Below are 56737 nucleotides of genomic sequence, written 5' to 3'. Positions count from 1 at the left end.
TCGCCGGCTTCCAGTATGATTCGGACCCGGTGATCGGCCCACAGCTGGCGGGTGGTCACCCGCCAGCTGCCGTCCATCTTCAGATGCGAATGGATGCTGACCTGTCCGACCCGGATGAACAGGTGCTTGCCGCGGCTGAGCGCCTCGTCGACAACCTGTCCGGTGAGGTCGACCGTGGCGAACTGCGGCACCCGGATATCGCAGCGCGTCAACCTGCGACCCGCCAGCGCCTGCCGCAGCGTGGCGGCGGTCCGAAAGACGGTGTCGCCCTCGGGCATTACCGCAGCCGCAGCCCACGCGGGGTGCGCGCAAACCCGGCGGCGGACAGTGCCGCGTGAATCGGCGACTCCCGCAACTCCAGCACCGGCACGCTGTTGACCCGCTCGACCAGGATCGAGTCGAGGCGCCGTGCGCCGACCAGATCCGCCAGCGCCGCCGCGGCCGCATGCTGGGTGTCGGGATCGTCGGTGAACGTTAGCAGCGATCGCCCGCCGCGCTCCAGGAACCAGGCCAGCTCGCCGTCCACCAGCACGACCAACGCCCCCGCCTTGCGGCCCGGTCGGCCGACCCCTTCGTCGTCCGAGGGCCGCGCCGCCGGCCAGGGCAGTGCCGCGCCGTAGGGATTGGCGGGGTCGGCGGCGGCTAGCACCACCGCCTGGTATTCGGGCCGCTCAGGGTCGACGTTGTCGAGGTAGCTGCGCAACCGGTCGACGGTCGAGGTGACCGCAAACTGGGCGCCGCCCAACGATTCCACGAAGTAGCCGCGTTGACAGCGGCCGGCGTCTTCGAACGCGGTCAGCACCTTGTACAGCGTGGCGAACCCGCCGGGCACTCCTTCGGCCGCGACCGCGCCCTTGGTCAGTACGCCGTGGCGGTTCAGCAGCAGTTCGGCCTGATGGTGTGCGCGCAACGTCGAATCCGGCTCCGGCGCGGGCAACGCCGACCACCGGCCGGTGACGGTAGGGTCGATGGCCCGGGTCTGGGCGTGGGCGACACTGTAGCGGCTCAGCCGCGGCGGTCGCCGGTGCCGGTGCGCCGGGGCGGCACGTTTACGAGTGCCCGGGCCACGGCTGAGCATCGCGCGCACCGGCGCGAACGTGTCGCCGGTGATCCAGCCCGCCCAAATCAATTCCCACAACGCTGTTTTCAGTTCTTCGTCACCGATGCCGTTGCCAAGCTGGCGGAAGAAGAACGCGCCGCCGCCGGCCAGGGTATCCAGGATTGCGCGGTGGGCGTCGTTGAACTCGACTGCGGCGCCCGGGCTCAACGTCAACGGCGCGGTATCGGCGGAATGGAAGGCGATCCAGCCATCGCTGCCCGAAATCGAGCCGGCGCCAGACCACATCACCTCGCCGGAGGCCAGCAGCTCGTCGAGCATCGCCGGTGAGTAGTCACGTACCCGCGGTGCCAGCACCAGCGGCTCGATCGCCGATGCGGGCATCCGTACGCCGGCGAGCTGATCGATGACGGCCAGCAACCCGTCGGGACCGGAATTGGTTTCGCTGCCCACCTGCTGCCAGGCCGGCAGGAACCGCGCATACGCCGCGGTGCTGACCGGCTCGACCTGGGCCCGCAACGCAGCCAGCGATCGGCGTCGCAGAATCCGCAACACCTCGGCGTCACACCACTGCTCGCCCGCGACGTCGGCGACGAAATCGCCGCGCACCAGGCGCCCGTCGGCGGCCAGCCGCCCCAGCACGTCGGCCGTCACGCGCAGACCCAAGCCGAACCGGGCGGCGGCTTCGGCGGTGGTAAACGGGGTACGGGTGCGCGCGTAGCGGCCGAGCAGCTCACCGAGCGGGTCGGCAACCGCCTCGGTGAAACTATCGGGCACGCCGACCGGCACCGCGACCCCGACTCCGTCGCGCAGCCGGCCGATGTCCTCGACAGCCACCCACCAGGTCCGCCCGGCGAACGACACCGTCAGCGCGCGTCTGGCGGCCCGCAGACCCTCCAGCCAGCCGCCCACATCTTTGCCGCCGGCCCGGGCGGCGACCTCTTCTTCGGTCAGCGGGCCCAGCAGCCGCAGCAGATCGGCAACCGCTTCGGCATCGCGGGCCATCCGGTCGGCCGACAGGTGCTGCAACTGGCGCCCGGTCGCGGCGATGACGTCGGGGTCCAGCAGCTCACGCAGTTCGACGCGGCCGAGCAGCTCGGCCAGCAGCGTGGTATCCAGCGACAGGGCCGCAGCCCGGCGCTCGGCCAGCGGGGCATCGCCCTCGTACATGAACGCGCCGACGTAGCCGAACAGCAGCGATGCCGCGAACGGTGACGGTGTGGCGGTCTCGGCCTCGACCACCCGGACCCGGCGGCCGGCGATGTCGGCCATCAGGGTGGTCAGGCCCGGCACGTCATAGACGTCCTGCAGGCATTCACGGATCGCTTCCAGCACGATCGGAAAGTCGGGGTATTTGCGGGCCACGTCGAGCAGTTGGGCGGCGCGCTGGCGTTGGTGCCACAGGGGCGAGCGGCGACCGGGGTGTCGCCGTGGCAGCAGCAATGCGCGGGCCGCGCATTCCCGAAAGCGCGAGGCGAACAGCGCCGAACCACCCACTTCGTCGGTGACGACCGGATCAATGTCGTCGGGGTCGAACACGAACAGCTCCGCACCCGGCGGTGTCGCGGCGGCATCGGCATCCGGCAGGCGCACCACGATGCCGTCGTCGGAAGCGGTCGGTTTCTCGTCGATCCCGTAGCGTTCCGCCAGGCGACGGCCCACGGCCAGCGCCAGCGGGCCATGTACCCGCAACCCGTACGGCGAGTGCAGGATCACCCGCCAGTCGCCGAGCTCGTCGCGGAACCGTTCCACCAGCAGGGTGGTGTCGGTGGGCACTGCGGCGGTGGCGCTGCGCTGGTCATCGAGCAGCCGCCACAGGTTTTCAGTTGCGTATTCGTTCAAACCCAGTGCAGCACAACGCTTTTTGAAAGCATTGCGGTCCAGTGCGGCCAGTTCGCCGGTGAACGCGCCGATCGCGCGGCCCAGCTCGGCCGGGCGACCGGTGTCGTCGCCGCGCCAGAACGGCAGCCGCGCCGGCTGCCCCGGGGCAGGGATCACCAGCACCCGGTCGTGGGTGATCTCGGTGATCCGCCAGCTGGTCGCACCCAGGGAGATGACGTCGCCCGGGCGGGACTCGTAGACCATCTCCTCATCGAGTTCGCCGACCCGCGATGGTTTTTCGGTTGCCAGCCACACGGTAAACAGCCCGCGGTCAGGGATCGCGCCGCCGGAGGTGACCGCCAGCCGCTGCGCGCCGGGCCGCGCGGTCAAAGTGCCGCTGTCGCGGTCGTAGACCAATCGTGGCCGCAGTTCGGCGAATTCGGTCGAGGGATACTTGCCGCAGAGCAGATCCAAGGTGGCCTCGAACGCGCTGCGCGGCAAGGTGGCGAACGACGCGCTGCGCCGCACAGTGTCGAACCAGCGGTCTGCGTCCAGCGGCTCGAGTGCAGCGGCTGCCACGGTGTGCTGCGCCAGGATGTCCAGCGGATTGGTGGGTATGCGCATCGCCTCGATTTCTCCGGCCAGCATGCGCTGGGCGGCCACCGCGCAGCCGATCAAGTCGGTGCGGTGCTTCGGGAACAGCGCGCCCTTCGAGATTTCGCCGACCTGGTGACCGGCCCGGCCGATGCGTTGTAGGCCGCTGGCCACCGACGGCGGCGCCGCGATCTGGATCACCAGATCGACCGCGCCCATGTCGATGCCCAGCTCCAGGCTCGAGGTCGCGACGACGGCTTTGAGTCGGCCGCGTTTGAGGTCCTCCTCGACCGCTGCGCGTTGCTCTTTGCTGACCGAACCATGATGGGCGCGGGCCAACAGCGTTGGGGCGCCGCAGGTTTGGCCGCTACCCAGCAATTGGGCCGGCGCGCCGCCGGCGACCTGCCGGTTGCGCCCGGTGTCGAGCTCGACTCCGGCGCGGTCAGCGTGAATCTCGTTGAGCCGGGCGGTAAGTCGTTCGGCGAGCCGCCGCGAGTTGGCGAACACGATTGTCGAGTTGTGCGACTCGATCAGGTCGACCAGGCGGGCCTCGACGTCGGGCCAGATGGTGTTGTCGGCGAGGTTGGCCATGTCGGGGACGGGCACCTGCACCGTGAGGTCGATGGTTTTCGCTGACGGCGGCGCGACGATCGTGGTCGGTCGCTGCCCCGAGAGGAACCGGGCAACCTCCTCGGCGGGCCGCACGGTTGCCGACAACCCGATGCGCTGCGCGGGGCGCGCCAGCAGCTCTTCGAGTCGCTCCAGCGACAGCGCCAGATGCGCCCCGCGTTTGGTGCCCGCGAGGGCGTGCACCTCGTCGACGATGACCGTTTGCACGTCAGTGAGCGTCTGGCGTGCCGCCGAGGTCAGCATCAAAAACAGCGACTCCGGTGTGGTGATCAGCACATCGGGCGGTTCGGCGATGAGCCGGCGACGACGCTCGGGCGGGGTGTCACCGGATCGAACGCCCACGCTGATCGGCGCCATCGGCCGACCTCGCCGCTGGGCGACCCGGGTGATACCGGCCAGCGGGGCGCGCAGGTTGCGCTCGACGTCGACGGCCAGCGCCTTCAGCGGCGACACGTAAAGCACCCGGGTGCCGGCGGGCCGTTGCGGCGCGCCGGCCAACCTGTCGATCGCCCACAGGAATGCGGCCAGCGTCTTACCGGATCCGGTCGGCGCGATGACCAGCGTGTTGTGGCCGTCGGCAATTGCCGACCAGGCGCCGGCCTGGGCTGGGGTCGGCGCGGTAAAGGTGTTGGCGAACCACTCCCGTGTCGGGGCGGAAAAGCGAGCCAGCGATGCGGCGCTCACCTTGTCATCGTGCCAACCCGCAGCGACAAGTGCCGTCGCATTCCGGTGCGGGGCCGTGTGCTCGACATTCGTCGCCCTCCCGGGCGTTCACACCGTGGGGAAGTTCGTCATTCTTCACGCTGCCAATACCGCAGCGCGCCGAGCGGCTCTTTACCGCCGCGTTGCTGGGGTGAGCGCGGTTAGCGCTTGTCTGCGGCCACGGCATCGGCCAGTTCGGGCGGAATGCCCGGCACCCGCCCGATCGCGTCGAGCAAGGCATGTGCGCAAGTGTCGCCGAGGTAGCCGGCGTCCAGCGAGGGATCCATGATGCGCTGGCGGCACATCTCGAAGGTGAACGACAGCCACCCGTACACCGTCGCCCGAAGGTTGCGCTCGACTTCTGCATCCAGACCGTCTTCCAGGCCGCCCGGCACCAACGCTTTGGCGGCGGCTATGACGCGCTCCATCTGACGCTTCTTCGCGTCGTCGTCAATTTGCACCAGCACCGGGTCATAACGACCTGCCCGCACGTATACAGCCCAGGCTGCGTGCGGATGGCGCTGGTGGTAGTCGACATACGCCAGCACACCGGCGCGCACCCGCTCGAACAGGGTGATCCCCGGGTTCGGCGGATCGGCCGTCGCCTCTAACAGCCGCTCGGCCTCGTATTTGACGACCGCGGCAAAGAATGCCCGTTTGTCGGGGAAGTAGTGGTACATCAGCGCCCGCGACACCCCGGCCCGCTCGGCGACCTCGTCGATGCGGACCTCGTCGTAGGGGCGTTGGCCGAACACCTCGGCGCCCAGTGCCAGCAACTCGGCGCGCCGGTCCTCGGGGGACAGTCGCCGCCGTGTCGCTTGCATGCCCCGATGCTACGGGCAAACGATTCAACAGGCGTCTAACTGGACCTATGAGGAAGTTATGAGGCGATCAATTCCCGCGAGTAGCCGGTCCACACGGGTCAGCGTTGGTCGGGCGCGAGCGCGGCGGCCAGCGTGGAGGGAATGCCAGGGACTCGTGACACCGCGTCGAGCAGCGCGTGCGCGCAGGCGTCGGCGAGTTGGCCGGCGTCGGTCGACGGGTCGATGATCCGCTGCCGGCACACCTCGAAGGTGAACGCCAGCCAACCGTGCACCACCATCCGCAGGTTGCGTTCGACGTCGGGATCCAGTTGTTCGTCGGGACCCTCGATCTCCACGATCCGGCTCATGACGTGTTCGAGTTGACGGTTCTTGGCTTCATCGTCGATGCCGAGCAGTACCGGGTCGGATCGGCCGATACCGACGTAGGCGGCCCACGCGGAGTGCGGGTGCTGTTGCTGGTACTCCATGTAGGCGAGCACACCCGTGCGCACCTCTTCGAACAGGGTCTGGCCCGGTAGCGGCAGGTGGCTGGTGGCCTCGATTAGCCGCTCGGCCTCGTATTTGACGACCGCGGCAAAGAATGCCCGTTTGTCGGGGAAGTAGTGGTACATCAGCGCCCGCGACACCCCGGCCCGCTCGGCGACCTCGTCGATGCGGACCTCGTCGTAGGGGCGTTGGCCGAACACCTCGGCGCCCAGTGCCAGCAACTCGGCGCGGCGGTCCTCGGGTGATAACCGCCGGCGCGTCGCTCGCATGTGACCGATGTTACTTGGACAACGCGGTTTGACCGGTGTTTGCCAGAACTTGGCACAATTTCGCGCTGGCAAATTGGTAGCCGCGCAAACTATCGGTGGAACACGACAGCGCCGGTTACCTTGGCGGGCCCGTCGAGAGCCCGCCAAACCATGTCGCGTCGCCACCCCGCGACGCTGGCACCGTCGCCAGCGCGTACACCTGCCAGCAGTCGGGCTGGCCGGTCAGCGAGCGCGCGACGATTGGCCCAGTGCGGTGGGCGTGTGCGGCTGTGGGCGCTAAGGGTTCGGCTCGTAATGTCCCGTCGCTTGGAATACAACCCGCCGGGCGATTTCCACCGCGTGATCGGCGAAGCGTTCGTAGAACCGGCCCAACAGCGTGACATCGACGGCGGTGCCGACGCCGTGGGCCCATGCCCGGTCCATCAGCACCGCCAGGAGTTGGCGGTGCAGTTCGTCCATCGCATCGTCGTCGTGCCGAATCCGGGCTGCTTGTCTGGGGTCGCGCGACAACAACACGTCGCGTGCGCCATCGCTGAGCGCCACCGCAAATGCACCCATGTCTGCGATGTGTCCGCTAACTTCCGCGGGCACGGCGTGACGCGGATGGCGCCGGCGGGCGATCTTGGCCACGTGCACCGCCAGGCCGCCCATCCGCTCGACGTTGGCCCCGATCTGGATGGCGGTCACCACGGCCCGCAGGTCGGCAGCGACCGGCGACTGCCGCGCGAGCAAGACGAATGCTGTCTGGTCTACCCGGGCACACTCGGCGGCGATACCTTCGTGATCGGCGATGACGCTTTCGGCGAGGCCGACGTCTGCCTGGAGGAGCGCCGCCGTGGCGCGTCTCATCGCCTGGCCGCTCGAAGCGCACAACTGCGCCAGACGCCCTTGCAGCGCTGACAGCTGCTCGTGAAACGAGCGTCTCATCTTTGAGGATTGGCTGGCCCAGCCCGGGATAAACGTCACCGCCGCCATTTAGGCTACGCGCACAAGCACGCTCGGGGGCGAGCGTGCGGTCGGCGGCAGGCGCGATCGGCGATGCGGTTGCGACGACGTTCGGCGCCGACCCTGCGCGCAGGCTGGCGAAGGGCCTGCAACCGCGCAAGTCCCGCATCGAAACCGGCACCCAGCCCGCCGACGCCTACCGCAGCGAAGGACTCCGTTTGTCGAGCCGGCTCATGGGCTACCCCATCGTGGATTCCCAGCGAGAGGTAGGTCATGGCAGCCAACAACGACAACGCAAAACAACAGCAGTTAGGCCACTACCGGGTCAACCGGGCGAGCGGGTATCTGACAACCCAGCAAGGTGTTCGCGTTGATCACACCGACGACGCGCTGACCGCCGGTGAGCGTGGTCCCACGCTGCTGGAGGACTTTCATGCCCGAGAAAAGCTCACGCACTTCGACCACGAGCGCATCCCCGAGCGCGTGGTGCATGCGCGTGGCGCGGGCGCCTACGGCTACTTCGAGCCATACGACGACTCGCTGTCGGAATACACGGTTGCGAAGTTCTTAACCACCCCGGGCAAGCAGACGCCGGTGTTCGTGCGATTCTCCACGGTGGCCGGCTCCCGAGGCTCCGCGGACACCGTTCGCGATGTGCGCGGCTTCGCCACGAAGTTCTACACCGATCAGGGCAACTACGACCTCGTCGGCAACAACATGCCGGTATTTTTTATCCAGGACGGCATCAAGTTCCCCGACTTCGTGCACGCGGTAAAACCCGAGCCGCACAATGAGATTCCGCAAGCGTCCTCAGCGCACGACACGCTGTGGGACTTCGTGTCGCTGCAGGACGAGACCCTGCACATGATCATGTGGCTGATGTCGGACCGGGCGCTGCCGCGCAGCTACCGGATGATGCAGGGCTTTGGGGTGCACACCTTCCGCCTCGTCAACGCCCGCGGCGAAGGCACGTTCGTCAAGTTCCACTGGAAACCGCGCCTGGGCGTGCATTCGCTGATCTGGGACGAATGCCAGAAGATCGCTGGCAAGGACCCCGACTACAACCGCCGCGACCTGTGGGAGGCCATCGAGGCCGGCCAGTATCCGGAATACGAGCTCGGTGTGCAGCTGATACCCGAGCGTGACGAGTTCTCTTTCCAGTTCGACCTGCTCGATGCGACGAAAATCATTCCCGAAGAACAGGTTCCGGTGCGTCCGGTGGGCAAGATGGTGCTCGACCGTAACCCGGACAACTTTTTCGCCGAAACCGAACAAGTGGCGTTTCACACCGCCAACGTGGTGCCTGGCATCGACTTCACCAACGACCCGTTGCTGCAGTTCCGCAACTTCTCCTATCTCGACACGCAGCTGATCCGGCTGGGCGGCCCCAACTTTGCCCAGCTGCCCGTCAACCGGCCGGTCGTCGACGTTCGCAACAACCAGCACGACGGCTATGGCCAGATCGCCATTCCGCAAGGCAAAGCCAGCTACTTCAAGAACTCGTTGGGCGGCGGCTGCCCCGCTCTGGCCGACGAAGATGTGTTTCGGCACTACACCGAAAAGATTGACGGCCACAAAATTCGCCAGCGCGCCAAGAGCTTTCAGGACCACTACAGCCAGGCCCGCATGTTCTGGAAGAGCATGTCGGCCGTGGAGGCCGAACACATCGTGGCCGCGTTCGCTTTTGAGCTGGGCAAGGTGCAGGTTCGCGAAATCCGCGCCCGCGTGGTCGACCAACTGAACCTGGTCGACCACGACCTGGCCGCGCGGGTGGCCGTAAAGCTTGGTTTGCCGGTGCCCGACGAGCAGCCTGTGGACGACAAGATGCCGGCCTCGCCGGCGCTTTCGCAGCTGAACACCGCAGCCGAGGGCATCCAAACCCGCAAAATCGCGGTCCTGGCCGCCAACGGTGTCGACGTGCGTGGCACGGACCGGCTGCTGCGGGCGATGCGGCAACGCGGCGCCGTTCCCGAGGTGCTGGCTCCGGTCGGCGGCGGCAGTTTGGCCGGCGGCGCGGGCGGTGACCTGGCCGTCGACCGCGCGATCACCACCGTGGCGTCGGTGCTGTATGACGCGGTGATCGTGCCGTGCGGACCCGAGTCGGTGGCGGCGCTCTCCGACGACGGGTACGCGGTGAATTTCGTCACCGAGGCCTATAAGCATCTCAAGCCGGTCGGGGCGTTCGGCACGGGAATCGAGCTGTTGCGCAAAGCCGGGGTTGCCGAGCAGCTAGCTGATGGACCCGACGTGGTGTCGTCGCTGGGGGTGGTGTCGACGACGGCGGCCGAAGACAGCATGCCGGATGAGTTCTTCGACGCCTTCGCCTCCGCACTGGCCAAGCACCGCGCTTGGGATCGCGATACCGCGATGGTCCCCGCGTGATCGCGGTCAAGTTCTGCGGCGTCGTCGCGGTGCCGTTGCAGTGGCGATCGGCGCTGGCCGGTATCGAATTCGTCGTCGAACAAGATTGTGGCACAGTGTCATCGAAGCCGACGCCGTTGCCAACTTAAACCGCGGGCTCGCCGACGACCAGGGACGCGAGGTCGCGGGTACGCCCCTGACAGCCGGTCGTCACCCGAATTCCACACCTTGGGCCAGCGGTAACTGGGACGAGTAGTTGACGGTGTTGGTGGCGCGGCGCATGTAGGCCTTCCACGCGTCGGACCCGGATTCTCGTCCGCCGCCGGTCTGCTTCTCGCCGCCGAACGCGCCGCCGATCTCCGCGCCCGAGGTGCCGATGTTGACGTTGGCGATACCGCAGTCGGATCCGTCGATGAAACGCTCGGCCTCCCGGATGTCGGTCGTGAAGATCGCTGAAGAAAGTCCCTGTGGTACAGCGTTGTTCAGCGCAATGGCGTCGTCGAGGTCGTCGTAGGTCAGCACGTAGAGGATTGGCGCGAACGTCTCGGCTGCCACGATCGCGGTCTGCGACGGCATCCGCACCAGCGCCGGTGCGACGTAATAGGCACTCTCCGGCCCGATATGGCGGCGTTCACCGCCGACGACCTCGCCGCCGTCGGCGCGCGCGTGTTCGAGCGCCTTGACCATCTCGCGATAGGCCTTCTCACCGATCAGCGGACCGACCAGCGTGCCGTCAACCGAGGGGTCGCCGATCTGCAGCTGCCGGTAGGCGGCGGTGATGCGTTCCACCACCTCGTCGGCTATCGAGCGGTGCACGATCAACCGGCGCAACGTCGTACAACGTTGCCCGGTGGTGCCGGCGGCGGCGAACACGATGGCACGCACAGCCAGCTCCAGATCGGCCGACGGCGTGACGATCGCAGCGTTGTTGCCGCCCAACTCCAGCAGCGTGCGGCCGAACCGTCGCGCCACCCGCGGACCAACCTGCTGGCCCATCCGCACCGAGCCGGTCGCCGACACCAACGCGACCCGGTCGTCGTCGACCAGCTGTTCGCCGACGTCGGGGCCGCCCAGCAGCAGCCCGCTCACCGCGGGCGGCGCACCGACATCCGCGCCGGCCCGTGCGACCAGCGCCTGGCAGGCCAGCGCGGTCAGCGGGGTCAGCTCAGACGGCTTCCACACCACGGTGTCGCCGCACACCAGTGCCACCGCAACATTCCACGCCCACACCGCGACCGGGAAGTTGAACGCGGTGAGCACCCCGACCACGCCGAGCGGATGCCAGGTCTCCATGAGCCGATGCCCCGGCCGCTCGGAGGCGATGGTGCGGCCGTAGAGCTGACGGGACAAGCCGACGGCGAACTGGCAGATGTCGATCATCTCCTGCACCTCGCCCAGCGCCTCGGAGGTGATCTTGCCGACCTCGAGTGTGACCAGCCTGGCAAGGTCGGATTTGTGCGCGCTAAGTAGTTGGCCCAGCCGGGCCACCAATGCGCCGCGTACCGGTGCGGGCGTGGTGCGCCACGTCGAAAAGGCTTGTGCTGCAGCAGCGATCGCCTGATCGACCTGGGTGGGCGTGGTCGGCGCCACAGTGAATAGCACCTCGCCGGTCACCGGTGTGCGCGCTGGCAGCCCGTGCCTGCCCGGCTCCCCGAGCGTGATATCGGCGCCGATAGCATCGAGTGCCCGGCGCACCCGGGCGCGTAACTGCTCGGTGCTCGGCGGTTTCATGCGGCCCCCTCCCGGGCATGTGCTTCATATAGTGCGTATGGGTCATGGATTGGCCGGTCGATCGCCCCGGCCAGCCATTCCAGGCTGTATTCCGAATCGTCGGCGACTTGGGCGGCCTCGGCGTCGCCGTCCAGATTCGACCGAAAGATCCCAGCGGCTGAGGCCGGCAAGAAGTCTTCGTAGACAACGGGTTTCGACGGATCACCGCAGCGGTAGTAGGCCAGTCCCTGGGCCGCCATTTCGGCGTCTGTCGACGGGAAATAGTCCTGCCACACCCGTGCCGGATCCACCGCTGCCATCGCCGCGTCATAGCGTTGCCGCCCTTTGGGCGTCAGCGCCACACCGCGCGCCTCCACCTCACCGAACCGCACCCGCAGGGTTTCTTTTCTGACCGTCCCGTCGGCCATGCGGAACAGGCGTGGCTCGGCAAGCGCGCGAAACGAAGTCTGCCGCAACAGCACAGCGGGACCGTCGGTGCGGGGCGGTCCCTGGATGGCATCGATCATGGAGATGCCGCGAGCAGTCATCCGCCGATACAGCTCGTCGATGTCGAGCACCCGCGGGGTCAGATGGTTGACGTGGGTGGAGCTGACGCCCGCGATGTCAGCGGCCACCCCGGACACCTGCGAGAGCTCGTCATACCACGCACGGTCGATCGGCTCGCGCGACAGCGCGAACGCGGCAACCGCCCGACCGACGAACTCGTCGGCCTCGTCGGCGTCACACCAGCCGTCCGCAGCGATCGCCCGGGCCCGGGCGATCAATGCCGGGTCGAACAATTGGCGCTGCGCCAGGAAGGCCTCGACGCGGCGGCGCAGGCCGGCGCCGAAGAACCGCCGATCGCGCGTCGCCAGCATGGACGTGAACACCCGAAACGGGTTGCGTGCCAACTCGTCGGCATCGATGGGACGAAAAGCGGTGGAGATCACGGGAATCGGCGATGCCGCGGTGCGCAGATCGTAGTAACCGACGGGGACCATGCCGAACGCCGCGAACAGGTCGGCGACCGCGGCCAATTCGGCGGGACTGCCCACCCGGATCGCGCCGTGCCGCTCCGCGGTGACCCGCGCCAAAGAACCGAGCCGTTCGGCGTGCGGGTGGTGTGCCAGGCAGTCACGGTTGACCTGCGCGCTCACCTCGACCAGCGTCGTGTACGCGGGAACCTCGGCGGCATACATCGCAGACAGTGCAGCGGCGAATTTGGCCCGCAGCTGCCAGGTTTCCAACTTTTTCGCACGACTCATCGGGCCTCGCCGCTGCGATACTCTCCGGCCATGAGTGAGACGCTCGACGACATCGACCGGACTCTGGTGCGCCGGCTTGTCGCCAACGGACGCGCGACCCTCGCCGAGCTGGCCGCCAGTGCCGGGCTGTCGGTATCGGCGGTGCAATCCCGGGTGCGCCGGCTGGAGTCCCGCGGCGTGGTGATCGGGTATTCGGCGCGGATCAATCCCGAGGCGGTGGGCAACATGCTGTCGGCGTTCGTGGCCATCACCCCTCTCGATCCCTCTCAACCCGATGATGCGCCGGCCAGGCTCGAGCACATCGCCGAAATCGAGTCCTGTCATTCGGTGGCCGGGGAGGAAAGCTACATCCTGTTGGTGCGCGTGGGGTCCGCGCGGGCGCTTGAGGATCTGCTCCAGCGGATCCGGACGACGGCGAACGTCCGGACCCGGAGCACGATCATTTTACGGACGTTTTACAGTGGACGCGAGTTCGTGCCGTAATATTTACGCTATCTAGCCAGCTATCATCGAGTTGTGACTGTTCTGGCGCGTACCGGTCAGCCTCTTGCACCCGACCGCGTTCACGAGGTGCTGGCTCGCAGCATCCTGGTCGACGGCTTCGATTTCGTGCTGGACTTGCGCCGCTCCGCCGGCTCGTATCTGGTCGACGCCCGCGACGGACGGCGCTATCTCGACATGTTCAGCTTCGTTGCGTCGTCGGCGCTGGGCATGAACCATCCGGCGCTGGCCGACGACGAGGTGTTCCGTGCCGAACTGGTCGAGGCCGCGCTGAACAAGCCCAGCAATTCCGAGGTGTACTCGGTGCCAATGGCCCGCTTCGTCGAGACGTTCAACCGGGTCCTGGGCGATCCGGCGCTGCCGCACTTGTTCTTCATCGAGGGCGGTGCACTCGCGGTCGAGAACGCGCTCAAGGTCGCGTTCGACTGGAAGAGCCGACACAACCAGGCCCGCGGCGTCGACCCGGCGCTGGGCACTCGGGTGCTGCACCTGCGGGGGGCGTTCCACGGCCGCAGCGGCTACACGCTGTCGTTGACCAATACGGAACCGGTCAACGTCGCCCGCTTCCCGAAGTTCGCATGGCCGCGGATTGACGCGCCGTTCATTCGCCCCGGCGCCGATATGGACGCGCTGGAAGCCGAATCCCTGCGCCAGGCCCGGGCAGCGTTCGAGGCGCACCCGCACGACATCGCGTGCTTTATCGCCGAACCGATCCAGGGCGAAGGCGGCGACCGGCATTTTCGGCCGCAGTTTTTCGCGGCGATGCGCAAGCTGTGCGACGAATACGACGCGTTGCTGATTTTCGATGAAGTCCAGACAGGTTGCGGGCTGACCGGAACTGCCTGGGCCTACCAGCAATTCGGCGTTGTCCCTGATGTGGTGGCGTTCGGCAAGAAGACGCAGGTGTGCGGGGTAATGGCCGGGCGGCGTGTCGACGAGATCGCCGATAACGTGTTCAGCGTGCCCGGGCGGCTCAACTCGACATGGGGCGGCAACCTCGTCGACATGGTTCGGGCGCGGCGCATCCTGGAAGTCATCGAGGCTGACGGCCTGATCGAGCGCGCCGCCGAGCAAGGCCGCTACCTGCGGACCCGGCTCGACGAGCTGGCCGCCGAGTTTCCCGGGCTGGTCCTCGACGTCCGCGGTCGCGGGCTGATGTGCGCGTTCAGCCTGCCGACCACCGCCGACCGCGACGAGCTGATCCGACGGCTGTGGCAACGCAGGGTGATCGTCTTGCCCAGCGGTTGCGACAGTGTGCGGTTCCGCCCGGCGCTGACGGTGTCGCGTGCGGAGATCGACGAGGCGGCCATGGCCGTGCGCCATGCGGTGAAGGATCTCGCATGAGCCGGCCGGGGTCGGTTTAGCTGCGCTAACCGACGGGTATCCGATGCCTGCTCTGAGCGGTCAGGGTCGGCAGGCGTCGGTGCCGGTGTAACTGATGCGCCGGATCAGACGATGGACTAAGAGCAACCCGCGCAGGATAGTGATCGACCATGCAAAACCCGCGTCAGCATTCACGGGGCGACCACCTCGGCCATGAGGACAGGGAGGTCCAGGCCGCGGTGCGATTCGCGGTCCTGGCCGCGGCGGCCGGCATCGGGTTTCTTGTCGTGGCGGCGCTGTGGGTCAGCACCTGTAAGGGTGCGATGGCCGTCGACTCGGTGGCCTGCGGGGCGCCGCAGCGGGCGCTGCTGGCGTTCGGCGCGCCCGCCATTTTGTTGGCGGCAGGCGTCTGGGCTTTTGTTCGCACCTACCGTGTGTGGCGCGATCGCGGCACCTGGTGGGGATGGCAGGGCGCCGGCTGGTTTTTGCTGATGCTGATGTTGCTGACGCTGACGATGGGTGCACCGCCGATCGCCGGGCCGGCACTTGGCGGCTGAATCAGCCGACGTGCTGGCCCGCCCGGCTACCGGGGTGTGCGGCACGCCATTGCTCGTCGATCCGGATCACCCGGCGACGCTCCAAGATGAGCCACAGCGCTCCGTTGATGGTTCCCAGCGCGGCGACGAGACCAGTGGTGGCCAGCCACTCGTAATGCCCATACGCGGCGGCGGCCACAGTGCTGACCACCCCGAATATCGCGACGACCAGCAAGATGTGCCCGGGCCAAAACAGGTTGTCCTTCATCGTGATCCCGGCATGCGGCTGGGTGGTCCGGAAGTAATCCGTCGGATCGTGATGCCTATCTCCCACTACCTCTCCCTCCTTCGTCGGGCGAGATAACAGTGCGATGCGCTACGGCAAATGCTACTCACCGGTCAGGCCACGTCGGCGGACAAGAACTTCGGGCAGCAAAATCGCTCCCAGCGTCGTCACCAGCCACACCACCAGCGTCGCCGCAATCCAGGATGCCCCGCCGCAGATGCTGAACCCGTGGGTAAACACTGAGGCGAGACTCAACGCGATGAGAGTCAATGCCAGACCGACGCCGCCCAGGAGCAACGACCCATACGCGCGCGGCAACTTGAAGATCCACCACGACAGAATCGCCTGCGCGATCGAAAACACCGCTACGGCAACGACGAATCCTGACGCCGACAACGACACGTTCGGAACCACCCACGCCGCTACCAGCAGTCCTGTTCCCCACGCTCCCGTAAGCACCACCGCCCGCAGCAGGACTCGGCCCATCGCGATGTTCATGACAGTCAAGCGTAGGTCGCAACACAGCTGCACGGCGGGAGTCAGCAGTATGAACGCAGAAGGTCCAACCGCCTGCGGCGGTCGGACCTTCGGCAGCTGTGGTAGCTAGCCGCTACTGCTCGCGCTGTTGACTGCTCTTCTGACGCTGCTCTTCGATTTTGGCTTCGGCGCGCGCCTTTTCGGCTTCGGCTTCCTTGCGGGCTGCCTCGCGTTGGGCCCTGGCCTTGTCTTGCTGAGCCCGGCCCTCGCGAGCCATATCGCTGCGGCCGGCCACGGTGCCGAGGACTTCCTTGCCCAGGCCTTTGACGGCCTCAACGACGCCGCGGACCGCCTCGCCGAGACCACTCTTGTCGGTCATCTCTCTCCTTTGCTTGCCCAAATGTGTTCAGCCGTCCGCCCTTTGCTTGAGCGGGAGTTTCTCAATCGAGCATCAGGAGCGGCGTGCGCACCTGGATCCCCGGCTCCGCACGGGTTTCCCTCGCAGGAAACCGGCAAACCCGCGGGCTCCCGCTTACTCCCGGTACTCTTCGTCGTCTTCGGGGACTTCCTGCAGCTGTTCTTGCCAATCGGGTGGGTTCGCCTCCATCGGCGCGTCCGCCGGGTCGACGGCGGCGGGCTGTGGCGCGGTGTCTTGGTTCTGTTCGACGGCGTCAGCGACCGGGATCTCGTCGCAACGATCGCGGTCGGGCATCCCTGTCACCTACCCGTGCGCGGGTCCGCTGAAACCAGCACCCGGACATCCCTGATTACAGATGACGGTGAGCGGGTATGGACTGTGCACGATGATCAGTTCGCAGGCGGTCAGCTCTGTCGCGATACCGTGGTTACCCCATCATCGGCGACAAGATCACGAACGCGATGACATAGACGCTCCCGGCAACCAGGATCAACACCACCAGCGTGGTGACCGCGATCAATGCGACGCGCCCGAATCGGCGGGTGCGGGCCCGGTCGGTGGTATCAGCCTCGCCCATGAGGGCGGATTACCCGGAGGTGGTCATGACTAACCGGCTCGACAGCGGGGATAATCTCGGTCACACACTGCTGGGAGACCACATGACCGATGCCGAAGCCCGTGGTGAAAAGCAGCAACGAGGCGACCGCGCCGTCGAGCTCCGGGTCGCCGCGCGGCTGGAGAACCTGGCGGTTCTGCGCACCCTCGTCGGCGCGGTCGGCACATTTGAAGACCTTGATTTCGACGCGGTGGCCGATCTGCGGCTGGCGGTCGACGAGGTGTGTACCAGGCTGATCCGCTCAGCCACACCGGACGCGACATTGGTGCTGGTGGTCGACCCGCGAGACGACGAGCTGGTGGTGGAGGCGTCGGCGACCTGCCAGACCTACGACGTGCTGACACCCGGCAGCTTCAGCTGGCACGTGCTGACGTCGCTTACCGACGGCGTTCAGACTTTCCGCGACGGCAGCCAGCCCGAGGGCCCCGGCGTGTTCGGGATCAAGCTGACCGCGCGACGGGCAGGCTCCGCCAGGTGACAGCGCGAGCTGTCGGCAATTCTGGCTCACGACCGAACGAGTATGCCGACGTTCCGGACATGTTCCGCGAGCTGGCTGGCCTCCTGCCCGACTCGCCGGAATTCCAGCGGCAGCGCGACAAGATTGTGGAGCGTTGCCTGCCGCTGGCCGACCACATTGCCCGCCGGTTCGAGGGCCGCGGCGAACCGCGCGACGACCTCGTGCAGGTGGCCCGGGTCGGGCTCGTCAACGCGGTCGTCCGCTTCGACGTCGACGCCGGCTCGGACTTCGTCTCGTTCGCGGTGCCCACGATTATGGGGGAGGTCCGGCGGCACTTTCGTGACAACAGCTGGTCGGTCAAGGTGCCGCGGCGTCTGAAAGAACTGCACCTGCGGCTCGGCACGGCTACCGCCGACTTGTCGCAACGGCTCGGCCGCGCGCCCACCGCTACCGAGCTCGCCGACGAACTCGACATGGACCGCACCGAGATCGTCGAGGGACTGGTTGCCGGTAGTTCCTACAATACGTTGTCGATCGATAGCGGCGGCAACAACGCCGACGAAGACGCCCGCGCTATCGCCGACACTCTCGGCGACGTGGACGCCGGTCTGGAGCGGATTGAAAACCGTGAGGCGCTACGTCCGCTGCTGGATGCGCTGCCGGAGCGCGAACGAACGGTATTGGTGCTCAGGTTTTTCGAGTCAATGACACAGACGCAAATCGCCGAGCGCGTCGGCATCTCGCAGATGCATGTGTCGCGCCTGCTGGCGAAGTCCTTAGCGCGATTGCGAGATCAGCTGGAGTAGGCGGTGCGGCTCGTCCGCAGGGTTCAGCAGCGCTTCCGCCGAGTCCACGATCGGCAGCGCGTGTTCGGGGTCGCAGATCCGCAACAACCGAGACACCGCGTGGCTGGGCACGACCGCCCACCGCACATCAGCGCCGGCACACCACACGTTGGTCGTGTGCAGCGCCGAAAAGCCCGCTGTTCCAAAGAAATGCACGCCTCTGAGATCCAATATCAACCATTTGGCGACGGCGGCGCACTGCTGCGCGTACTCCGCGAGGCGGCCGGCATTGGCGGCATCGAGCTCGCCGTGCACGGCGACCACGGCGGCCGACGGGCCGCAATGGGCGGTGAAACGTGCGGTGCGACTTTCCCGGGGCCGGCACGCGGGGTCCACGCCCAAGGCTGCGCCCGCCAATCCGGCGGTTCTCACGACAGACATCGTGGCTCCATCAGTCGACGAGAATTCGTCCTGTGGATCACGTCAAACAGAAGATGCCCTTACGGCAGGGAGTTGGCCCCTGCACGCCGTTGACGTTGTCCGGGCGGCTGTGACCTCAACCTGTTGAAAACCCTACCCGGGTGCCGCGCGACCGACAACGGCGCTGGCCCGGCGGTCTGGTGTGTCGCGGTTACTTGATCTCGGCCAGTACCGTGCCCTGGGTGATCGCGGCCCCGGCCTCGACGGCCAGACCGGTGATGGTGCCGTCTTTGTGCGCGGTGACCGGGTTTTCCATCTTCATCGCCTCCAGCACCACGACCAGGTCGCCGGCGGTGACCTCCTGGCCCTCTTCGACGGCGACCTTGACCACGGTGCCCTGCATGGGGGCGGTCACCGCGTCACCAGAGGCCGCCGCGCCCGCCAGCGCGCCGCGTTTTCGGGGCTTGGGTTTGCGCCGAATAACACCGGCTTGGTCGGGACCGGCGCCGTTGGACAGCGCCAGATCCGCGGGCAGCGACACCTCGAGCCGGCGGCCGCCGACCTCGACGACCACCTTCTGGCGTGGGCGCGCGTCTTCCTCGTCGAGCGGTTCGCCGCCGCTGAACGGCTCGATGGTGTTGTTCCACTCGGTTTCGATCCAGCGGGTGTGCACCGAAAAGCCGTTCTCGTCCCCGATGAACGCCGGGTCGCGCACGATCGCCCGGTGGAACGGGATCACCGTGGCCAGGCCCTCGACCTCGAACTCGTCGAGCGCGCGGCGGGCCCGGGCCAGCGCTTCGGCGCGGTTGGCCCCGTACACGATCAGCTTGGCCAGCATGGAGTCGAACTGCCCGCCGATAACCGAGCCGGTCTCCACCCCCGAATCCAGCCTCACACCCGGCCCCGACGGCGGGTGGAACTTGGTTACCGGCCCCGGCGCGGGCAGGAAGTTGCGCCCGGCGTCTTCGCCGTTGATGCGGAACTCGAAGGCATGCCCGCGCGGCACCGGATCCTCGGTGATGTCGAGCTTGTCGCCGTTGGCGATCTTGAACTGCTGCAATACCAGGTCGATGCCGGCGGTCTCCTCGGTGACCGGGTGCTCGACCTGCAGCCGGGTGTTGACCTCCAGGAACGAGATCAGCCCGTCTTGACCGACGAGGAACTCGACGGTGCCGGCGCCGTGATAGTGGGCTTCTCGGCAGATGCGTTTGGCCGCCTGGTGAATCTCCTTGCGTTGCGCGTCGGTCAGGAAGGGCGCTGGGGCCTCCTCGACCAGCTTTTGGTAGCGGCGCTGCAGCGAGCAGTCCCGCAGTCCGGCCACCACCACGTTGCCGTGCATGTCGGCGAGCACCTGGGCCTCGACGTGGCGCGGCTTGTCCAGGTAGCGCTCCACGAAGCACTCGCCGCGGCCGAACGCCGCGACGGCTTCGCGGACCGCGGAGTCGTACAGCTCGGGAATTTCCTCGATGGTGCGGGCTACCTTCAGGCCCTTGCCGCCGCCGCCAAACGCGGCCTTGATCGCGATCGGCACCCCGTGCTCCCGGGCGAAGGCCACCACCTCGTCGGCGTCTTTGACCGGGTCGGGGGTACCGGGCACCAGCGGAGCCTGCGCGCGGGCGGCGATGTGGCGGGCGGTGACCTTGTCGCCGAGGTCGCGGATCGACTGCGGGCTGGGCCCGATCCAGATCAGCCCCGCGTCGATGACGGCCTGCGCGAAATCGGCGTTCTCGCTCAAGAACCCGTAGCCGGGGTGGATCGCGTTGGCGCCGGACTTCTCGGCGGCGTCGAGCAATTTACCGAAGTCCAGGTAGGATTCCGCCGACGTCTGTCCACCCAGCGCAAAGGCCTCGTCGGCCAGCCGTACGTGCGGTGCGTCGGCGTCGGGCTCGGCGTACACCGCCACGCTCGGCAGGCCCGCGTCGCGGGCCGCGCGGATCACCCGGACCGCGATCTCCCCACGATTTGCGACCAGGACCTTGGCGATCCGCGAGCTGGCGTGACTGGGCACTGCGCCTCCTGCGTCTCTAAGAGAATTTCTTACAAGTTTGTCAGGGGGAGTTTAACCGCGGTTCCGCGCCGGGCTGGCCAGTCCCCCATCCGACTCGCGGAGCCGACGTTTGATACGGGCCAACATGGCCGCCATCCCGCGCAGCCGCAGCGGGCTGACCAGTGCCGCCAGACCCAGGTCGTCATAGAAATCTTCCGGCACGGCCAGAATGTCGGCCGCGGGTTGTTCGTCGAGGCCGGCGGCCAAGATCGAGGCGAACCCGCGGGTGGTGGGCGCTTCGGCCGGGGCGGAGAAATGCAGCCGCACCCGCTGCGGATCGCTGGCGTCGACGTGCATGAACAGTGGGGACTGGCACTCGGGCACCGGTTCCATCGCCGCCTCTTCCAACTCGGCTGGCAGCGGCGGCAATTCGTCGGCGAATTCCAGCAAAAGCCTCAGCTTGTCCTGGCCCTGGACTTCGGCGAAGTCGGACACCACCTCGGCCAGCGGCGCGGGCAGGCTCATCGGGCAGGTACTTCTCCCGGCTCGTCGCCGGCAACGATGGGCACCCGCACGGTGTTGCCCCACTCCGTCCACGACCCGTCGTAGTTGCGCACGCCGGGGATGCCCAACAAATGGGTCAGCACGAACCAGGTGTGGCTGGAGCGCTCACCGATGCGGCAGTAGACGATCGTCTTGTCGTCGGGCTTGATGAAGCCGTAGAGCTTGTCGAGTTCGTCGCGGCTGCGGAACCGCCCGGTTTCGTCGGCCGCCTTGCCCCACGGGATGTGCACCGCGGTGGGGATGTGACCCGCCCGCAGCGCACCTTCTTCGGGGTAGTCGGGCATGTGGGTGCGCTTGCCGGTGTACTCCTCCGGTGAGCGCACGTCGATCAGCGGCTGCGCGCCCAGGGAGGCCAGGACGTCTTCTTTGAACGCGCGGATCGGACCGTCGTTGCGCTGCACCACCGGATAGCCGGTCGAGGTCTTGTTCGGCACGTCCAGCGTGGTCTCGCGGCCCTCGGCCAGCCATAGATCGCGTCCGCCGTTGAGCAGCCGGACATCCGGGTGGCCGAACAACGTGAACACCCACAGCGCATAGGCCGCCCACCAGTTGCTCTTGTCGCCGTAGATCACCACGGTGTCGTCGCGGGCGATGCCCTTGCGGTTCATCAGGTCGGCGAACTGCTCACCGTTGATGTAGTCGCGCACCCGCGGGTCATTAAGGTCGGTGTGCCAGTCGACTTTGACCGCGCCGGGAATATGGCCGACGTCGTAGAGCAGGACGTCTTCGTCGGATTCGACGATGGCAAGCCCGGGTCTGCCCAGGTTGGCGGCCAGCCAGTCGGTGGTGACCAGGCGTTCAGGGTGGGCGTAGCCGGCGAGGGTTGGGCTGGGATCTTCTGGCAGCGGCACACCTCGAGCCTACAGCGGATTGGCCTCCCACAACGCGGCCACCGAGACGCCGACACGCTGCAACAGAACACGCGTCAGCGGCAAACTCAAGCCGATCACATTGGACGGGTCGCCGTCGACCCCGTCGACGAACCAGCCACCCAGACCGTCGATGGTGAATCCGCCGGCCACCTGCAGCGGTTCGCCGCTGTCGACGTAGGCGGCCACGTCTTCCGGTGTGGGCATGCCGAAATGTACTGTGGTCGTGGCTGCTTCGTCGGCCCGCCCATCCGTCTCGCCGTCGACCAGCCGCAGCACCGCGTGCCCGGTGTAGAGCCGCCCGGACCGGCCACCGATGGCCTGCCACTGCCGGCGCGCCTCGTCGGCCGAGCCGGGTTTGCCGCACAACCGGCCGTCGATGTGCAGCATCGAATCACAGCCGATCACAACGCAATCCGCGGCGAGCGCGCTATGCAGACCGTTCGCGACCCGCTCGGCTTTGGCGCGGGCCAGCGCGCAGACGACCTGTGCGGGTGAGGCGTTCGGGCCGAGTTCGGCGGTGAGCGCATCCTCGTCGACGCCGGATACGCGGATCAGTGGCTCGACGCCGGCCTGGCGTAATACTTTGAGCCGGCCCGGTGAGGCTGACCCGAGCACCAGGCGGGTCATCGCCGCATATGGATCCGTTCCAGCAGGGTGACGCGTTGCCAGCTGAAAACCGGGTAGCGCAACTTGTCGACCGGGTGTCCCCACATGTTGCGTTCGGGCTGTGTCGGCTCGGCCGGGCCGCCACCTATGCTGCCCAGCACGGCGATCAGCGCGGCCAACTCTTCGTCGGTGGGATTGCCCTTGGAAATCTCGATGTGGGGCTGGTGCCCGTCGTGCGCCTGGGTGTTCACAGCGGAATGTTCCCGTGCTTCTTGGGCGGCAGCTGGGCGATCTTGCGTTCCAGCAGCCGCAGGGCGGTCGCGATGTAGCCGCGGGTGTGCGACGGCGGGATCACCGCGTCGACGTAGCCGCGCTCGGCGGCGATGTAGGGGTTGACCAAGGTGTCCTCGTAGTCCTGCTGCAGCTGCAGCCGCAGCGCGTCAACATCCTCGCCCTTTTTCGCCGCCTCGGCGAGCTGCTGACGGTAGACGAAACCGACCGCCCCGGAGGCACCCATCACCGCGATCTGCGCCGTCGGCCAGGCGACGGCGACGTCGGCGCCCATGTCCTTGGACCCCATCACGCAGTAGGCACCGCCGTAGGCCTTGCGGGTGATCACCGTGACCTTGGGGACCGTGGCCTCACCGTAGGCGTAGAGCAGCTTGGCGCCGCGACGGATGATGCCGTTGTATTCCTGGTTAGTGCCCGGCAAGTAACCCGGCACGTCGACCAGCATGACGATCGGGATGTTGAAGCAGTCGCAGGTCCTGATGAAACGGGCCGCCTTCTCCGAGGCGTTGATGTCCAGGCAGCCGGCGAATTGCGTGGGCTGGTTGGCGACGATGCCGACGGGGCGGCCATCGATGCGGCCGAACCCGACGACGATGTTCTGCGCGTATCCCGCTTGTATTTCGAGGAACTCGTCCTCGTCGAGGATCCGGGTGATCACCTCGTGCATGTCGTAGGGCTGGTTCGGCGAATCGGGAATCAGCGTGTCGAGTTCGAGGTCCTCGGCGGTGAGGTTGTCATCGATGGCGCCCTCGGGAACCGGCGCCGAAAACCGCGGGGGATCCGCGTAATTGTTGGGCGGCAGGTAGCTCAACAGTTCCCGAACCCAGTCGAACGCGTCCTGCTCGCCGGATGCGACGTAGTGCGCCGTCCCGGACTTGGCCATGTGGGTGTGGGCGCCGCCGAGCTCCTCCATCGTGACGTCCTCGCCGGTGACGGTCTTGATGACGTCCGGGCCCGTGATGAACATCTGGCTGGTCTGGTCGACCATGACCACGAAATCGGTCAGGGCGGGGGAGTAGACGTGCCCGCCCGCGGCGGCGCCCATGATCAGCGAGATCTGCGGGATCGCACCCGAGGCCATGATGTTGTTGTAGAAAATCCGGCTGTAGAGGCCCAGCGAGACCACACCCTCCTGGATGCGTGCCCCAGCCCCGTCGTTGATGCCGATCAGCGGGCGCCCGGTCTTGATCGCCAGGTTTTGCACCTTGACGATCTTTTCGCCGTAGACCTCGCCGAGGCTGCCGCCGAACACGGTGGCGTCCTGGCTGAAGATGCACACGTCACGGCCGTCGATCGTGCCGTAGCCGGTGACCACACCGTCACCGAGTGGGCGCTTGGCGTCCAGCCCGAAGTTGGTGCTGCGGTGCCGGGCCAAGGCGTCCAACTCGACGAACGACCCCTCGTCCAGCAGCGCGTAGATGCGCTCGCGGGCGGTCAGCTTGCCCTTGGCGTGCACCTTGTCCACGGCCTCGACACCGACCGGGTGCAGGGTCTCCTCGAGGCGCGTGCGCAGCTGCGCCAGCTTGCCCGCGGTGGTGTGGATGTCGACCGTGTGCTCGGCGGCGGGTTCGGCGTGGTGATCGGTAACGCTCGTCATGGCTGTCGAGCTTAGCGGCTGGCATAGGCTGGGCTGCGATGGAGCATGACCTGCTCAGGCCGCCGTTGGATGCGGCGGTGCTGCGCGACGGGCTGGTCGGGCCCGGACTGGGGTGGCGCCGACTCGACGTCGTCGAACAAACCGGGTCGACCAACGCCGATCTGCTGGCCCGCGCGGCGACCGGCGAGGACATCGACGGGTGTGTGTTGCTGGCCGAGTACCAGAACGCCGGGCGCGGACGTCATGGCCGGCGCTGGTCGGCGCCACCCCGCGCGCAGATCGCGATGTCGGTCGGGGTGAACGGCGCGTCGGTGGCCCGATCGGCGTGGGGCTGGCTGCCGCTGGCGACGGGGGTGGCGGTCGTCGACGCGCTGGCCGCGGCGGCCGGCGTGTCAGCCGGCCTGAAATGGCCGAACGACGTGCTGGTGAACGACGGCAAGCTGGCCGGGATCCTGACCGAAGTCGCCGCCCCGGCGCCGGTGATCGTGATCGGGCTGGGGTTGAACGTGACGTTGACCGCCGAGGAAGCACCGGATCCGGCTGCCACGTCGCTGCTCATGCTGGGGTCGTCGATGACCGACCGAAACGCGTTGGTGCACAGGATACTTCGGGAATTGATTGCGCGCATCGAAGCCTGGCGCACCGCGGCCGGGGCCGACCCGGGGCTGGTGGCCGACTACCAACGCCACAGCGTGACGCTGGGGCGCTGCGTGCAGGCCACCCTGCCCGGTGACCGTGAAGTGGTCGGCGTCGCCCAGGGCGTCGACGAGATGGGCCGGCTGCAGGTGGACACCGGCGCTCAGACGGTGTCGATCTCGGCCGGCGACATCACCCACCTGCGGGCTGCGCGCTGATGCGCTACCCCGACAACGTGCTGGCCGACGGCGAGCAGGTGGTGCTGCACCGCCATCCCCACTGGAAGCGCCTGGTCGGTGCGGTCACCGTGCTCCTCCTGGCGACCGGTCTGGCGTCGTTCGTCGCCGGATTCGTCAACACCAGGCCCTGGGACCCGAGCGCCAAGAACGTCATCTTCGGGGTCATCTGGGCGATCTGGCTGGTGATGGTCGGCTGGCTCGCTGTATGGCCGTTCTTGGCTTGGCTGACAACACATTTCGTCATCACTGACCGACGGGTGATGTTTCGGCACGGGGTGTTGGCGGGCAGCGGAATCGACATCCCGCTGGCCCGGATCTTTCACGTGGAGTTCCGGCACGGCATCGTCGACCGGATGCTGCGCGCGGGCACGCTGATCATCGAGTCGGTGTCACAAGATCCGTTGGAGTTCTACGACATTCCGCGCGTGCGACAGGTCCACGCGCTGCTGTGTCACGAAGTTTTCGACACGCTCGGATCCGACGAGTCGCCCAGCTGAGCGAACCGGCTGCGGCGGGACCGCCACCCCCGCAGCAGCGTGACCGTGCCGCCCTCTTCGATGTTGTCCTCGAAGACCTCGGCGATGCCGCCTGCGGTCAGCGCCGATTCCAGCGCCCCCTCCGGGATGCGGCCGAACTCGTCGGGGAACACCCACCGGCGAAATGCCCAGAACCGGAACGCCATCTGCAGCAGGTTGCCGATGATGTAGGCCGAGATGAAGTCGGCGATGTTCTCCACCGTCAGCGACACGTGCGGCACCCGCAGCTGCAGGATGTAGCTGGAGAACCACAGCGGCGCCATGGACAGCAGCACCCCCACCCCGCTGAAGGCGAAAAACAGCAACGCCTCGTGGTGGCGTTCACGGCCGCCGCGGTGCCGGAAGCTCCACTCGCGGTTGAGGATGTACGACGCGATGACCGCGACGATGCCCGCGATGACCTTGGCGGTCACCGGCTTGGGTTCGAGGATGGTCAGCTTCAGCGTGTAAAAGATCGCCGAGTCGATGACGAACGTGGTGGCCCCGACGATGACGAACTTGATCAGTTCGTGATGGCGTTCGACGTAGGACCGGACCACCCGCGGCAACCGCACGATCGTGGCATCGGCAAAGGACACAGTGTCGCAGTCTACGTATTACGGGTCGCCGGCGCGCCGCGGCGGTGCCAGCGCCGCTAAACACCGCGCTCAGCCGGTCGTGACACCATGATTGGCGTGCCCGGTACGCCCATCGCCGCACCGCTGGTCGCCATGGTTGGTGGCGGTCAGCTGGCCCGAATGACCCATCAGGCCGCGATCGCCCTGGGCCAGACCCTGCGGGTGCTGGCCGCCGCGCCCGACGATCCCGCTGCTCAGGTCAGCCCGGACGTGGTCGTCGGTTCCCACACCAACCTTGACGATCTGCGCCGGGTGGCACTCGGCGCGGACGTTGTGACCTTCGACCACGAGCACGTCCCCAACGAGCTGCTGGAGAAACTGGTCGCTGAGGGCGTCAACGTCGCGCCGCCGCCGCAGGCCCTGGTCCACGCGCAGGACAAGCTCGTCATGCGGGAGCGGCTTGCCGCGCTGGATGCGCCGGTGCCGCGGTTCGCAGGTGTCAGCCGGCTCGACGAGCTGGACAGGGTCGACGCGTTCGCCGGTCGCGTCGGCGGCCCGATTGTGGTCAAGGCGGTCCGCGGCGGGTATGACGGCCGTGGGGTGCGGATGGCCCGCGATGTGGCTCAGGCCCGGGAGGCCGCGGACAAATTTTTGGCCAGCGGCGTGCCGGTGCTGGTCGAGGAGCGGGTCGAGATGCGCCGCGAACTGGCCGCGTTGGTGGCGCGCTCGCCGTTCGGCCAGGGCGCGGCGTGGCCGGTGGTGCAGACCGTGCAGCGCGATGGCATCTGCGTCGAGGTGATCGCGCCGGCGCCGGGACTTGACGACGACGTCGGCGCCGAGGCCCAGCAGCTGGCGCTGCGGCTGGCGGCCGAGCTCGGTGTCGTCGGAGTGCTGGCGGTCGAGCTGTTCGAAACGACTGACGGCCGGTTGCTGGTCAACGAACTGGCGATGCGCCCGCACAACTCCGGGCACTGGACCATGGACGGGGCTCGCACCAGCCAGTTCGAGCAGCATCTGCGCGCGGTGCTGGACTATCCGCTCGGCGACACCGGTGCCACCGTGCCGGTGACGGTGATGGCCAACGTGTTGGGCGCCCCGCGCACGCCGACGATGACGGTCGACGAGCGGCTGCATCACCTGTTCGCCCGGATGCCGGAAGCCCGGGTTCACCTTTACGGCAAGGGCGAGCGGCCGGGCCGCAAGATCGGGCACGTCAACTTCCTTGGCTCCGACGACGCCGAGGTGGCGAATCTGCGTGAGCGCGCGGCTCTGGCCGCACACTGGTTGTCACACGGTCAGTGGACCGACGGATGGGAGCCACATGGCTAGCAAGGCCCGCGTCGGGGTGATCATGGGCAGCGACAGCGACTGGTCGGTGATGTCCGACGCCGCCGCTGCGCTCGACGAGTTCGATGTCGCGTTCGAGGTCGGCGTGGTATCTGCGCACCGCACGCCCGGGCTGATGCTCGACTACGCGCGGGGGGCCGCCGACCGCGGGATCGAGGTGATCATTGCCGGCGCGGGTGGTGCGGCCCACCTGCCGGGAATGGTGGCCTCGGCGACACCCTTGCCGGTGATCGGGGTTCCGGTGCCACTGGCCCGGCTGGGCGGCCTCGATTCGCTGCTGTCGATCGTGCAGATGCCCGCCGGGGTTCCGGTGGCAACGGTATCCATCGGTGGTGCCCGCAACGCGGGCCTACTGGCGGTGCGGATTCTCGGGTCGTCCGATCCCGCGTTGCGGGCGCGGATCGTGGCCTTTCAGGAGCAGTTGGCGGAGAGCGTGCGCGCTAAGGATGCCGACCTGAAAAGCCGGCGCGGTAAAGTTACCGGTCAGTAGCCCAGCGACGATCGGCCTGGGCGTCGGCCCGAGGTGAAGCCGGGCACTCAAGCACAGCGCAAGGAGGCACAATGGCTCGCTGGGCCGGAAATCCGTCGTTCGACCTGTTCCAACTGCCCGAGGAGCACCAAGAACTGCGGGCCGCGATCCGCGCGCTGGCGGAAAAGGAGATCGCCCCCCATGCCGCCGACGTGGACGAGCGGTCCCGGTTTCCCGAGGAGGCGCTGGCTGCACTGAATGCGGCAGGCTTCAACGCCGTGCATGTGCCGGAGGAGTACGGCGGGCAGGGCGCGGACTCGGTGGCCACCTGCATCGTGATCGAAGAAGTGGCTCGCGTCGACGCGTCGGCTTCGCTGATCCCGGCCGTCAACAAGCTGGGCACCATGGGGCTGATCCTGCGGGGTTCGGAAGAGCTGAAGAAGCAGGTTCTGCCGTCGCTGGCCAAGGACGGGGCGATGGCGTCCTACGCATTAAGCGAGCGGGAAGCCGGCAGCGACGCGGCATCGATGCGGACCCGCGCCAAAGCCGACGGGGACACCTGGATCCTTAACGGAACCAAGTGCTGGATCACCAACGGCGGCAGATCAACCTGGTACACGGTGATGGCCGTGACCGATCCGGACAAGGGCGCCAACGGTATTTCGGCCTTCATGGTGCATAAGGACGACGAAGGCTTCTCCGTTGGGCCCAAGGAGAAGAAAATGGGCATCAAGGGCTCACCGACTACCGAGCTGTACTTCGAGAACTGCCGCATCCCGGGCGATCGGATCATCGGTGAACCCGGTACCGGGTTCAAGACCGCACTGCAGACCCTTGATCACACCCGCCCCACGGTCGGCGCGCAGGCCGTCGGCATCGCTCAGGGCGCGTTGGATGCCACGATCGCGTACACCAAGGACCGCAAGCAGTTCGGCAAGTCGATCTCCGAGTTCCAGGGTGTGCAATTCGAGATCGCCGACATGGCGATGAAAATCGAAGCGGCCCGGCTGATGGTCTATAGCGCGGCCGCCCGCGCCGAACGCGGCGAGCCAAATCTTGGATTCATCTCCGCCGCCGCGAAGTGCTTCGCCTCCGACACCGCCATGGACGTGACGGAGTCAGCCGTGCAGCTCTTCGGTGGTGCCGGCTACACCACTGACTTCCCAGTCGAACGCTTTATGCGCGACGCCAAGATCACCCAGATCTACGAGGGCACCAACCAGATTCAGCGGGTGGTGATGTCACGGCACGTGCTGCGGTGAGCGTCACGGCACGCGGGAAGCATGTTGGGGCGCACCGACAACCGGGCATTGGGATCCACGCCTTGCCGATTACGTCGCGCGATGGATTGGACCTGTCGCGAACGCTGCGGAGATTTCCGCCACCCAGGCGTCCTGCCCAGCCTGTCCGCTGTTTGGGGGACGTAAGAATCATCCGAGACAAGTGGCTGGTCGGGGGATGCGCCGGCAGCGCCGCACACGGGATAGTCCAGCTGTGCCGACATCACGCCGCATGCTCACCCCACTGAGCGGTCCAGCAGAAACGAGATTATCGCCGTTTGCCACCCTCAAACAGCGAACGCCGCTGCCAAGGAATTCCCAGGCGAGAGCCATCGAAAGATTGCGCATCCAGCCGCTGGGTATGTGGACGATTGGGGCGGTGGTGTTTACTGTCGCTGCCGGTTACCGAAGTGCTCTGGCCGTGGCGGGCGACGATGCCGCGAGCCGATTTGGTGTCAGCGCAACACAACTGGCAAGCTTTGTCACACTGCAAGTTATCGTTTATCTGGTTCTGCTTGTGCCCGCAGGCGCGTTGATCGATCGATTCGGCCCGAAATGCATCCTTTGTTGCGGTCTCGCAACGATGTCGGTGGCACAGTTGTTTTTCGCAGTTACTCATTCGTTTCCGTGTGCCTTGGCCACCCGCGGACTCTTTAGCGCTGGTGACGTGGTGATCTCCAGCAGCGTGCTGCGCCTGATCGCGTCGTGGTTTCCGGGGAAACGGAATGCGTTGATGAGCCAGATGGCAACCGCCGTGGGCATCGGGTTCGGAAGTGTACTGGGTGCGGCCCCACTTTCCACCGCCTTGAGGACATTCGGTTGGAGCGCAACGTTTTTCGGAACCGCGATGATTGGCGCTTCGTTGATCGTTGTGGTGCTGACGGCGTTACGCGACCATCCTTTCGATGATGCGCGCGCCGGCCGGTCATGGCAGCAGCGAAGCGCTGACGTCACTGTCGGTAATTGCAATGCGATGCGGCGGCTTTCAGCGCTGCGGGAGGCCTGGCGGGAACCGGGCACGCGGCTGGGCTTCTGGGTGCATTTCACTTGCCGTTTTCCGGCCAATGCCTTCTTGCTGCTTTGGGGCTTCCCATTCCTCACCCGCGGTGAAAGGTTTACCGCGGCCACGGCGCTGCATCTGCTGACGATCGTCGCCGTTTCCAGAGTCGTCCTGGGTCCGGTGATTGGACATTCGATCAGCCGTTCTGGGCGAGCACGGCTACTGATTGCGTTGGGGATTCCCATGGCAAACCTGCTCACGTGGTCGGCGACTCTCGCCTGGCCCGGGCAGGCACCTCTTTGGCTCGTCGCGGTTCTCGCCGTCGTGCTCGGCGCTGGCGACCCTGGAGCATTGATAGGGATGGAGCATGCCAGACTCCACAACCCGGACCACAGACTCGGTGCGGCGCTAAGCACGGTCAACACGGGCGGCGCTTGCGCTACCGCGATTGCAGTGCTCGGTGTCGGTTACCTCGTCGATGCCCTCGAGCCAGCCACAGCCGACACGACTACCGCCTTCCGTGTCGCGTTTGTGCTCTACCTGCCCATGCTGAGCGTCGGCCTGTGGAAGGTGATTCGCTGGCATCGCGCACTGCATCGAGCGCGTTCGACCTGTCGGCATCCTGCCCGGCGGCGGCGACCAATTACAGTTCCTTGCTCTCTGCGCCGCAACCACCACAACGTGACCGCCTCAGCGAAACCATCGCCTCACGGGAGCCACCGCGAGCTCAGTTTGGGTGCTTTGAGGTCGGCCCACAGGCCTTTCAGCGGGGTCGACGAGATGAGCCGCTCAGCATCAGCGGAGGCGCCGGCTGCCAGTGAGGTCTGCGCAACTGGGTCGGCGTCAAGAACGCCGTGATCAACATGCACTGCTTTGCACACGATCGTCGAGCTGGGCTATGAAAACGCCCCAGTTGGTCCGCTGATGTTTCCCGGCGTCTTGCCGATTGTCGACAAAATCGCCGCTGCGTTTCCTCGATGACACCGCGGCCAGGCTGTCGCGTGCCGGCCCGGATCGGTTGTCTCGGTCGATTTTCGAACTAACTTCACCGCACCCAACGCCGCAACGAAGGCCAGGTATTGATCCAACAAGTGGATAGCCCTGCGTGATCGCGGCCAACTCGGTCCCGCGGTGGTGCCGGACATGAACTGATGGACGGGATCGCTTCGCCCGGTGGTCGACCAGCCAAAGCTAGGTCGAAGGGCCACAGATCACTGGCAGATAGACACAAAACGCTTGCCATGACGATGATCTATGCCCGCATCGCCGGCAGGACCGTCGCCGACGAGTACATCGCTGTCACCGAAAAGTCGTAGCGCCTTTTAACACGCCCCCGCATTCGGCAGCGATGAGGAAGGCGCCGAAGATACATAAACTGCGCAACGAGATGCCCTCGCATCTCGGCAACGGCTACTGGGCGCAACCCGTCGAGATAGACCGCCACTTCGAATCAATCTGCGAATCCTGCATCGAATTACACCACCATCCTGCAGCGCCAACGCGATGAGGCAGCAACCCCGGCCCTGATTTCTTCTGGCTTTGGGTAGTGGGTTCAGCGCTGGGCCCGGCACGTATACGGTCAGCCATCAAGCGGCCAAAAAGCGCAGGGCCATCGGGCTCGACCCAGCTGGAGCCGACGGCGCTAATCGGTGCCGACCGCGTTGAACTGGCGGTTTGCATTGTGGCGCCGTGGGCGCTGGCCTGCTGGTAGATCACCTGGAAGGTGTGGGCTGCCCTGTCAGGCGCCGGGTAGCGAATTCGTTGTTTATCCGGCGCAGGTAGGACGGGGCATCACGAAACGGCGCTGCCCCACCCGGAGAACCCCACCGCTGGTACCGCGGAAAGGCATGGCCGTCGGGAGCCCGCCCAGTACGCCTTCCGGTGTGCCCGCCTGCGGCGCCGCGGCAGCAGCCAGGGATGATGGCCCAGGCGTGCTGGTCGCCGGAATCGCAGCTGCCCAGCTTTGCGGCACCGAGAGTCGCCCGATCGACGCGGCGCGGCCCAGATTCGCGGCGATCGTCGCGCCCCCGGAGCTCGCCGACCGCAGTCCGGTAGCCCTTGCACCGAGTCCCGCCGCGAACGTCGAGCCACCCGTTGTTGCTGCGTGCTCGACCGCTTGCGCAGCAGGCGTCAGCATTCGAATGATCCCGGTCAACGAACTCGTGATCGAGGCGAACCCGCTGCTCAGCGTCATCGAGCCGAGCATGTAATCGAGCCAGCTGGGCGGGTTGGCGGACAGTCCCGGCACGGCAAACCCTTGCAATGCGGTGGGTACCGACGAAACCAGGCGCGCGAATGTCGTCTGGGTTTCCGTTCCAGCAGCGGCGCCGATGGCCTGTGCAACCGCCGCGGCTTGGGCGGCCAAACCAGCGGGGTTTGTGTTTTGGTGTGGCGGGCTGAACGGGGTCAATGCGGTGGCCGCCGCCGACGAGCCTGCATAGGCGTACATGGCGGCGGCATCCTGCGCCCACATTTCGGCGTAGTGGGCCTCGGTGGCCATGATCGCAGGGGTGTTCTGGCCAAGAAAGTTCGTCGCGATCAACGCCATGAGCAAACTCCGGTTGGCCGCGATAACCGATGGCGGCACCGTCATCGCGAACGCCATTTCGTAGGCCGCCGCCGCCGCGCGCGCCTGGCTGGCCGACTGCTCTGTTTGCGCCGCGGTGGCGGTCAACCACGCCACATGGGTGGTGGCGGCGGTAGCCATCGCGGTTGACGCCGGGCCCCGCCACGCCCCGCTTGTCAACTCCGACACCACCGACTGATACGAGGTGGCGGTGGATCGCAAGTCAGCGGCTAGACCCTCCCAGGCCGCGGCGGCGGCCAACAGCGGACCCGATCCGGGACCGGCGTACATCCGGCCAGAATTGATCTCTGGCGGTAATGCCCCGAAATCCATTGCTGCACTGCTCCTTTTCGCGGTCCTCTTAAGAAGCGACCGTGTTGGTGTTGGCAGCCTCGGTGGCTGCGTAGGACGCGGCGCTGGTGGTCAAGGTGGCCACGAACAGGTCGTGGATCGCCGCAGCCTGGGCGCTGACGGTCTGGTACATCGCGGCGTGCGCAGCGAACTGCGCTGCGGTCAAGGCCGATACCTCGTCGGCGGCCGCTGGAATCACACTCGTTGTCGGTGCCGCTGCGGCTGCGCTACCGGCGCTCATCGCGGCACCAATGACCCGTAAGTTGTTTGCGGCAGCCTCCAACATCGCTGGTTCGGTGGTCGTAAATGACATGCAGATCTCCCTTGGTCACAACGCCGCTCGTGGTGGCCGGATGCGCGACGCCCGAAATTTTCTTTACTGCTTCCAGCTTTGCTATCGGGCCGCTCGCATCACACAGCTACCGTGCCGCGAAGAGCCGCCGTTGTCTGTCGACTGACTGGACGCAGCTTGAGATGAATTAGTTGTCCACCGGTTGGTAGGGCCGCTGTCCCCCGGTTGGCTATCCGCGAGCGGCGCGCCGACGACTTACCGCAGCTCGGAGGTCACCTCGGCGGCCGGTTGACCTGCCTCGCTGCTGTGGGCATTCCGTCTCCTGGGCGCGAGCGCCGGCTCGAACGACCAGTTGTGGTCGCACCGTTGGGCGGCCGATCCGGTTGCTCAGACCACACCGAAGTGTCTTAGTTCCTAAGCGGTAGCTCGACCCGGACATGGACGCCTACGGGCTCATCGAGGAAGGTGAAGCTTCCGCCGGCCGCTTCCACGCGGGCCCGATGCGAGGCAAGCCCAATGTGCCCCTCTGCGAGTCGGCGCGCTAACGCTTGGCTGGTTATCCCGATACCGTCATCGGCAACGTCGAGGTGACATTTACCATTGGTGATCCCAAGTGCGACCGAGGCGCGACTAGCGTGCGCATGGCGCACCACGTTGGAAAGCAACTCGCGAACCACGCCGAACACGATCGGGTCGATTGTGGTTTGTACCGGATAGTCGATATCGGTCGTGATCGCAACGCCGGAGCGGCGCGCAGTGAAAGACGCGAGTTGTTCAACCGCGGCACCAACCCCGACCTGCTCCAGAACAGCTGGATGCAGCTCGAAGGTGGCTTCCCGAAGTCGCTCCGACGCGCTCTGGAGACAGGCCAGGGCGTGGTTGACGTGCGGGTCCTCGGGTGTCGCCGCGTCCAATTCGGCGAGTTCCTGACGGGCTGCTAGCACGTCCTGTAGCGGTCCATCATGAATTGATTCCGATATTCGGCGCTGCACCCTTTCCGCTGCGGTCATCGTGTCGGCAAGCAGCTCCTCCCGCAAAGCGCTCAGCCCCGCAACCGTATTGGCGTGCCGCTCCTCGACCCGAACGACCACTAGCGCCGTGCAGCACAGGAACCCATACAACACGAGTCCGAAAATAGTTACCGGCCAACCCATCTCACGGATCATCACCGGATCTTGAAGGCCAGCGACAACAAACCCCAGCCAGCTGCAGACCAGCACGATAACGGCTCTTCGCGACGACACATCAAGCCCCGCCAGGATCGGCAGCGCCGTCATGACCATTAGCGGCATTAGTCCGTGGGTGGACAACAACTGGAAACTCGTCAATGCCAAAACGTCAATGACGGTGAAAGCGACAGGCTGTAACCGACCGATCCGAGATTGGCGAGCTGGTGAAAACGCAAAGATAAAGGCAGATAGTGCGGCGAGGCTGTACAGCGCCAGTAGAACGGTTTGCTGTGGCCATTCGGCCCGGGGGGTTCCCACGAGCATGGCCATAACCATGAGTGCCACGACGCCGATCCGAAGCACTGAGGCAATTCGGGAAACCCGCCACTGGTACAAGTTATAGACCCGGCGCAGTTCCATGCCGCTCGCTGCCACAAGAAATACAGTATTAATGACACGACTGTGGCCAGCTGCGTTTTCACGTAAGAAGTCGTTGCACGATCGACAGCGCGGCTACGGCACCAAGCGAAAGCGCATCGCGGTGTCCGCCGGCCGCTGCCGCTGCCCATTTCTTTCGCCTGACACCGCAGCTTGTCGATAAGCTCCAGGTGCCTTCACCGCGGCGGGTCGCCGCAGGGTGAGTGCTAGCGACCGCGATGCGGCACACCCGGGGCTGAGTGCCGATGCGATGAGCTGTCGGCCTGGTCGCAGGGCCGGCCGAATTCCCCCTCGCGGAGCTTCCGGGCGCGCGGTGTGGTAGGGGACAGGCCGATGCGCAGACAGTTTGCCCCTACGACACCAGAAGGCGGCGGTCGGAATCGGCTTAAGTCCAATTAGACCTTAACAATGACCACCCGGGTCGGCACTTGGCCAACGTCGGCCGGCACCCGAATTTGCACGCCTATCTGCCATCGCGAGAAAGCGCCGCGGACTCCCGGAGTACATCTCTACGGTTTGCCCAACAAAGATTCTGGAACCATTCAAGTGGATCGGCAGGTCCGGTGCCACTGCGGTTAAATCGGATGTTGCCCAATTTTGGAGCACGTGTGGTCGAAATCTGAGAAGCTAACTGCCATGGCCGGGGCGGCGGTGACCCATAAAGTTCGGGTTGTGGTAGGCGATGATCACCCACTGTTTCGCGAGGGCGTCGTCCGGGCGCTTACGTCGAGCGGCTCGGTCGAGATAGTTGGAGAGGCCGACGACGGCGCTACCGCGTTGCAATTGATTAAGGATCACTTACCCGATGTCGCACTCCTGGATTATCGAATGCCCGGCATGGATGGTGCCCAGGTGGCAGCCGCGGTTCGGCGTTGGCAGTTGCCAACGCGCGTCATGCTTATATCGGCCCACGACGAATCGGCGATTGTGTATCAGGCATTGCAGCAGGGCGCGGCCGGGTTCTTGCCAAAAGAGTCGACGCGAACCGAAATCGTGAATGCCGTTCTCGATTGCGCCAAGGGCCGCGACGTGGTTTCAAGCGCGCTTGTCGAAGGTCTTGCCGGGGAAATCCGCCGTCGCGCGGAACCACCGGCGCCGGTACTTAGCCCCCGCGAGCGTGAGGTGCTTAACCGCATTGCCCGCGGTCAGAGCATCCCCGCGATCGCCAGCGAATTGTATGTGGCGCCTTCGACAGTCAAGACTCATGTGCAAAGGCTGTACGAGAAGCTCGGTGTCAGCGACCGGGCCGCGGCGGTCGCTGAGGCCATGCGGCAACGACTGCTGGACTAGCGGAGTCGTGGAATCTGATCGTGTCGAATGCTGGCCCGTCTCCTCTAGGCCACGCTCGCGCTGTCGATCCGCGTAATCGGATGGCTGGCCCGGCCACGTCGGCAATGTCATGCGCGTCAAGGTTCTGCCGGGGGTATCCATCGGCTGACCACGAACTCGCGCCAGTACCAGCGCCAGGTATTCGCACACGATCGTCGGAAGAAATGAACACATCGGCGAATCCAAACAGGATGCGGACGGCCATGAGTATGTCGCCAATGTCAGCGCCGTCCGGCGGCAGAGTATCAACCATGGCGAGCATGGCTGTGACCCGACTTGGGCCAAATTAGTGCGCACCGTCGGTGCGGATCTTGGCGAGTGCTTCGGCGAGGTCGTCGGGTAGGGCGTCGGCGGCGGTGAGGATTTGTCGTCCGGCGCGAATCTGCACGGTGCGGTAGCGGCGTGCGGTGCGGACGAATTTCTTGATGCTCCAGCCGGTTTGGCGTTCGATCCAGTGCGATACAGCCATGGCGGCGAACACGACGCTGAGGTGCGCCTCGATCGAGTCGCGAGTGCGGTGGTAGATCGGGCGAGCTTGAAGGTCATGCTTGGACATTCGGAAGGCCTTCTCGATGCGCCACAGCTGGTGGTAGGCGTCGATGACGAACTGCGCGGGTTGTTCGACCAAGTTGGTGGTGTAGCCCTTCCAGCCGGCCAGCGCACGGGTCTTGGCCTCCAAGGCGCGGTTGACCGATTTGGTCGCACCGCTGAGTTGGATGTAGCGGTTGCGCTTGACCGGGGCATGCCCATCCACGGCGCGCTGGGCCTTGGCGATCTGCTCGTCGATGCCGCGCAGGGTGCGCCGGGCCCGGTCATGTCGGTACTGGTAGTAGATGACCCGATCCGGGATACCGCGCGCTTTCTCCGCTGAGGTGGCCGGCCACGGCTGGGTTAACACCAACCCGTCCGGGATGACCTCGTCCGGGTGCTTAGCGCGCCATTCGGCGATCACGTTGGGCAGCAATGAGATCCGGGTTCCCAGAATGAACGACAACCCCGCGGCCTGCAGGGCGACCTGGTTGGCTTCAGAGATCATCCCGGCATCAGCGACCACGGTGACCTCGCTCAAGCGGTGGGCGGTCTTGAACGCGTTGATCACCGGCAACATGGTCGCGGTCTCGGCCTTGTTGCCCTCGAAGGCAGCCACTGTCAGCGGGAACCCAGTCGCATCGGTCAACAAACCCAGGGTGATCTGTGGATCGAGTCGACGTTCCTTGGAAAACCCGGGCTCGCGAAACCCATCAACGGCATCGGTTTCAAAGTGCAGGGTGCTCACGTCGTAAAGCACCAGGCTGGCCGGACCCAACGCAGCGTGCGCTGCACATGCAGCCGAAAGTGCCTGCCGGAATTCGGGTTTGGCGAAAATCGGCAGCCGCCGCTTCACCGTCCGATAGGCCGGCGAATCCACCCCGGTCTCCGAAAGCACCCGCAGCGCATCGACCTTGCTGGTCGGTTCGATGATTCGGGCGCCCACCAGGTCCCGAAACACCTCATCTCCATCGGTGGCGGCATCAAAGCCCAGCACCCGATAGGCATGACACAACGCCTCCCACAGGTGCTCAGAACAGGAGCCCACGATCTCCAGCGGCCGGCCACCGCCGGCAGCGGCCTGCTCGAGTCCCAAGTCCAGGCTCTGCTGACCGGCAGCCACGCGCTGAGCCGCAGCCGCCTTGAGCGCCTCCAGCTGGGCCTCACTGTGCGCCGAGCCGAGGTGCTCAATCTGGCGCGATCCCCGCCGCGAAGACCACACGATCTGCACCGCGGTTGCTCCCGAGGCCGTCTTCACCGTGCGCACATACGCCACCAGCGCACACTAAAGAACTTCAATTAGTGCAGACCTTCCGACCCGCCGCGACCGAAAACCCCAGCTCAGCGACTCGCAACCACCCCGATCCTCCAAAAGTGGCCCAAGTCAGGACAGGATGCGGACGGCCATGAGTATGTCGCCAATGTCAGCGCCGTCCGGCGGCAGAGTATCAACCATGGCGAGCATGGCTGTAAGCACAAAAATTGTCCCAAAATTGCGCGAAATGCCCACACCAGCGTCCGCGAATAGCCAATTAAGTCCGAAGCCCAATTTGTCAGACCGCCACAAGCCAGCTTTATGGCCGGAAGCATATCGGTAAATCGCACCACAACGATGCACCGGCAGGCAGGGTAGCTTTCGCCTGGTAACCGAAACTCCACTGATCCGCGCCGCAGACCGTTAGCGCATCTGCGTAGCCATTGAAGGCCGGAATGACGCGAGCGATGGCGCCGCCAGCTCGTGCGGACCTGGGTACCGCGCGGTGGTCACCAGAACGATCTGCGGCGGAAAGTGTCTTCGGTCGGCGCATCGACATGCCGTTGGGCCCAAAGATTCGGCGACGCCAAACGCGACAGCGACCGTCGCAGGGAAGCCTTGGATGGCCGCCACGCTGAAGGGGTGCCTTGACCAGCGGCCGACAGGAGGTGAATGAAGAGCACGGCGATCGCGTCGCGATGAGCCGAGCAGAAAGCTTGCCTCGTTCGATTGGTGGACACGAAATTCCCCCCCACAGTAGTCGATCAGCTGACAGACAGCGTTGAACCGCTACGACACAGTGTGATCCGAATACCACTAGACAAGGTGAAAGTCCATCCAGGCAGGAAAGGGTTTGTTCGTGAACGGCTTGAGCGGCTCGGCTGTGACTGCGGCTGAGGCAGTCGGTTTCGTCAATGGCATGACCACGATCTCCGCCACCGCAGCTATTGAATATCCGTTGATCGACACGGAGACGTTCCATATCGATGGACGCGATAGCGCCGTCGAGAAGGCCGTGCAGCAGCTTCTCGAGGCGCTTGGGATGAATGAGGGGGAGCACACCGCCAAGACGCCGGAGCGCGTGGCGCGTGCGTGGAGAGAAATGTTGTGGGGTTATGGCGAGGTTCCGGAAGACCATCTTGACACCGACTTCCCGGCACCAGCCGATCCCGGGCTCGTGGTCATGCATGGCATCTCATTCGCGTCGACATGCGCCCACCACCTGTTGCCGTTCTCGGGCCGCGCCACTGTCGCTTACCGTCCCAGTCCGGGGCAGCGGGTGGTGGGGATATCGAAGCTGGCTCGGCTGTTTCACGGCTACGCTGCCCGTCTTCAAATTCAGGAGCGCATCGGCCACCAGGTGGCCGCCGGGATCATGCGCAAGCTCAACCCCTCCGGTGCAATGTGCCTCATCACGGCGCGACACGACTGTATGAGGCTGCGCGGCGTGTGCGAACCACACGCCGAAACGACAACAGAGGCCAGAAACGGGTCGTGGATGGACCACGACATAACCCTCGTACATCGTCTGCACCTGGCGAGCCCGTGATGAATAGGGGTTTGCGGGCCTTGCATTGTCAGCATGGTATCGACCGGAAGGCATGAGATGAGCACAACCACGGTTCGGGTTCGACACGAGTTCTCCGCCGGCCACCGCATCCTCGGGCTGACCGGCGCAGGCGAGAAGTGCCGAAATATTCACGGCCATAACTTCACCTGCTGGTGGATGTTCGACCAGCGTCCGGGATGGCCGTTGGCGGTTGAATTCGGCTCTGTCAAAGCCGAACTCAAAGAGATGATCGACCGGCTGCTAGACCATGCCTTCATCGTGCACAAAGATGACGAATTCGTCGGCTACCTGGTCACGCACGGGCTCAAGAGATACCTGCTCAGTGATAGGCCCACAACTGAGGCAATCGCGGCCGAGATTGCACGGTTGACCGAGGCGCAGTTTCCGGCCCTCGATCTGCTTTACGTACAGCTGACAGAGGGTTCGAATAATGAGGCGGTGTGGATGCGCGGCGGACCGCCAGCGGCTACCTATCCGCCCGGCAGCGCTGTGCTCGACGGGGATCACGCGAAGCGCGTCAGAGCGGTCATTTGAATTCTCGGTGCCGCTTGACCCGTCACTGTCGACCAGCTCGGGCAGTAGTTGTTGACGAGGTCGAAACCTGTTCGGGTTCGCCGACGGTGGCTTGCGCTGGATGTCGCCCCGCCGCAGATGGGTCACCGTGCTGCCGCACCGGCAGTCCCGGTGACTCCGACGTGGCGTGGCTAGGCCGAAGTTCCCCCTGGTGTGGAGCGGTTTAGTGGGTTGAGCTGGGGTTTTGTGTTGGTGTGCTGACTACGCGAGTCCGTGGCGGTGTGAGACGCCGAGTAGTTCGAAGGCTCGCCGCTGTAGTGGGGTGGGGTTGGTGATCTTGGTGAATGCCGGCAGGTCGTCGGTGGGCTGGATGTGGTTGGCGCAGATGGTGGCCAGGTCGGCGAGCAGGCTGGTGAAGCTGTGCACCGGGTAGTCGTTTTCGGTGCGTTTGCGCGCTGCCTTGGCCAGCGCTTGATCGGAGCGTTGGGCGGGAGCGACGGGGTCGGCACGTTTGGCGGCGGCGGCGGGTTTGTCGTTGTCCTGGAAAAGGATTGGTGCGAGGGCTTGTTTCATGTGCCAGCTGATGTAGTAGGACAGCATCCGTAGGAGCATGTGCGCGCGCACCCGATCGGCGAGGCGGTGCCGGATGGGTCGCACGTCCAGTTCGGTGTTGAGGGTGCGGAAGAACCGTTCGACGTCGGCGAGGTCCTTGTAGCGCAGCACGACCTCGTCGCGCTGCAGTGTCTGGTCGGGCAGGCTGGTGCGGAGCACGTAGATGCCGTCGAGGGCGGCCTCGGCGGCGATGGCGTCCTGGTTGCGGGAGAAACTGAACGCTTCGTCGGTGATTTGCAGGTCAAAATGCTTGGCCATCTTGAACTTGTTGCGCACCTTGCCCACCCGCAGCGCGATCTTGTCCCGCCCGCGTAGTGGTCGTTTGGCGCGGCGGGTGGCCTCGGCGATGGTCTGTAGTTCGTGTTCGGTGGCCGCCAGCAGCTCGCCGCGTTTGCGGGCACGCTCATCAGCCAGGGCGGGGTTGTGGCAGCACACCAGCCGCTCGCCGGGGTAGTCGGGGTGGGTGATCTCGAACAGGTTCTGCTCGTCGAACAGCGACAGCTGCAGCGCCCCGTCGTCGACCAATGCCTTGATCTGCGGGGCGCGCAGCGCGCTGATCCAATCCAACTGCGCCGGGTGCAGCTCGTCGCGGATGCGCGCGCTGGTGAGCATGCCCCGATCCCCCACCAGGGCGATGGTGGTCAGCCCGAACCGGGTCTTGAGCTTGGTGATCTGGGCGCCCAGGGTTTTCGGGTCGGCGGTGTTGCCGTCGAACACCTCAATGGCGATCGGCACCCCGGCTGGTGAGCACAGCAGCCCGTAGACGATCTGCAACCGGCCTTTGACCCCGTCGCGGGCATGCCCGATTTTCCCTAACGGGCAGGTGTGGCCCTCGAACGCCGCCGAGGACACGTCATAGAGCACCAGGGTTCCGTTGGCCAGATGCCGTGCGGCCAACGAGTTTTCGATGGCATCCTGGCGCTCGACCACCCAGTCCATCGCGTCATACAGGTCATCCTCATCGGCACCCGCCACGCCCAGCACCGCACCCAGGGTGCTGGTGGCGGTCTCGATGCGCAGCCCGCGCGCCATCGCCAGCTTGGAGCCCGGCTCGATCACCGACGCGGCCAGCATGGCGCACACCAAGTCCCGGTTACGCGACGGGGCGGGGTCGATCAGCTCGGCCATGCCCAGCTTGGCGGCGGTGCCCAACACCGCGGCCACATGCCCGTGCGGCAGGCTGCGGGTGATGTCAAACGCCCCGGCCAGATCGCCCGTCCCCGGCAGGCCCTTGAGCGCGCGCTGCAGTTTGTCCACCTTGTGCTCGGGCCAGCGCGACAGGTTGGCCAGCGTGCGGGTTTTCACCTTGCCGTTCTCGCGGTAACTTTCGCGCAACAGCACCGCCGGCGGTGATCCACGGTTGGGCACCCGCGTCACGTACATGATTACTTTCTAGCACAACAGCAGTACGAGAGTAGCGAATTTAGAAAATGACACGCCGAACAAGTCTTGCGAATACATGATTACGCCTTGCCGGCACATGAACACTGAAACACCTGCTCACAAAGCAGAAAGGAAATCAGCCCCCTCTCAGAAGGGGGGAACTTCGGGCTAGGCTGTTTCCAGGCCCGACAAGTACTCCTCGTTGTGCTGGCCGGGAGCCGGCGGCGGGTCGGTGGCAATCGCGGTGAAGCTGGAGTAGCGCGCCGGGGTGCGGACCACCGTGATCGCGTCGTCGCCGGTTCCGACCTGCAGTGCCAGTTGATTCTCCGCAAAGAGCGGGGTGTCCACGACCTGCTTCCACGTGTGCACAAGACACGCCATTAATCCCCTGCACTGCAATAGTTCTACCCACTCAGCCGCTGTCTTGGTGGTCAAAGTGGATTCCAATTCGTCGGTCAATTCGGCGAAGTTGATCGACCGAGAGCGTTGGTCGAGGAACCTTTGGTCGTGCAGCAGATCGGGTCGGCCGATGGTTTCGCACAGCAGTTTCCAATGCTTGGGGGTGTAGGCACTGATGACGACGTACCCGTCTGCGGCACGGAACGCATCCGATGGCTGGCTGGCAAAACCAACGGTTTTGCGGCGCTTCGTTTTTGGTTCCACATTGGGTATTGGGTCGCTGCGCCGGTTTAGGTGCATGGTGAGCTGGTTTGCTTGCAATCCGACTGCCACGTCGTACATTGCGACACTGACGACGTCGGCGACGCCGTGTCGCTCTCGATTGAGCAGAGCGGCGAGCACCGCCTGGGCCAGCACATGACCGCTGGCGTTGTCGACGAGTTGGAACGGGATGAGCTGAGGCTTGCCTTCCGGTGTGCGCATCCCCGAGGTCATGCCGGCTTCCGCCTGAATCATCAGGTCGATGCCCGGCCGGTCGCCATGGGGACCGTTGCCGCCGTACGCCGATAATCGCGCATAGATGAGTTTCGGATTGCGCGAACGCAATTCGTTGGGACCCAGCCCCATTCTTTCCATGACACCAGGGCGAAAGGCCTCAAGCACGACATCGACGCTGTCGGCGAGCCGAAGTATCTGCCGTTTGGCTTCATCGGAAGTCAGGTCGACGGCCACCGATTTCTTGCCGCGGTTGTTGGGCAGGAAATAGGTGGGCAGCGGTGGCCGGCCGGGAAGAACCGCGGTGATCTGGCGGGCGGCGTCCCCGCCGGGCGCTTCCACCTTGATGACTTCAGCGCCAAGATCGGCCAGCACCTGTCCGGCCAGCGGGCCGGCCACATTCTGGGTGAAATCGAGTACCCGAAACCCGTCCAGGGGCTTGGGACCCTCGCCGTCGGGCATTAGTTGCTGCTCCGGAGCGCGGTGCAATAGTAGTTTTCGGTTTCGCTGTTGATGCGCGGCGGGACCGGTAATCCGTTGTCGGCCAATAATTGACTCGACCTCGTGCGGACGGTCCGCCAGCCGCGCTGGTCGAGGTATTCCGCGACATCACGGCGATCGCCGGGATACCACAGGTCGTCGATGTGGGCATCCAGGCCGTGCTCGTACCATTTCTGGGCGGCGGTGTGCATGACATCCAGCGATTCCGGCGAGTTCAGGAAGATCTCTGCCACCAGTCTGCTGCCGTCCGCGCTGAGCGTGGTGATGTTGTCCAGCAAGCGATCCTGCGCTTCCGCCGGGAGGAATGCCAGCAGCCCCTCAGCGACCCACGCGGTCGGCGTCCCGGTTTCGAACCCTGCTTGCCGCAGCGCCGCCGGCCAGTCGTGTCGTAGATCGATCGGCACGGCCCGAAGCTCGACCGTCGGCTCGGCGCCCAGCGCGGCGAGAGTGGTCGCCTTGAAATCGAGCACTTGTGGTTGATCGATCTCAAAAACTGTCGTTCCCGCGGGCCAGGCCAGTCGGTAGCCGCGGGCGTCCAAGCCGGAGGCCAGGATGACGACCTGACGGATGCCGGCTGCCACCGCGTCGGCGCAGAAGGTGTCGATAAACCGGGTTCGTGCCGCCATCAGGTCGGTCATCGGCTGCATGCCCCACGGGTGGCCCGGGATATCGACGTCGGCAGAATGCAATTTGCCGGCGGCCCAGCGAGTGAAAAAGTCGATGCCGACGGCCCGCACCAGCGGTTCGGCGAATGGATCATCGATGAGCCCGGCTCTGGTGGCGCGGGCTCGGCCCGCGGCCACCATGGTCGCGGTGGCCCCCACGCTAGTTGCCAGATCCCAGGTATCGTTGTCGGTACGCGCCATGCTGGCCAGGGTAACGATGCCGGTAGCAACCGGGTTTGGCGCCTGGTCTCTAGCGCTGATTCTCCTGCTGCCCGGCCATGATTCGTCGCAGCAGTCAGCGGTTCGCCGCTCGATGAAGTCGGCGATCATCGTGCCCCGATCGGCGCAGCAGCCGTCCCTGTGCCGCACAGATGGTCGCTACCAGGCCCGCAATCAACTGCTATGGCATCGCTAGTTGCCCAAGGGAGATGTGCGACTCCTCACACGGCCACGGGGTCGGCCCTTTCCAGAGAAACTCGCCAAATTGCACTGGCGCGCAAAGGTGCTCCACTTCTTGCTTCTCGGGTCAGCACGGGTCGGTTTACCGCCCCTGGGGAAGCCGAGATGTCCTGGGAGCTTTTTCTTACGTTTCAGGGCGCTTTCCGGAAGTGGTCACGAAAGGCGCGGACGGCCCTCGTTTTTCCAGCCTTGCCTGGTTTCTTGTATTGCGCCATTCTCCGCTCCCCGCAGAGCCGAATGAAGCAGCCCCGCAAGACAGCTTGGTAAAAGCGTAGGCATTGCGGATGCCGCTGCAGGTGACTTTTCGCCGAACTGGCCGACCTTTGAGGGCGCCGGCCAGGCGTTGCCCGGGGCAACGCATGCCGGTTCGCCCCAGGCGCCGAATACGGAGTAGCGAGCCGGTTAGCACTGACGGCGAAACAGCGCGGGTGCGGCCTCGAGCGCGCCGGCCGAGAGCATCCGCAAGCCGACCTTTACCATCGCCTGGTGACCACGCCTCGTCCCGCAGAGCTCGCCGCCCCGACGCCGCTCGCCCGGAATGCGGCCTGGCACCGGGCCGCGGCGTGGGCGCGCAGGCTGGCCTGGGTCAGCCTGATGGCCATGCTCGCGGAGGGTGCGGTCGGGCTATGGCAAGGCCTGACGGTCAAGTCGATCGCGTTGACCGGATGGGCGCTAGGAAGTGCGCCCGAAGCCTTGGCGAGCGCGATGGTGATCTGGCGATTCAGCGGTCGGCGCACCTTGTCCGAATCCGCTGAGCGGCGCGCTCAGCGGGGGGTGGCGGTGTCGTTTTGGCTGACCGCCCCTTACATCGCCGCCGAATCCGTCCAGGAGCTGCTTGAGCGGCATCACGCCGAGCCGTCGGCAATCGGTATCGCACTGACGGCCGTTGCGGTGGTGTTGATGCCGATCCTGGGCCAGATCAAACAGCATCTCGGCGCGATGCTCGGTTCTGCGGCCACCTCCGGCGAAGGCATCCAGAACCACTTGTGCGGCGCGCAGGCGGCCGCGGTGTTGGTGGGCCTTGTGGTCACCGCCGGCTGGTCCGGCGGCTGGTGGCTGGATCCCACGATCGGACTGGTGATTGCAGCGGCCGCGGTGTGGCAGGGTGTCCGCGCTTGGCGCGGCGACGACTGCGGGTGCTGAATACGCGTCAGCCGTCGGTTGCTTGACCCCAGGTATTGGGCATCAATGGCAAGCGCGGACCACCGGCCACCGCATCGCCGGCCAGCCTGGTCAGCCCCGCCGCCGTGGCGGTCTCGTTGCGGACGGTTCCGGCGAAGCCAAGCGTCCCAGCACCCTGCTCCCAGGCCATCACCGTTGCGGTATCGAGCTGTGCTTCGAGGTCCATGTATTCGTAGCCGCGACCGACGTGTCGAACCTTCGGTCGCCGGCGCGGACCTGCCGGGCCCTCTTGCCTGGTTGCCGCGGCGGCGGCCGGGGCTGCGGCGGTATCGGGCTTGGATGCCTTTTTCTTGGCGTCGGCGCCGGCACCCCTCTGAGAGCCCATGCTTAGGTTGCCCACCAGGTAGGAGAACAGTTCCGGCCCTGCCGGCGTCGCCGGTGGCGGGGGTGGTGTCGGCGCGGAAAGCGGGGTGTGCGCAGCGCTCGACGCCGGAGCCGCCTCGGGTGCCGGTGCCGGGCCGCCGGCCGATGCAGGAGCCGGGACACTAGCGGCGATGATGGCCGGGGTGAATCCCGGGGGCGGCGTCACCGGCACCACGACCGGCTGGGTCAGGCCGGCCAGCCCCGCCAGGCCCGCGACGCCACCGGCGGCGCCCGCGGGGGCCGCAGCGAGGGGTAGCGCAGCCGCCGTCGCCAGCGGTACGAACGGAGTGGTTGCGACCAGATAGACGCTAACCCGAAGCGTTTCGCTGAACATCTCGAAGCCGATTTCCGAGAAGTAGACAAGCGAGGCGAAAACCAGCACTCCGAGATTGCCGTTGGCCGCCTGCACAATCGTCGGATAAAACTCGATGTAATACCCGGGTCCCGCCAGGAATTCATTGACCGCGTCCGCGAACGTCACGCCCGGCTGGGGAACCAGATTGTAGTTAAACCAACTCATGAAGTGGTCAGGGTTTTCGAAGACGTACAACGGGCTGCCGATCAGGTCGCGCAGTTCCGGGGGCAGAAACTGTTGCACCAGCCCGTCCAACCATTGGAAGACGTTTTGCGATGGTTCGGGCGAGCTGTCGCCAGCGAGGGTTGTCACGGCGTCGGACTTGACAATCTCGGGGGCCGGCGAGGTCTGAGGCACGGACGAAACCGCTGCGGCTGAGACCGCCTCATAGGTGCTCATCACGGTGGCGGCCTGAATCCACATGCGCGCATAGTCGGCTTCGTTCAGTGCGATGGGAATCGTGTTGATCCCAAAGAAGTTCGTCGCCACCAATAGCGCGTGGGCGGCGTGATTGGCGGCGAGTTCGGCCAGGGTCGGCATCTCGGCTAGCGCGGTGCTGTAGGCGGCCGCCACCGTTTCGTGTTGCGCGGCCGCGGCGGCGCTGTCAGCGCTGGCCTGCTCCAGCCACGCCAGATAGGGCGCATGGGCGGCCACATACGCCGCTGCGGTAGCACCCTCCCAGACTCCCGCGCGCACGGTGTCCAGCAGCGCGGTCAGCTCGTCAGCCGCCTGGCTGTAGGCGGTGCTCAGGGAGGTCCATGCAGCCGCGGACTCCAGCAACGGGCCCGGGCCCGGGCCGCTGCTCAGCAGCGCCGAATGCACCTCCGGCGGCGAGGCCAGCCAGATCGGTGAGCTCATCGGGTTTCCTGTCTTTCGTGCCGAAAACCCTTGCCCGCGCGGTCGACTGGATCAGGGTCCAGCCCTAGATACTTGGCCCGCAACCGATCCCACAGTTCGAGTTGTTCCCAGACCGGTTGATCGCGGATCTGCTGGTCGTTGGTCAAAAATGGGTTAGGCAGCAGCAGCGTCATCATCTGTTCGTTACGCCCGTTGAACAGGCGCACACCCCACGAGGTGGGGTAATCATCGGCCCCGATGCGGCGATAAAGCTCGGCGTGCGTGCACTTGCGGATCCGGCCCAGCTCTGGCCCACTCGCCCGGTGCTCGCCGATGCACAGGTGGAAATGCCAGCGACCGAAGTCGACGGTGGCATATCCGTCGTGCATCGAGATTCGCTTGGGCGGGTTTGGCGCCGCCACTTCCCAGGCCGCGCCCTCCATGATGACGCCGAACCAGATTTCGTCCCAATACTCTTCGAAGCACAGGCGGATCAGCTCGAGCAGGCTGTGCTCATCGACGGGCAGCGGCCAACGCTGTTCTCGCCCGCCGCCTTCGGTTTCGACGATGGGAGGGGTGGTGTCGGTCATGGTGTCACCTTTCTGCGTTCGTCAGGCTTGGTCGTGAACACGCAGTCGCCGCACAACCCGCCGCCAGGTGTGCGGTAATACAGGCAGCAGCTGGTTCGGCGGTAGCCGGTATCGCCGAAGCGGATTGTGCCGCTGAGCCTTTGATCGGCACACAATCTTTGAGCCAGCTGTGTGGCGTCACCGCCCAGGACCCGGGCGGCGCCGAGCAGCGCTGACGCGGCGTTGCCGCGGAGCAGCCGCGGCGAGATCGGTCCGAGGCGGCGCAGCGCGACGGTGAGCGGAATGAGGTGCGTCTCCAACACGATGTCGGCCAGCATCGGCGCTAAGTCGTCACCCTGCCAGGCGATGGGATGTTCGATATGCAGCTCAATCCTGCCGTCGGTCTCCCGGAACAACAGCTGCTCGGTAGCCAGATCGAGCAGCAGTCGGTGGCGCACCAGCGCGCCCAGCCCGACTGACCACAGCCGCGCGGCGAAGTCGAAGAAGAACGTCGACACTGCCACGCGGCGCTCCGAGGTGTCGATGCGCGCCTGAACCCGACCGACGACGGCGCCGAGTGCCTCGGTGTCGGTATACAGCTGGGATACAGGCCGCCAGCGTTGGTCGCACGGTCCGGTGCCGATGACGAAATATGTGCTGACGGAAGCTAATTGGGCGAGCACCGCTAGGGTGAGGGGCTGCGGTGCGCAGCGATGCGCGCTGGACGGAAGCGCGCGAAGCTGCGCAGGCAGGCTGTCCAGCGGGACGGGAGTGGCGCAGCCTGCGGTACGCACAGTGATCCGGTCCGGTTCCGCTGCGGTGACGACAATTTCGGCGGGTTCGCCGATACGCCAGCCTTCCCTGGCGAGCACGCGTTCAAAGGCAGCATGCAGCCGTTCGGGCGCGTCAACGCGGGCGCACCGCCCGCCGCTGTTCCGTACCATGAACGTTCCGTTTGCTGAGTCGAAATGCACTGTGTCGCTGCCGAATACTGAGCCGACGCGCCCGGAGAGCAGGAGATCTTCGGGGATCGCGTCGGCGAGCGTGCCGTCTGGGCCCAGCAGCCACACCCGATCGGCGGCCCGCAGCGCCAGTTCCAAGTCGTGCGTGGACATCACGATCGCCAGTCGCCGACGTCGGGCCAGGCTGCGCAGCACCGCCACCAACCCGGCGCGGGACCCGACGTCCAGAAAGGCGGTCGGCTCGTCGAGCAGCAGCGCCGACGGCTGCTGGGCCAGCGCGCGGGCGATCAGAACTCGTTGCCGTTCGCCGTCGGAGAGGTCGGCCGCCGGCCGGTCGGCCAAGTGCGCGGCGCCTACCGCTTGCAACGCCCAGCCGACGACGGCGTGGTCGCCGCGTGTCGGCCTGGCTGTCGGGCCCAGATGCGGGATGCGGCCGAGGCCAACGAGTTCCCTCGCCGACAACAGGCCCGGGTCGAAGCGGTCGGTTAGCACCACCGCGACTCGGCGGCAGAGCTCACCGGGCGCCAGCGCGGCCAGATCCTTGCCGTCGAGCCGTACGTGGCCGCTAAGGGCGGGCTGCAGTCGGCACAGCGTGCGGATCAGGGTGGACTTGCCGCAGCCGTTGGGACCCAGCAGCACGGTGAGCTCGCCCCGAAAGGCGCTGCCGTGCAGGCCGGCCGCGACCACGCTGGTACGGCGCCGGCCGCGGTAGCCGATGGCGAGGTCATGCAGTTCGATCACTGCGGCATCACCACCCCGCGGTGACTGCGCAGCAGCACGAGGACGACAATCGGGGCACCGATCAGCGCGGTGACCGCATTGACCGGAAGTACCGCACCATTGCCGGGAAGCTGATTGACGAGCCCGCATCCCAGCGCGACGGCGGCGCCCAGCAAGACCGCCGTCGGCAAGACGAGCCGGTGATCGGAGCTGCCTACGGCCAGCCGAGCCAGATGTGGCACTACCAAACCAAGAAACGCGATCGGGCCGCAGAACGCCGTCGTGGCCCCAGCCAGCAGCGACGCCGACGCGACAGTGGTGAGCCGGATCCGCCGCACGTCGACGCCCATGGTGCGCGCGTAGGCCTCGCCGAGCAGCAGGGCGTTCAAGGGGCGCACTATTAGCGCTGCCGCCACCAATCCCGACGCGACGACGGGCAGCAGCAGCCGCAGATCCGCCCACGTTGTGCTGGCGAAGCTGCCCAGCCCCCACAGCAGGTACTGCTGCACCCGCTGCGGATCTGCGCAGACCAGCAACACGCTGACGACCGCGGTGCTCGCCGAGCCCACCATGACGCCGACCAGCAACAGGGTCGCCGGCGAGCGCACCCACCGCGCAAGCACCAGGACCGTGGCCAGCACCAGTGCGGCGCCGGCTGCGGCGGCGAGAACCACGCCGGCGCGACCGGCTCCGGCCAGCCCCACCGTGAAGCCGGATCCGCTACCGATTACCGTGACGGAAACCCCAAGGCTCGCACCGGAACTGACACCGAGCACGTACGGGTCGGCGAGGGTGTTGCGAAACAGTGTCTGCATCTGCAGCCCCGCGATCGCGAGCCCGGCGCCCGCAGCGATCGCGGTGAGGACCCGCGGCAGCCGTATGCTTGTCACGATCACCTGCCAGCGCGGGTCGGCTGCCTGAGCACCGACGAGCACCCGGACGGTCTCGGGCAGCGGCACCCGCGCCGGGCCGAGGACCAGCCCCAGCAGAGCCAGCGCAGCGACGGCCCCGGCCAATGTCGTCCACACCACCAACGCGCGGCTCATGCCCGCATCACCTGGCGGTAAAACTGGAACTGGTGGCCGGGGGCGAGGTCGGGATGCAGGATCGCCACGAGGTCGCCCAGCACGAGATCCGGGCGCGCCACACCGCGCTCCCAGTAGTCGTTGCCGCCGCCCGGGCCAAGCGATTTCGTAGCCGACCACACCTGACCAGTACGCATTGCCGTCAACTCGGTGTACCGGTTGTCTTGTGCCAGAGCGTCATTGAGGGTCGTCCAATTGCTGATGACCAGCCACAGCGGTGCCTGCCCGGCCTTGGCGAAGACCGATTCGAAGTTCAGCTGCAGGCTTCCCGCGCGCTTGTCGTCCGCCCACGGGTAGCTGCCGCCCGCGTCGGCAATCAGCCGGCCGGCATAGTCGCCGCCGGCGGGCATCGACCAGACACCGTGATACATCTCGCCGGGCAGCACGTCGACGGGCCGGACGCCCGTGGTCTTCGCGGCGACCTTGCGGTACTCGTCGCGCAGCGTGCGGTAGAGCTCGCCCGCCTTCTTCTCGGTGCCGGTCAGCGCGGCGAACACCTTGACCCACTCGGCCCGGCCCAGCGGAGTGGGTTCCAGCCATTCGGCATCGGCGATCACGCCGACGCCGGCGTCGCGCAGCTTGGCGTAGCTCGGGTCGTCGGTGCCCTGGGTCACCAACACATCGGGATGGGCGGCAATCACCGTCTCGATATCGACCTGCCCACCGGGCGCGAACTCGGCGATATGGCCGGTAGCAATTCGTTGGCGCAGTCGCGGACTGACGACGTTCGCGGCAGTCGCCACGCCGCTGACCACATCGGTTTGGTCGAGTTCTGCGATCATGCCGAGGTGGGTTGTCGAAGCCGAATACATGGTCGTGACCGGCACCGTTATCTGCCGGGCGTGCGTTAGCTCACCGGCCAGCAGCGGGCGCGGCGCGCCGCAGCGCACCAGCACATACGACTCAGGGGCGGCATTCGGATAGGGCTGCTTGACGGTCAGGACCTGGTAGCTGAGGTGGTAGCTGATCGTGAAATTCGTGGCATCGGTGACCGTCGACTTGTCCGGGAAGTAGTCGGTGTCCGGCTTGAAGTCGCTAATGCACGCAGGATTCAAGCGCGTGCCGGTATCCGGCGGGGTCGCGCAGGCGCCCGCAATAAGCGCCAGACAGGCGGCCATGACGACGGCCACCCATGCAAGACGTGGCATGGACGTCGGTCAGCTCTCTCGGGGTACACCGCCCCGGGGTCGCAGGACGCGATGACGCGAGTGTCCTGGCTCTCGGATCGCTGCTCGCCTCGCCTTCCAGCTCGCGGCCGTGGCTGTTGAGGGTCGCTCCCCGATGACAGTGGCGGGACCGCGCCGGATTCGCACCGGCTTCCTGCGTCGTCATCGCCTTACGGGCGTCATTGTTGCATACCGTTCGCAAGTAAGCGATCAGGTCGCCCGCATTTAGTCGAGGCGGTAGCGGATCAGTCGGGAACTGTTGGCGACCACCGCGACCGAAGACGCATTGTGCAAAATCGCGGCAAGCACTGGCGACAACGCGCCGCCGGCACCGATCATCAACCCGGCGGCGTTGACCGCGATCGACATGCCGTAGTTCTCCCGGATGACTTCGACCGCCCGGGCCCCCAAATCCCGCACGTCGAGCAGGCGCTGCAGGTCATCGTTGGCCAGCGCGACATCGGCGGTCTCCACCGCGACATCGGTTCCGGCCAGCCCCATAGCGATTCCGATGTCGGCAGCCGCCAGTGCCGGTGCGTCGTTGATGCCGTCGCCAACCATGCCCACCACGTGGCCCTCGTCTTGCAGCTGGCGCACCACTTCGAGCTTGTCCTCCGGCAGCACTTCGGCGCGCCACTCGTCGATGTCCAGCTCGCGGGCGACGACCGCGGCGATCTCTGGGTGGTCGCCGGTAAGCATAACAATGCGGCGAATTCCATTGGCGCGCAGCTTATTGAGCACGTCAGGCGCTTCTGGGCGGATTTCGTCGCGCAGGCTGATCAGTCCGACCAACATGCCATCCACCGCGAGCAGCAGTGGGGTCTCGGCCTGGCGCCGCAGCTTGTCTACCCACTCCGCCGCTTCCCTTGATACGGCGACGTTTTCGGACTCCAGCAGGGACGGACTGCCCAGCAGCAGCGTACGTCCGTCGGCCCACATCCGCATGCCGAGCCCGACCAGGACCTCGCATTCCTCGTGCGGCGGGATCGTGATGTGCCGTTCTTCGGTCGAGCGGATCACCGCCTCCGCCAGCGGATGACGGGAGTGGATCTCTGAGCTGGCCGCATAGGCCAGGACCTGTTCAGGCTCCCAATCATCGTGCATAGCAATGATATTCGTCACCACCGGTCGACCAACGGTAAGGGTGCCGGTCTTGTCGAAGACGATGGCGTCTACCCGTCCCGCCTCTTCGAGGTGAGAGCCGCCTTTGATCAGGATGCCCCGGCGGGCACCGTTGCCGATGGCCGCGCTGATCGCGGTCGGGGTGGCCAGCCCCACCGCGCATGGGCAGGCCACCAGCAGCATGGTCATCGCACGCCGGACGTCGCCGGTGATCGCCAAGGTAAGCGCCGACACGATGAACGACGTCGGCACGAAGCGGCGCGAAAAGTTTTCGCCGACAGTCTGAATCGGGGCCCGGTCGTGCTGAGCCTCCTCGACACGGGTGATGATGCGCCCGATCGCCGTCTGACTGCCCACCGCGCGGGCACGCACCACGAGCCGGCCCCGCATTACCACCGAGCCGGCGTGCACCATCGAGCCGACGAGCACGCTGACGGGCAGGGTCTCCCCGGTGATGGCAGATTGGTCGACGACCGCCTCCCCGTCGACCACCTCGCCGTCGACCGGGATCGCCACGTGGTCGTGGACCACCACCTCGTCGCCGATCTGCACGGTATCGATCGGCACCTGAACCTCGTTGCCGTCGCTCAGGCGGATCCACGCGGTGTCGGCGCTGCCGCGCAGTAGATCCGAGATGGCGCGCCGGGTCCGGCGCAGTGTCAGATCTTGAAGGTACTCACCGATATTCAACAGCCATAGCACGGTGAGCGCCACGACGTTCTCCCGCAGCACCAGGCTGGCCACCGTCGCGGCGGACACCAAAGCATCGGTTCCGGCGCGGCCGGACCGGAACGAGCGCAGGGCGCCGCGCAGGAACGGATATCCCGTGAAGATCGTGACGCCGGTGGCGGCGAGCCGACCGGTCGGTCCGAGCAGCGGCGGGCGGGCGAACACGTAGCGGCGCACGCCCAGCAACGCCAGCGCCACACCGCCGATCACCATGCGCAGCACGTCGGCGTTGCGGATCTCCGATGAATGCGGCGCACGGGCCGGGATCAGCTCGGCGGCAGTGTGCGCGGCTTCCTTGATCGCCGCCAGCACCGCCGAACGATCACACCGCCTCGGCGAATACCAGACGACGACGGACCCGGTGCGGGGGTAGGCGTGCACGACGCGCACGCCGTCTTGGCGGTCCACGGCCTCTTCGACCGCGACCGCACGACGCGGGTTGCACCGCACCCAGGGGACGTCGACCCGCATGCGGCCAGCCGCGTCGGAAACGACCGACGGATCAGTGTTGGTGCTGGTCGGCATCGCTGATCGCCGGGGTAGGCGCCTCTTCGCCGATGCGTTCCCGGGCCTCGGCCATCACATCGGCGAGCTTGAGCCGGGCCGATTCGGCTGCTTCCTCCGCGCGCCGGGTCCCGCGCAAGCCCCACTCCGCGGCCGCCACCGCGGTTTCGTGTAACGGGGCTTTTGCCAATGCTTTTCGCAGCAGCTCATAGGCGGTCACCCCGGCCAGTCCGGTCACCACCGTTGTGGCCGCCTTCCCGAGTAGCCCGTGCACGACCATCGTCTAACCTTCCTTCGGCTCCGGTCAGTCCTCCCGACGACGCTAACATAGAAATATTGCGATACCAATATGTGTCCAGCCGGTCGGGGAGCAGGGGGTCGTCACTCGAGGACACGGGTGACCTTCTCGGTCTGGATCCTGCGCGGCAACGCCGCCGGATCGGGGTTGGCCACTTGCACCAGCGATGCGCCGACGGCGAGGATGGCCAGCAGACCGTCGACCAGCTCGTCGGGCGTCGCCCACGACTTCGTCGAGAGCACCCGATCCGTCGGCGTCAGACCTCGGGTCGCAGCCGCTGTCCGGCAGGCGGTGCGCACCTCATCGACAGACCTGCCCGCCAGCGCGAGTCCGGGACGGCGCTCTGCGGCGATCTGGTCGGCGTGCACCCGGACCGCAGTGGCGTAGTCGGTGACGCCGACCGGTAGATCCCGGGCCGGGCGCCCGAAGGGATCCAGCGACAGCACCGCCACCTCGCTGGCGCCGGTGGCGTCGGCCTCAGGCAGCCGCGCTGACGTGCACAATGCGATGTCGGCCGGGGCGCCAAATACCACCTCGGCCCCGACCCACCACACGCCGAAACACACCGCCGCCGTTTGCCAGTGCGGCGGGAGCAATACCGCGACCCGGCCGCCCGCAACGGTGCCGAGCTCGTCGCGCAGCAAATTGCCGGTTTTGGCTGCCCAGTTGGCCAAAGTTGCGGCCGAGAGTTCGATGCGCTCACCGCTGGCGTCGTCGTAGTAGGTGATGCGCGGTCCGACCGGGTCGGTGCGCAGCATCGGGTCCAGGATCGCTTCGCTGAGATTGGTCACGTCAGTTGACGCATTCGGGGCGATCCGCGCCGGCGGTCAGTATCGGCGACGGTGGGGGTGCGGTGCTTGCGGTGGCTGGCCCGCCCGCTGAGCGCGAGTGCGAAGCCGACCCCGTCGACGTCGTCGAGGTGGTGGCGTCGAGGCCGGAGCCGGGGCCGGTGTAGTCGTTGGCCAGTACCACCCGCACCGATCCTGCGGGCACCGCCGGGTCGGCGACGACGGGCAGCCCGCCGAGCTCTTTGGCGACCTGTCGGGCCCCCAGGTCATCGGCTTTGGCGGCGCGCACTTGGCTGTTCTTGACGTGCCCGGCTTCGTTATTCGCGACGGTTCCGGCGGTAAATCCCTTGTCCACCAGAAATTCTGACACCGCCGCGGCCAGACCGTTGATGTCGGTGTCGTTGAGTACGTCCGCGGTCGTCTTGGCCGGCGTGTAGGCCAGTTCCTCGGTCTTGCCCTGGTCCTGGTCGTGCAGCAGGCCGGCTACCCACTCTTGGACCTGATGCGGGTCGACTCGCACCACGCTTTGCATTCCGTCGTCGCTCCAGCCGGCTTCGTCGAGCACCGGGATAGTGGCGAACGCGACATTGCCGGCGGCCAGCTTCTGCAGCTGCTTGACGAAATCCATGATGTCCCAACCAGAAGAGAGCACCACCGACCGCTGGATGGCGCCCTGCAGCCGGTCCAGCGTGGCGGGACTCGACAGCGTCTTACCGGAGAGCACCTTGTGGGCCAGGTTCGCCATGACCACCTGCTGGCGCACCACCCGGTCCAGGTCGCCTCGGGGCAGGTCGTGACGTTGGCGCACGAAGCTGAGCGCTTGCGGGCCGTTGAGCCTTTGCCAGCCGGCCGGAAAATCAGCGCCCGAAAGAGGTTCGTACACAGGCTCTTTGAGGCACACGTCGACGCCGCCGAGCGCATCGGTGATCAACGCGAAACCCAACAGTCCGATCTCGGCATAGTGGTCGACGGTGACGCCGGTGAGATCGGCGACCGTCTTGATCAAGGCCTCGCGGCCGGCCTCGGTGCCGCGCGCTTCGGCCTCGGTTTCGGGGACGCCGGATTGGA

53 protein-coding genes and 1 riboswitch (2 of these 54 cut by a window edge) are annotated in these 56737 nt (G+C 66.2%); of the genes, 17 read left to right on the top strand and 36 right to left on the bottom strand.

What is annotated here, in order from left to right; genetic code table 11:
* The 5 genes from nei2 to phoU form a co-directional block, all read right to left on the bottom strand.
* Positions 1-278, bottom strand: partial view of an endonuclease VIII Nei2 gene (gene nei2 / locus MHEC_RS18780; protein ID WP_048891862.1) — the 5' portion only. It extends 478 nt beyond the left edge of the window; only the first 278 of its 756 coding nucleotides appear in the window; it begins with the start codon at positions 276-278; its stop codon lies off the left edge, out of view.
* A complete protein-coding gene (locus MHEC_RS18775) occupies positions 278-4786 on the bottom strand; it encodes an ATP-dependent helicase (protein ID WP_071700163.1) in 4509 nt (1502 codons plus the stop codon). Before MHEC_RS18775 ends, nei2 begins: the two co-directional genes overlap by 1 nt.
* A 179-nt stretch (positions 4787-4965) precedes the next feature.
* Positions 4966-5628 carry a TetR/AcrR family transcriptional regulator gene (locus MHEC_RS18770; RefSeq protein ID WP_048891864.1) on the bottom strand — a complete coding sequence of 221 codons (663 nt, stop codon included), beginning with the start codon at positions 5626-5628 and terminating at the stop codon, positions 4966-4968.
* Positions 5629-5726: 98 nt separating this feature from the next.
* Positions 5727-6383: a TetR/AcrR family transcriptional regulator gene (locus MHEC_RS18765; protein WP_048891865.1), complete on the bottom strand. Its 657-nt coding sequence runs from the start codon at positions 6381-6383 to the stop codon at positions 5727-5729.
* A gap of 276 nt (positions 6384-6659) precedes the next feature.
* The gene (gene phoU, locus MHEC_RS18760) at positions 6660-7310 is read right to left on the bottom strand and encodes a phosphate signaling complex protein PhoU (RefSeq protein WP_048891866.1); all 651 of its coding nucleotides are present in this window, start codon (positions 7308-7310) and stop codon (positions 6660-6662) included.
* A 291-nt stretch (positions 7311-7601) separates the two neighbouring features.
* Between phoU and MHEC_RS18755 the strand changes: the two genes are divergently transcribed.
* Both MHEC_RS18755 and MHEC_RS24735 read left to right on the top strand, forming a co-directional pair.
* The gene (locus tag MHEC_RS18755) at positions 7602-9710 is read left to right on the top strand and encodes a catalase (RefSeq protein ID WP_048891867.1); all 2109 of its coding nucleotides are present in this window, start codon (positions 7602-7604) and stop codon (positions 9708-9710) included.
* The gene (locus tag MHEC_RS24735) at positions 9707-9838 is read left to right on the top strand and encodes a hypothetical protein (RefSeq protein WP_264016405.1); all 132 of its coding nucleotides are present in this window, start codon (positions 9707-9709) and stop codon (positions 9836-9838) included. The genes MHEC_RS18755 and MHEC_RS24735 overlap by 4 nt, the downstream gene beginning before the upstream one ends.
* Before the next feature lie 61 nt (positions 9839-9899).
* Here the strand turns inward: MHEC_RS24735 and amaB are convergent, their stop codons facing one another.
* Together amaB and hglS are read right to left on the bottom strand one after the other, a co-directional pair.
* Positions 9900-11420 carry an L-piperidine-6-carboxylate dehydrogenase gene (amaB, locus tag MHEC_RS18750; protein WP_048891868.1) on the bottom strand — a complete coding sequence of 507 codons (1521 nt, stop codon included), beginning with the start codon at positions 11418-11420 and terminating at the stop codon, positions 9900-9902.
* The gene (gene hglS / locus MHEC_RS18745; protein WP_048891869.1) at positions 11417-12664 is read right to left on the bottom strand and encodes a 2-oxoadipate dioxygenase/decarboxylase; all 1248 of its coding nucleotides are present in this window, start codon (positions 12662-12664) and stop codon (positions 11417-11419) included. The genes amaB and hglS overlap by 4 nt, the downstream gene beginning before the upstream one ends.
* 30 nt (positions 12665-12694) lie before the next feature.
* Between hglS and MHEC_RS18740 the strand changes: the two genes are divergently transcribed.
* The 3 genes from MHEC_RS18740 (at position 12695) to MHEC_RS18730 (ending at position 15045) form a co-directional block, all read left to right on the top strand.
* Positions 12695-13147: an Lrp/AsnC family transcriptional regulator gene (locus tag MHEC_RS18740; RefSeq protein ID WP_048891870.1), complete on the top strand. Its 453-nt coding sequence runs from the start codon at positions 12695-12697 to the stop codon at positions 13145-13147.
* A 33-nt stretch (positions 13148-13180) separates the two neighbouring features.
* Positions 13181-14509, top strand: coding sequence for an L-lysine 6-transaminase (gene lat / locus MHEC_RS18735; RefSeq protein ID WP_048891871.1), 1329 nt, complete (start codon positions 13181-13183; stop codon positions 14507-14509).
* Between the two features lie 149 nt (positions 14510-14658).
* Positions 14659-15045, top strand: a complete 387-nt coding sequence (locus MHEC_RS18730; RefSeq protein WP_048891872.1) for a hypothetical protein — start codon at positions 14659-14661, stop codon at positions 15043-15045.
* Position 15046: 1 nt separating this feature from the next.
* Here the strand turns inward: MHEC_RS18730 and usfY are convergent, their stop codons facing one another.
* The 5 genes from usfY to MHEC_RS18705 form a co-directional block, all read right to left on the bottom strand.
* Entirely contained in the window at positions 15047-15358 is a 312-nt protein-coding gene (gene usfY / locus MHEC_RS18725) for a protein UsfY (protein WP_048891873.1), read from the bottom strand.
* 54 nt (positions 15359-15412) lie between these two features.
* Complete coding sequence (locus MHEC_RS18720) at positions 15413-15796, bottom strand: hypothetical protein (RefSeq protein WP_048891903.1); 384 nt, start codon at positions 15794-15796, stop codon at positions 15413-15415.
* Positions 15797-15920: 124 nt separating this feature from the next.
* Positions 15921-16166 carry a microaggregate-binding protein 1 gene (mbp1, locus tag MHEC_RS18715; RefSeq protein ID WP_048891874.1) on the bottom strand — a complete coding sequence of 82 codons (246 nt, stop codon included), beginning with the start codon at positions 16164-16166 and terminating at the stop codon, positions 15921-15923.
* Between the two features lie 153 nt (positions 16167-16319).
* Positions 16320-16499 carry a hypothetical protein gene (locus MHEC_RS18710; RefSeq protein WP_048891875.1) on the bottom strand — a complete coding sequence of 60 codons (180 nt, stop codon included), beginning with the start codon at positions 16497-16499 and terminating at the stop codon, positions 16320-16322.
* A gap of 133 nt (positions 16500-16632) precedes the next feature.
* The gene (locus tag MHEC_RS18705) at positions 16633-16782 is read right to left on the bottom strand and encodes a hypothetical protein (protein ID WP_162838786.1); all 150 of its coding nucleotides are present in this window, start codon (positions 16780-16782) and stop codon (positions 16633-16635) included.
* Between the two features lie 82 nt (positions 16783-16864).
* Between MHEC_RS18705 and MHEC_RS18700 the strand changes: the two genes are divergently transcribed.
* Together MHEC_RS18700 and MHEC_RS18695 are read left to right on the top strand one after the other, a co-directional pair.
* Positions 16865-17299 carry an ATP-binding protein gene (locus tag MHEC_RS18700; RefSeq protein WP_048891904.1) on the top strand — a complete coding sequence of 145 codons (435 nt, stop codon included), beginning with the start codon at positions 16865-16867 and terminating at the stop codon, positions 17297-17299.
* The gene (locus MHEC_RS18695; protein WP_048891876.1) at positions 17296-18084 is read left to right on the top strand and encodes an RNA polymerase sigma factor SigF; all 789 of its coding nucleotides are present in this window, start codon (positions 17296-17298) and stop codon (positions 18082-18084) included. The genes MHEC_RS18700 and MHEC_RS18695 overlap by 4 nt, the downstream gene beginning before the upstream one ends.
* On the opposite strand, the gene MHEC_RS18690 is transcribed toward MHEC_RS18695, so the two are convergent.
* The 7 genes from MHEC_RS18690 to MHEC_RS18660 form a co-directional block, all read right to left on the bottom strand.
* A complete protein-coding gene (locus tag MHEC_RS18690) occupies positions 18055-18504 on the bottom strand; it encodes an STAS domain-containing protein (RefSeq protein WP_142358663.1) in 450 nt (149 codons plus the stop codon). The two genes, MHEC_RS18695 and MHEC_RS18690, sit on opposite strands and share 30 nt — an antisense overlap.
* Positions 18505-18694: 190 nt before the next feature.
* A complete protein-coding gene (locus MHEC_RS18685; RefSeq protein ID WP_048891877.1) occupies positions 18695-20491 on the bottom strand; it encodes an acetyl/propionyl/methylcrotonyl-CoA carboxylase subunit alpha in 1797 nt (598 codons plus the stop codon).
* Positions 20492-20542: 51 nt separating this feature from the next.
* Positions 20543-20995 carry a SufE family protein gene (locus MHEC_RS18680; protein WP_048891878.1) on the bottom strand — a complete coding sequence of 151 codons (453 nt, stop codon included), beginning with the start codon at positions 20993-20995 and terminating at the stop codon, positions 20543-20545.
* Positions 20992-21885, bottom strand: a complete 894-nt coding sequence (locus tag MHEC_RS18675; RefSeq protein ID WP_048891879.1) for a sulfurtransferase — start codon at positions 21883-21885, stop codon at positions 20992-20994. The genes MHEC_RS18680 and MHEC_RS18675 overlap by 4 nt, the downstream gene beginning before the upstream one ends.
* 9 nt (positions 21886-21894) lie before the next feature.
* Complete coding sequence (locus tag MHEC_RS18670; protein WP_048891880.1) at positions 21895-22533, bottom strand: Maf family protein; 639 nt, start codon at positions 22531-22533, stop codon at positions 21895-21897.
* The gene (locus MHEC_RS18665; protein ID WP_048891881.1) at positions 22530-22763 is read right to left on the bottom strand and encodes an acyl-CoA carboxylase subunit epsilon; all 234 of its coding nucleotides are present in this window, start codon (positions 22761-22763) and stop codon (positions 22530-22532) included. The genes MHEC_RS18670 and MHEC_RS18665 overlap by 4 nt, the downstream gene beginning before the upstream one ends.
* Positions 22760-24400: an acyl-CoA carboxylase subunit beta gene (locus tag MHEC_RS18660; protein WP_048891882.1), complete on the bottom strand. Its 1641-nt coding sequence runs from the start codon at positions 24398-24400 to the stop codon at positions 22760-22762. Before MHEC_RS18660 ends, MHEC_RS18665 begins: the two co-directional genes overlap by 4 nt.
* 38 nt (positions 24401-24438) lie before the next feature.
* Here MHEC_RS18660 and MHEC_RS18655 point away from each other — a divergent pair, with 38 nt between their 5' ends.
* Both MHEC_RS18655 and MHEC_RS18650 read left to right on the top strand, forming a co-directional pair.
* A complete protein-coding gene (locus tag MHEC_RS18655) occupies positions 24439-25254 on the top strand; it encodes a biotin--[acetyl-CoA-carboxylase] ligase (RefSeq protein WP_048891883.1) in 816 nt (271 codons plus the stop codon).
* Positions 25254-25772, top strand: coding sequence for a PH domain-containing protein (locus MHEC_RS18650; protein WP_048891884.1), 519 nt, complete (start codon positions 25254-25256; stop codon positions 25770-25772). Before MHEC_RS18655 ends, MHEC_RS18650 begins: the two co-directional genes overlap by 1 nt.
* Here MHEC_RS18650 and MHEC_RS18645 read toward each other — a convergent pair.
* Complete coding sequence (locus tag MHEC_RS18645; protein ID WP_048891885.1) at positions 25727-26389, bottom strand: GtrA family protein; 663 nt, start codon at positions 26387-26389, stop codon at positions 25727-25729. The genes MHEC_RS18650 and MHEC_RS18645 overlap by 46 nt on opposite strands.
* 87 nt (positions 26390-26476) lie before the next feature.
* On the opposite strand from MHEC_RS18645, the gene MHEC_RS18640 reads away from it, so the two are divergent.
* The 4 genes from MHEC_RS18640 to MHEC_RS18625 all read left to right on the top strand — a co-directional run bounded on the left by MHEC_RS18640 (position 26477) and on the right by MHEC_RS18625 (position 31322).
* A complete protein-coding gene (locus MHEC_RS18640) occupies positions 26477-27697 on the top strand; it encodes a 5-(carboxyamino)imidazole ribonucleotide synthase (protein WP_071700164.1) in 1221 nt (406 codons plus the stop codon).
* Entirely contained in the window at positions 27690-28205 is a 516-nt protein-coding gene (gene purE / locus MHEC_RS18635) for a 5-(carboxyamino)imidazole ribonucleotide mutase (RefSeq protein ID WP_048891886.1), read from the top strand. Before MHEC_RS18640 ends, purE begins: the two co-directional genes overlap by 8 nt.
* 71 nt (positions 28206-28276) lie before the next feature.
* The gene (locus MHEC_RS18630; protein ID WP_048891887.1) at positions 28277-29446 is read left to right on the top strand and encodes an acyl-CoA dehydrogenase; all 1170 of its coding nucleotides are present in this window, start codon (positions 28277-28279) and stop codon (positions 29444-29446) included.
* A 232-nt stretch (positions 29447-29678) separates the two neighbouring features.
* The gene (locus tag MHEC_RS18625; protein ID WP_172442146.1) at positions 29679-31322 is read left to right on the top strand and encodes an MFS transporter; all 1644 of its coding nucleotides are present in this window, start codon (positions 29679-29681) and stop codon (positions 31320-31322) included.
* Between the two features lie 907 nt (positions 31323-32229).
* Here the strand turns inward: MHEC_RS18625 and MHEC_RS18620 are convergent.
* The 3 genes from MHEC_RS18620 to MHEC_RS18610 all read right to left on the bottom strand — a co-directional run bounded on the left by MHEC_RS18620 (position 32230) and on the right by MHEC_RS18610 (position 35262).
* On the bottom strand, positions 32230-33363 hold the full coding sequence (locus tag MHEC_RS18620) for a PPE family protein (protein WP_048891889.1): 1134 nt from the start codon (positions 33361-33363) through the stop codon (positions 32230-32232).
* 28 nt (positions 33364-33391) lie between these two features.
* Positions 33392-33694: a PE family protein gene (locus MHEC_RS18615; RefSeq protein ID WP_048891890.1), complete on the bottom strand. Its 303-nt coding sequence runs from the start codon at positions 33692-33694 to the stop codon at positions 33392-33394.
* Positions 33695-34080: 386 nt separating this feature from the next.
* Positions 34081-35262, bottom strand: a complete 1182-nt coding sequence (locus MHEC_RS18610) for a sensor histidine kinase (RefSeq protein WP_048891891.1) — start codon at positions 35260-35262, stop codon at positions 34081-34083.
* A gap of 654 nt (positions 35263-35916) precedes the next feature.
* Between MHEC_RS18610 and MHEC_RS18605 the strand changes: the two genes are divergently transcribed.
* Positions 35917-36570, top strand: a complete 654-nt coding sequence (locus MHEC_RS18605; protein ID WP_048891892.1) for a response regulator — start codon at positions 35917-35919, stop codon at positions 36568-36570.
* Positions 36571-36895: 325 nt separating this feature from the next.
* Here MHEC_RS18605 and MHEC_RS18600 read toward each other — a convergent pair whose 3' ends face one another.
* Entirely contained in the window at positions 36896-38413 is a 1518-nt protein-coding gene (locus MHEC_RS18600; RefSeq protein ID WP_048893889.1) for an IS1634 family transposase, read from the bottom strand.
* An 838-nt stretch (positions 38414-39251) separates the two neighbouring features.
* On the opposite strand from MHEC_RS18600, the gene folE reads away from it, so the two are divergent.
* On the top strand, positions 39252-39941 hold the full coding sequence (folE, locus tag MHEC_RS18595) for a GTP cyclohydrolase I (RefSeq protein ID WP_235435023.1): 690 nt from the start codon (positions 39252-39254) through the stop codon (positions 39939-39941).
* Positions 39942-39998: 57 nt separating this feature from the next.
* Positions 39999-40496, top strand: coding sequence for a 6-pyruvoyl trahydropterin synthase family protein (locus MHEC_RS18590; protein ID WP_048893867.1), 498 nt, complete (start codon positions 39999-40001; stop codon positions 40494-40496).
* 240 nt (positions 40497-40736) lie between these two features.
* Here the strand turns inward: MHEC_RS18590 and MHEC_RS18585 are convergent, their stop codons facing one another.
* The 3 genes from MHEC_RS18585 to MHEC_RS18575 all read right to left on the bottom strand — a co-directional run bounded on the left by MHEC_RS18585 (position 40737) and on the right by MHEC_RS18575 (position 44731).
* On the bottom strand, positions 40737-42470 hold the full coding sequence (locus tag MHEC_RS18585) for an IS1634 family transposase (RefSeq protein ID WP_071700660.1): 1734 nt from the start codon (positions 42468-42470) through the stop codon (positions 40737-40739).
* A gap of 168 nt (positions 42471-42638) precedes the next feature.
* Positions 42639-43826 (bottom strand): CoA transferase, encoded by a 1188-nt coding sequence (locus tag MHEC_RS18580; RefSeq protein ID WP_048892932.1) that lies wholly within the window; start codon positions 43824-43826, stop codon positions 42639-42641.
* Positions 43826-44731 (bottom strand): class I SAM-dependent methyltransferase, encoded by a 906-nt coding sequence (locus MHEC_RS18575; RefSeq protein WP_048892939.1) that lies wholly within the window; start codon positions 44729-44731, stop codon positions 43826-43828. Before MHEC_RS18575 ends, MHEC_RS18580 begins: the two co-directional genes overlap by 1 nt.
* Before the next feature lie 744 nt (positions 44732-45475).
* Here MHEC_RS18575 and MHEC_RS18570 point away from each other — a divergent pair.
* A complete protein-coding gene (locus MHEC_RS18570) occupies positions 45476-46132 on the top strand; it encodes a cation transporter (protein WP_048892931.1) in 657 nt (218 codons plus the stop codon).
* Between the two features lie 7 nt (positions 46133-46139).
* Here the strand turns inward: MHEC_RS18570 and MHEC_RS18565 are convergent, their stop codons facing one another.
* From MHEC_RS18565 to MHEC_RS18525, 9 genes are all read right to left on the bottom strand, one after another.
* The gene (locus MHEC_RS18565) at positions 46140-47747 is read right to left on the bottom strand and encodes a PPE family protein (protein WP_048892930.1); all 1608 of its coding nucleotides are present in this window, start codon (positions 47745-47747) and stop codon (positions 46140-46142) included.
* Positions 47744-48316 (bottom strand): DUF7676 family protein, encoded by a 573-nt coding sequence (locus tag MHEC_RS18560; RefSeq protein WP_048892929.1) that lies wholly within the window; start codon positions 48314-48316, stop codon positions 47744-47746. Before MHEC_RS18560 ends, MHEC_RS18565 begins: the two co-directional genes overlap by 4 nt.
* Complete coding sequence (locus MHEC_RS18555; RefSeq protein WP_048892928.1) at positions 48313-49998, bottom strand: ATP-binding cassette domain-containing protein; 1686 nt, start codon at positions 49996-49998, stop codon at positions 48313-48315. The genes MHEC_RS18560 and MHEC_RS18555 overlap by 4 nt, the downstream gene beginning before the upstream one ends.
* A complete protein-coding gene (locus MHEC_RS18550; protein ID WP_048892927.1) occupies positions 49995-51023 on the bottom strand; it encodes a FecCD family ABC transporter permease in 1029 nt (342 codons plus the stop codon). The genes MHEC_RS18555 and MHEC_RS18550 overlap by 4 nt, the downstream gene beginning before the upstream one ends.
* The gene (locus tag MHEC_RS18545) at positions 51020-52210 is read right to left on the bottom strand and encodes an ABC transporter substrate-binding protein (RefSeq protein ID WP_048892926.1); all 1191 of its coding nucleotides are present in this window, start codon (positions 52208-52210) and stop codon (positions 51020-51022) included. The genes MHEC_RS18550 and MHEC_RS18545 overlap by 4 nt, the downstream gene beginning before the upstream one ends.
* Before the next feature lie 38 nt (positions 52211-52248).
* Positions 52249-52425: riboswitch (cobalamin riboswitch) on the bottom strand.
* 28 nt (positions 52426-52453) lie between these two features.
* Positions 52454-54604, bottom strand: a complete 2151-nt coding sequence (ctpC, locus tag MHEC_RS18540) for a manganese-exporting P-type ATPase CtpC (RefSeq protein WP_048892925.1) — start codon at positions 54602-54604, stop codon at positions 52454-52456.
* On the bottom strand, positions 54582-54863 hold the full coding sequence (locus tag MHEC_RS18535; protein WP_048892924.1) for a DUF1490 family protein: 282 nt from the start codon (positions 54861-54863) through the stop codon (positions 54582-54584). Before MHEC_RS18535 ends, ctpC begins: the two co-directional genes overlap by 23 nt.
* 101 nt (positions 54864-54964) lie before the next feature.
* Positions 54965-55639, bottom strand: coding sequence for a TIGR03089 family protein (locus MHEC_RS18530; protein WP_048892938.1), 675 nt, complete (start codon positions 55637-55639; stop codon positions 54965-54967).
* Between the two features lie 34 nt (positions 55640-55673).
* Positions 55674-56737: the 3' portion of an LCP family protein gene (locus MHEC_RS18525; RefSeq protein WP_099869163.1), read on the bottom strand. It continues 424 nt past the right edge of the window; 1064 of the gene's 1488 nt are visible here — the last part of the coding sequence; the start codon falls outside the window, past its right edge — the gene reads right to left on this strand; the stop codon is at positions 55674-55676.

The organism is Mycobacterium heckeshornense (assembly GCF_016592155.1).
GTDB lineage: Bacteria > Actinomycetota > Actinomycetes > Mycobacteriales > Mycobacteriaceae > Mycobacterium > Mycobacterium heckeshornense.
The sequence above is the reverse complement of the archived record's forward strand: the minus strand, read 5'-3'. Positions and strand labels throughout refer to the sequence as shown.

Excerpts from the sequence above, each read along its gene's own strand:
- MHEC_RS18770 (WP_048891864.1), bottom strand. The coding sequence starts at position 5,628 with ATGCAAGCGACACGGCGGCGACTGTCCCCCGAGGACCGGCGCGCCGAG.
- MHEC_RS18765 (WP_048891865.1), bottom strand. The coding sequence starts at position 6,383 with ATGCGAGCGACGCGCCGGCGGTTATCACCCGAGGACCGCCGCGCCGAG.
- phoU (WP_048891866.1), bottom strand. The coding sequence starts at position 7,310 with ATGAGACGCTCGTTTCACGAGCAGCTGTCAGCGCTGCAAGGGCGTCTG.
- MHEC_RS18755 (WP_048891867.1), top strand. The coding sequence starts at position 7,602 with ATGGCAGCCAACAACGACAACGCAAAACAACAGCAGTTAGGCCACTAC.
- amaB (WP_048891868.1), bottom strand. The coding sequence starts at position 11,420 with ATGAAACCGCCGAGCACCGAGCAGTTACGCGCCCGGGTGCGCCGGGCA.
- hglS (WP_048891869.1), bottom strand. The coding sequence starts at position 12,664 with ATGAGTCGTGCGAAAAAGTTGGAAACCTGGCAGCTGCGGGCCAAATTC.
- MHEC_RS18740 (WP_048891870.1), top strand. The coding sequence starts at position 12,695 with ATGAGTGAGACGCTCGACGACATCGACCGGACTCTGGTGCGCCGGCTT.
- MHEC_RS18730 (WP_048891872.1), top strand. The coding sequence starts at position 14,659 with ATGCAAAACCCGCGTCAGCATTCACGGGGCGACCACCTCGGCCATGAG.
- MHEC_RS18720 (WP_048891903.1), bottom strand. The coding sequence starts at position 15,796 with ATGGGCCGAGTCCTGCTGCGGGCGGTGGTGCTTACGGGAGCGTGGGGA.
- mbp1 (WP_048891874.1), bottom strand. The coding sequence starts at position 16,166 with ATGACCGACAAGAGTGGTCTCGGCGAGGCGGTCCGCGGCGTCGTTGAG.
- MHEC_RS18710 (WP_048891875.1), bottom strand. The coding sequence starts at position 16,499 with ATGCCCGACCGCGATCGTTGCGACGAGATCCCGGTCGCTGACGCCGTC.
- MHEC_RS18705 (WP_162838786.1), bottom strand. The coding sequence starts at position 16,782 with ATGGGCGAGGCTGATACCACCGACCGGGCCCGCACCCGCCGATTCGGG.
- MHEC_RS18700 (WP_048891904.1), top strand. The coding sequence starts at position 16,865 with ATGACCGATGCCGAAGCCCGTGGTGAAAAGCAGCAACGAGGCGACCGC.
- MHEC_RS18690 (WP_142358663.1), bottom strand. The coding sequence starts at position 18,504 with ATGTCTGTCGTGAGAACCGCCGGATTGGCGGGCGCAGCCTTGGGCGTG.
- MHEC_RS18680 (WP_048891878.1), bottom strand. The coding sequence starts at position 20,995 with ATGAGCCTGCCCGCGCCGCTGGCCGAGGTGGTGTCCGACTTCGCCGAA.
- MHEC_RS18670 (WP_048891880.1), bottom strand. The coding sequence starts at position 22,533 with ATGACCCGCCTGGTGCTCGGGTCAGCCTCACCGGGCCGGCTCAAAGTA.
- MHEC_RS18660 (WP_048891882.1), bottom strand. The coding sequence starts at position 24,400 with ATGACGAGCGTTACCGATCACCACGCCGAACCCGCCGCCGAGCACACG.
- MHEC_RS18655 (WP_048891883.1), top strand. The coding sequence starts at position 24,439 with ATGGAGCATGACCTGCTCAGGCCGCCGTTGGATGCGGCGGTGCTGCGC.
- MHEC_RS18650 (WP_048891884.1), top strand. The coding sequence starts at position 25,254 with ATGCGCTACCCCGACAACGTGCTGGCCGACGGCGAGCAGGTGGTGCTG.
- MHEC_RS18640 (WP_071700164.1), top strand. The coding sequence starts at position 26,477 with ATGATTGGCGTGCCCGGTACGCCCATCGCCGCACCGCTGGTCGCCATG.
- purE (WP_048891886.1), top strand. The coding sequence starts at position 27,690 with ATGGCTAGCAAGGCCCGCGTCGGGGTGATCATGGGCAGCGACAGCGAC.
- MHEC_RS18630 (WP_048891887.1), top strand. The coding sequence starts at position 28,277 with ATGGCTCGCTGGGCCGGAAATCCGTCGTTCGACCTGTTCCAACTGCCC.
- MHEC_RS18620 (WP_048891889.1), bottom strand. The coding sequence starts at position 33,363 with ATGGATTTCGGGGCATTACCGCCAGAGATCAATTCTGGCCGGATGTAC.
- MHEC_RS18615 (WP_048891890.1), bottom strand. The coding sequence starts at position 33,694 with ATGTCATTTACGACCACCGAACCAGCGATGTTGGAGGCTGCCGCAAAC.
- MHEC_RS18610 (WP_048891891.1), bottom strand. The coding sequence starts at position 35,262 with ATGGAACTGCGCCGGGTCTATAACTTGTACCAGTGGCGGGTTTCCCGA.
- MHEC_RS18605 (WP_048891892.1), top strand. The coding sequence starts at position 35,917 with ATGGCCGGGGCGGCGGTGACCCATAAAGTTCGGGTTGTGGTAGGCGAT.
- MHEC_RS18590 (WP_048893867.1), top strand. The coding sequence starts at position 39,999 with ATGAGCACAACCACGGTTCGGGTTCGACACGAGTTCTCCGCCGGCCAC.
- MHEC_RS18585 (WP_071700660.1), bottom strand. The coding sequence starts at position 42,470 with ATGTACGTGACGCGGGTGCCCAACCGTGGATCACCGCCGGCGGTGCTG.
- MHEC_RS18580 (WP_048892932.1), bottom strand. The coding sequence starts at position 43,826 with ATGCCCGACGGCGAGGGTCCCAAGCCCCTGGACGGGTTTCGGGTACTC.
- MHEC_RS18575 (WP_048892939.1), bottom strand. The coding sequence starts at position 44,731 with ATGGCGCGTACCGACAACGATACCTGGGATCTGGCAACTAGCGTGGGG.
- MHEC_RS18565 (WP_048892930.1), bottom strand. The coding sequence starts at position 47,747 with ATGAGCTCACCGATCTGGCTGGCCTCGCCGCCGGAGGTGCATTCGGCG.
- MHEC_RS18560 (WP_048892929.1), bottom strand. The coding sequence starts at position 48,316 with ATGACCGACACCACCCCTCCCATCGTCGAAACCGAAGGCGGCGGGCGA.
- MHEC_RS18550 (WP_048892927.1), bottom strand. The coding sequence starts at position 51,023 with ATGAGCCGCGCGTTGGTGGTGTGGACGACATTGGCCGGGGCCGTCGCT.
- MHEC_RS18545 (WP_048892926.1), bottom strand. The coding sequence starts at position 52,210 with ATGCCACGTCTTGCATGGGTGGCCGTCGTCATGGCCGCCTGTCTGGCG.
- ctpC (WP_048892925.1), bottom strand. The coding sequence starts at position 54,604 with ATGCCGACCAGCACCAACACTGATCCGTCGGTCGTTTCCGACGCGGCT.
- MHEC_RS18535 (WP_048892924.1), bottom strand. The coding sequence starts at position 54,863 with ATGGTCGTGCACGGGCTACTCGGGAAGGCGGCCACAACGGTGGTGACC.
- MHEC_RS18530 (WP_048892938.1), bottom strand. The coding sequence starts at position 55,639 with ATGCTGCGCACCGACCCGGTCGGACCGCGCATCACCTACTACGACGAC.